The sequence below is a fragment of the Gordonia zhenghanii genome (assembly GCF_021738965.1).
GTDB classification, from domain to species: Bacteria; Actinomycetota; Actinomycetes; order Mycobacteriales; family Mycobacteriaceae; genus Gordonia; species Gordonia zhenghanii.
Genome location: NZ_JAKKOQ010000001.1, coordinates 171,518 through 229,188 on the forward strand (window position 1 = coordinate 171,518; position 57,671 = coordinate 229,188).

General features: G+C 67.2%; 50 protein-coding genes and 1 tRNA gene (2 of these 51 running past the window's edge). 18 read left to right on the forward strand and 33 right to left on the reverse strand.

Annotated features, from left to right (window positions below; translation table 11 throughout):
• Nucleotides 1-619 carry the 3' portion of a Zn-dependent alcohol dehydrogenase gene (locus L5G32_RS00685; RefSeq protein ID WP_237009089.1) on the forward strand. The gene continues 485 nt to the left of window position 1, outside the view, so the window shows 619 of its 1,104 coding nt (coding positions 486-1,104); its start codon lies beyond the left edge, outside the window; the stop codon is at nt 617-619.
• A 46-nt stretch (nt 620-665) separates the two neighbouring features.
• On the opposite strand, the gene L5G32_RS00690 is transcribed toward L5G32_RS00685, so the two are convergent.
• A complete protein-coding gene (locus L5G32_RS00690; RefSeq protein ID WP_237009090.1) occupies nt 666-1,682 on the reverse strand; it encodes a TetR/AcrR family transcriptional regulator in 1,017 nt (338 codons plus the stop codon).
• Nucleotides 1,683-1,965: 283 nt separating this feature from the next.
• Here L5G32_RS00690 and L5G32_RS00695 point away from each other — a divergent pair, with 283 nt between their 5' ends.
• From L5G32_RS00695 to L5G32_RS00710, 4 genes are all read left to right on the forward strand, one after another.
• Nucleotides 1,966-2,457 (forward strand): hotdog fold domain-containing protein, encoded by a 492-nt coding sequence (locus L5G32_RS00695; protein ID WP_237009091.1) that lies wholly within the window; start codon nt 1,966-1,968, stop codon nt 2,455-2,457.
• Nucleotides 2,458-2,467: 10 nt separating this feature from the next.
• Complete coding sequence (locus L5G32_RS00700; RefSeq protein WP_237009092.1) at nt 2,468-3,205, forward strand: DsbA family protein; 738 nt, start codon at nt 2,468-2,470, stop codon at nt 3,203-3,205.
• A gap of 158 nt (nt 3,206-3,363) precedes the next feature.
• A complete protein-coding gene (locus L5G32_RS00705; protein ID WP_237009093.1) occupies nt 3,364-4,110 on the forward strand; it encodes a DsbA family protein in 747 nt (248 codons plus the stop codon).
• A 7-nt stretch (nt 4,111-4,117) separates the two neighbouring features.
• Nucleotides 4,118-4,795 (forward strand): vitamin K epoxide reductase family protein, encoded by a 678-nt coding sequence (locus tag L5G32_RS00710; protein ID WP_237009094.1) that lies wholly within the window; start codon nt 4,118-4,120, stop codon nt 4,793-4,795.
• A gap of 313 nt (nt 4,796-5,108) precedes the next feature.
• On the opposite strand, the gene mftG is transcribed toward L5G32_RS00710, so the two are convergent.
• From mftG to mftE, 3 genes are read right to left on the reverse strand one after another with little or no spacing between them, the layout of a single operon-like run.
• Nucleotides 5,109-6,323, reverse strand: coding sequence for a mycofactocin system GMC family oxidoreductase MftG (mftG, locus tag L5G32_RS00715; RefSeq protein WP_237009095.1), 1,215 nt, complete (start codon nt 6,321-6,323; stop codon nt 5,109-5,111).
• A 4-nt stretch (nt 6,324-6,327) separates the two neighbouring features.
• Nucleotides 6,328-7,755 carry a mycofactocin biosynthesis glycosyltransferase MftF gene (gene mftF / locus L5G32_RS00720; RefSeq protein ID WP_237009096.1) on the reverse strand — a complete coding sequence of 476 codons (1,428 nt, stop codon included), beginning with the start codon at nt 7,753-7,755 and terminating at the stop codon, nt 6,328-6,330.
• Nucleotides 7,752-8,495, reverse strand: coding sequence for a mycofactocin biosynthesis peptidyl-dipeptidase MftE (gene mftE / locus L5G32_RS00725; RefSeq protein WP_237009097.1), 744 nt, complete (start codon nt 8,493-8,495; stop codon nt 7,752-7,754). The genes mftF and mftE overlap by 4 nt, the downstream gene beginning before the upstream one ends.
• Nucleotides 8,496-8,644: 149 nt before the next feature.
• On the opposite strand from mftE, the gene L5G32_RS00730 reads away from it, so the two are divergent.
• Complete coding sequence (locus L5G32_RS00730) at nt 8,645-9,760, forward strand: CaiB/BaiF CoA transferase family protein (protein WP_237009098.1); 1,116 nt, start codon at nt 8,645-8,647, stop codon at nt 9,758-9,760.
• 339 nt (nt 9,761-10,099) lie between these two features.
• Here the strand turns inward: L5G32_RS00730 and L5G32_RS00735 are convergent, their stop codons facing one another.
• The 6 genes from L5G32_RS00735 to sucC all read right to left on the reverse strand — a co-directional run bounded on the left by L5G32_RS00735 (nt 10,100) and on the right by sucC (nt 14,808).
• Entirely contained in the window at nt 10,100-10,900 is an 801-nt protein-coding gene (locus tag L5G32_RS00735) for a mycofactocin-coupled SDR family oxidoreductase (RefSeq protein ID WP_237009099.1), read from the reverse strand.
• 83 nt (nt 10,901-10,983) lie between these two features.
• The gene (locus L5G32_RS00740; RefSeq protein WP_237009100.1) at nt 10,984-11,610 is read right to left on the reverse strand and encodes a TetR/AcrR family transcriptional regulator; all 627 of its coding nucleotides are present in this window, start codon (nt 11,608-11,610) and stop codon (nt 10,984-10,986) included.
• 60 nt (nt 11,611-11,670) lie between these two features.
• Complete coding sequence (locus tag L5G32_RS00745) at nt 11,671-12,105, reverse strand: RDD family protein (protein ID WP_237009101.1); 435 nt, start codon at nt 12,103-12,105, stop codon at nt 11,671-11,673.
• Nucleotides 12,098-12,649 carry a hypothetical protein gene (locus tag L5G32_RS00750; RefSeq protein ID WP_237009102.1) on the reverse strand — a complete coding sequence of 184 codons (552 nt, stop codon included), beginning with the start codon at nt 12,647-12,649 and terminating at the stop codon, nt 12,098-12,100. Before L5G32_RS00750 ends, L5G32_RS00745 begins: the two co-directional genes overlap by 8 nt.
• Before the next feature lie 80 nt (nt 12,650-12,729).
• On the reverse strand, nt 12,730-13,632 hold the full coding sequence (sucD, locus tag L5G32_RS00755) for a succinate--CoA ligase subunit alpha (protein WP_237009103.1): 903 nt from the start codon (nt 13,630-13,632) through the stop codon (nt 12,730-12,732).
• Between the two features lie 12 nt (nt 13,633-13,644).
• On the reverse strand, nt 13,645-14,808 hold the full coding sequence (gene sucC / locus L5G32_RS00760) for an ADP-forming succinate--CoA ligase subunit beta (RefSeq protein ID WP_237009104.1): 1,164 nt from the start codon (nt 14,806-14,808) through the stop codon (nt 13,645-13,647).
• Nucleotides 14,809-15,029: 221 nt separating this feature from the next.
• Between sucC and L5G32_RS00765 the strand changes: the two genes are divergently transcribed.
• The gene (locus tag L5G32_RS00765) at nt 15,030-15,977 is read left to right on the forward strand and encodes a M23 family metallopeptidase (protein ID WP_237009105.1); all 948 of its coding nucleotides are present in this window, start codon (nt 15,030-15,032) and stop codon (nt 15,975-15,977) included.
• 188 nt (nt 15,978-16,165) lie between these two features.
• Here the strand turns inward: L5G32_RS00765 and L5G32_RS00770 are convergent, their stop codons facing one another.
• Both L5G32_RS00770 and L5G32_RS00775 read right to left on the reverse strand, forming a co-directional pair.
• Nucleotides 16,166-18,625 carry a UvrD-helicase domain-containing protein gene (locus tag L5G32_RS00770; RefSeq protein ID WP_237009106.1) on the reverse strand — a complete coding sequence of 820 codons (2,460 nt, stop codon included), beginning with the start codon at nt 18,623-18,625 and terminating at the stop codon, nt 16,166-16,168.
• Between the two features lie 51 nt (nt 18,626-18,676).
• Complete coding sequence (locus tag L5G32_RS00775; protein WP_308192000.1) at nt 18,677-20,545, reverse strand: hypothetical protein; 1,869 nt, start codon at nt 20,543-20,545, stop codon at nt 18,677-18,679.
• A gap of 162 nt (nt 20,546-20,707) precedes the next feature.
• Here L5G32_RS00775 and L5G32_RS00780 point away from each other — a divergent pair, with 162 nt between their 5' ends.
• On the forward strand, nt 20,708-20,983 hold the full coding sequence (locus tag L5G32_RS00780; protein WP_237009608.1) for a chorismate mutase: 276 nt from the start codon (nt 20,708-20,710) through the stop codon (nt 20,981-20,983).
• Between the two features lie 6 nt (nt 20,984-20,989).
• Here the strand turns inward: L5G32_RS00780 and pgi are convergent, their stop codons facing one another.
• Together pgi and L5G32_RS00790 are read right to left on the reverse strand one after the other, a co-directional pair.
• The gene (pgi, locus tag L5G32_RS00785; protein ID WP_237009107.1) at nt 20,990-22,672 is read right to left on the reverse strand and encodes a glucose-6-phosphate isomerase; all 1,683 of its coding nucleotides are present in this window, start codon (nt 22,670-22,672) and stop codon (nt 20,990-20,992) included.
• A 45-nt stretch (nt 22,673-22,717) separates the two neighbouring features.
• Entirely contained in the window at nt 22,718-23,458 is a 741-nt protein-coding gene (locus tag L5G32_RS00790; RefSeq protein WP_237009108.1) for an SDR family oxidoreductase, read from the reverse strand.
• A gap of 131 nt (nt 23,459-23,589) precedes the next feature.
• Between L5G32_RS00790 and L5G32_RS00795 the strand changes: the two genes are divergently transcribed.
• Nucleotides 23,590-24,801, forward strand: coding sequence for a glycoside hydrolase family 183 protein (locus L5G32_RS00795; protein ID WP_237009109.1), 1,212 nt, complete (start codon nt 23,590-23,592; stop codon nt 24,799-24,801).
• 128 nt (nt 24,802-24,929) lie between these two features.
• Here L5G32_RS00795 and L5G32_RS00800 read toward each other — a convergent pair whose 3' ends face one another.
• Complete coding sequence (locus tag L5G32_RS00800) at nt 24,930-25,817, reverse strand: Fpg/Nei family DNA glycosylase (RefSeq protein WP_237009110.1); 888 nt, start codon at nt 25,815-25,817, stop codon at nt 24,930-24,932.
• 60 nt (nt 25,818-25,877) lie between these two features.
• On the opposite strand from L5G32_RS00800, the gene L5G32_RS00805 reads away from it, so the two are divergent.
• Entirely contained in the window at nt 25,878-26,618 is a 741-nt protein-coding gene (locus tag L5G32_RS00805; protein ID WP_237009111.1) for a 3'(2'),5'-bisphosphate nucleotidase CysQ, read from the forward strand.
• Nucleotides 26,619-26,717: 99 nt separating this feature from the next.
• Here the strand turns inward: L5G32_RS00805 and cobF are convergent, their stop codons facing one another.
• From cobF to L5G32_RS00820, 3 genes are all read right to left on the reverse strand, one after another.
• A complete protein-coding gene (gene cobF, locus L5G32_RS00810; protein WP_237009112.1) occupies nt 26,718-27,470 on the reverse strand; it encodes a precorrin-6A synthase (deacetylating) in 753 nt (250 codons plus the stop codon).
• Nucleotides 27,467-28,291, reverse strand: coding sequence for an SDR family oxidoreductase (locus tag L5G32_RS00815; RefSeq protein WP_237009113.1), 825 nt, complete (start codon nt 28,289-28,291; stop codon nt 27,467-27,469). The genes cobF and L5G32_RS00815 overlap by 4 nt, the downstream gene beginning before the upstream one ends.
• 51 nt (nt 28,292-28,342) lie before the next feature.
• Nucleotides 28,343-28,418 (reverse strand) — tRNA-Arg (locus L5G32_RS00820).
• Between the two features lie 237 nt (nt 28,419-28,655).
• Between L5G32_RS00820 and L5G32_RS00825 the strand changes: the two genes are divergently transcribed.
• Nucleotides 28,656-29,114 carry an HNH endonuclease gene (locus tag L5G32_RS00825; protein ID WP_237009114.1) on the forward strand — a complete coding sequence of 153 codons (459 nt, stop codon included), beginning with the start codon at nt 28,656-28,658 and terminating at the stop codon, nt 29,112-29,114.
• Nucleotides 29,115-29,202: 88 nt separating this feature from the next.
• Here L5G32_RS00825 and L5G32_RS00830 read toward each other — a convergent pair whose 3' ends face one another.
• The 12 genes from L5G32_RS00830 to L5G32_RS00885 form a co-directional block, all read right to left on the reverse strand.
• Complete coding sequence (locus L5G32_RS00830; protein ID WP_237009115.1) at nt 29,203-30,273, reverse strand: FecCD family ABC transporter permease; 1,071 nt, start codon at nt 30,271-30,273, stop codon at nt 29,203-29,205.
• Nucleotides 30,273-31,271, reverse strand: coding sequence for a FecCD family ABC transporter permease (locus L5G32_RS00835; protein ID WP_237009116.1), 999 nt, complete (start codon nt 31,269-31,271; stop codon nt 30,273-30,275). The genes L5G32_RS00830 and L5G32_RS00835 overlap by 1 nt, the downstream gene beginning before the upstream one ends.
• A 4-nt stretch (nt 31,272-31,275) precedes the next feature.
• The gene (locus L5G32_RS00840; protein ID WP_237009117.1) at nt 31,276-32,247 is read right to left on the reverse strand and encodes an ABC transporter substrate-binding protein; all 972 of its coding nucleotides are present in this window, start codon (nt 32,245-32,247) and stop codon (nt 31,276-31,278) included.
• A gap of 46 nt (nt 32,248-32,293) precedes the next feature.
• Nucleotides 32,294-33,133, reverse strand: a complete 840-nt coding sequence (locus L5G32_RS00845; RefSeq protein ID WP_237009118.1) for an MTB12 C-terminal domain-containing protein — start codon at nt 33,131-33,133, stop codon at nt 32,294-32,296.
• Nucleotides 33,134-33,248: 115 nt separating this feature from the next.
• Complete coding sequence (locus L5G32_RS00850) at nt 33,249-34,421, reverse strand: acyl-CoA dehydrogenase family protein (protein ID WP_237009119.1); 1,173 nt, start codon at nt 34,419-34,421, stop codon at nt 33,249-33,251.
• Nucleotides 34,418-36,082, reverse strand: a complete 1,665-nt coding sequence (gene mbtM / locus L5G32_RS00855) for a long-chain-fatty acid--ACP ligase MbtM (RefSeq protein WP_237009120.1) — start codon at nt 36,080-36,082, stop codon at nt 34,418-34,420. Before mbtM ends, L5G32_RS00850 begins: the two co-directional genes overlap by 4 nt.
• Nucleotides 36,079-36,855 (reverse strand): alpha/beta fold hydrolase, encoded by a 777-nt coding sequence (locus L5G32_RS00860; protein WP_237009121.1) that lies wholly within the window; start codon nt 36,853-36,855, stop codon nt 36,079-36,081. The genes mbtM and L5G32_RS00860 overlap by 4 nt, the downstream gene beginning before the upstream one ends.
• A gap of 4 nt (nt 36,856-36,859) precedes the next feature.
• The gene (locus L5G32_RS00865; RefSeq protein WP_237009122.1) at nt 36,860-38,044 is read right to left on the reverse strand and encodes an acyl-CoA dehydrogenase family protein; all 1,185 of its coding nucleotides are present in this window, start codon (nt 38,042-38,044) and stop codon (nt 36,860-36,862) included.
• 1 nt (nt 38,045) lies between these two features.
• Nucleotides 38,046-39,194, reverse strand: a complete 1,149-nt coding sequence (locus tag L5G32_RS00870; RefSeq protein WP_237009123.1) for an acyl-CoA dehydrogenase family protein — start codon at nt 39,192-39,194, stop codon at nt 38,046-38,048.
• The gene (locus L5G32_RS00875; RefSeq protein WP_237009124.1) at nt 39,194-39,472 is read right to left on the reverse strand and encodes an acyl carrier protein; all 279 of its coding nucleotides are present in this window, start codon (nt 39,470-39,472) and stop codon (nt 39,194-39,196) included. The genes L5G32_RS00870 and L5G32_RS00875 overlap by 1 nt, the downstream gene beginning before the upstream one ends.
• Nucleotides 39,469-40,974: an AMP-binding protein gene (locus tag L5G32_RS00880; RefSeq protein WP_237009125.1), complete on the reverse strand. Its 1,506-nt coding sequence runs from the start codon at nt 40,972-40,974 to the stop codon at nt 39,469-39,471. Before L5G32_RS00880 ends, L5G32_RS00875 begins: the two co-directional genes overlap by 4 nt.
• 9 nt (nt 40,975-40,983) lie before the next feature.
• Nucleotides 40,984-42,642: a (2,3-dihydroxybenzoyl)adenylate synthase gene (locus tag L5G32_RS00885; protein WP_237009126.1), complete on the reverse strand. Its 1,659-nt coding sequence runs from the start codon at nt 42,640-42,642 to the stop codon at nt 40,984-40,986.
• 117 nt (nt 42,643-42,759) lie between these two features.
• Here L5G32_RS00885 and L5G32_RS00890 point away from each other — a divergent pair, with 117 nt between their 5' ends.
• Nucleotides 42,760-43,458, forward strand: coding sequence for a siderophore-interacting protein (locus L5G32_RS00890; RefSeq protein WP_237009127.1), 699 nt, complete (start codon nt 42,760-42,762; stop codon nt 43,456-43,458).
• A 432-nt stretch (nt 43,459-43,890) separates the two neighbouring features.
• Here L5G32_RS00890 and L5G32_RS00895 read toward each other — a convergent pair whose 3' ends face one another.
• From L5G32_RS00895 to L5G32_RS00905, 3 genes are all read right to left on the reverse strand, one after another.
• Nucleotides 43,891-44,196, reverse strand: coding sequence for a GIY-YIG nuclease family protein (locus L5G32_RS00895; protein ID WP_237009128.1), 306 nt, complete (start codon nt 44,194-44,196; stop codon nt 43,891-43,893).
• 332 nt (nt 44,197-44,528) lie between these two features.
• Nucleotides 44,529-46,355, reverse strand: coding sequence for an ABC transporter ATP-binding protein (locus tag L5G32_RS00900; protein WP_237009129.1), 1,827 nt, complete (start codon nt 46,353-46,355; stop codon nt 44,529-44,531).
• Nucleotides 46,352-48,208: an ABC transporter ATP-binding protein gene (locus L5G32_RS00905; RefSeq protein WP_237009130.1), complete on the reverse strand. Its 1,857-nt coding sequence runs from the start codon at nt 48,206-48,208 to the stop codon at nt 46,352-46,354. Before L5G32_RS00905 ends, L5G32_RS00900 begins: the two co-directional genes overlap by 4 nt.
• Before the next feature lie 250 nt (nt 48,209-48,458).
• Between L5G32_RS00905 and L5G32_RS00910 the strand changes: the two genes are divergently transcribed.
• The 6 genes in view from L5G32_RS00910 to L5G32_RS00935 are tightly spaced (at most 1 nt apart) and all read left to right on the forward strand, a layout consistent with a single transcriptional unit that may run on beyond the window.
• A complete protein-coding gene (locus L5G32_RS00910) occupies nt 48,459-49,061 on the forward strand; it encodes a GNAT family N-acetyltransferase (protein WP_237009131.1) in 603 nt (200 codons plus the stop codon).
• On the forward strand, nt 49,058-50,866 hold the full coding sequence (locus L5G32_RS00915; RefSeq protein ID WP_237009132.1) for an IucA/IucC family protein: 1,809 nt from the start codon (nt 49,058-49,060) through the stop codon (nt 50,864-50,866). The genes L5G32_RS00910 and L5G32_RS00915 overlap by 4 nt, the downstream gene beginning before the upstream one ends.
• Nucleotides 50,859-52,364 carry a pyridoxal phosphate-dependent decarboxylase family protein gene (locus L5G32_RS00920; protein WP_237009133.1) on the forward strand — a complete coding sequence of 502 codons (1,506 nt, stop codon included), beginning with the start codon at nt 50,859-50,861 and terminating at the stop codon, nt 52,362-52,364. Before L5G32_RS00915 ends, L5G32_RS00920 begins: the two co-directional genes overlap by 8 nt.
• Nucleotides 52,357-53,805, forward strand: coding sequence for a lysine N(6)-hydroxylase/L-ornithine N(5)-oxygenase family protein (locus L5G32_RS00925; RefSeq protein WP_237009134.1), 1,449 nt, complete (start codon nt 52,357-52,359; stop codon nt 53,803-53,805). The genes L5G32_RS00920 and L5G32_RS00925 overlap by 8 nt, the downstream gene beginning before the upstream one ends.
• A gap of 1 nt (nt 53,806) precedes the next feature.
• The gene (locus L5G32_RS00930) at nt 53,807-57,223 is read left to right on the forward strand and encodes a non-ribosomal peptide synthetase (RefSeq protein ID WP_237009135.1); all 3,417 of its coding nucleotides are present in this window, start codon (nt 53,807-53,809) and stop codon (nt 57,221-57,223) included.
• A protein-coding gene (locus tag L5G32_RS00935) for a condensation domain-containing protein (protein ID WP_237009136.1) crosses the window boundary here: on the forward strand, nt 57,223-57,671 show its 5' end (the start). It continues 976 nt past the right edge of the window; 449 of the gene's 1,425 nt are visible here — the first part of the coding sequence; it begins with the start codon at nt 57,223-57,225; the stop codon falls past the right edge of the window. Before L5G32_RS00930 ends, L5G32_RS00935 begins: the two co-directional genes overlap by 1 nt.

Below are 57,671 nucleotides of genomic sequence, written 5' to 3' on the forward strand. Positions count from 1 at the left end.
CGGCTGCGGCGTCCTGACCGGAGCCGGCGCCGTGATCAACCGCGCCCGCGTTCAGATCGGCGATTCGGTCGTCGTCATCGGCGCCGGCGGCATTGGCCTGAACGTGATCCAGGCGGCCCGTATCTCGGGGGCCACGAAGATCATCGCCATCGACACGAATCCCGACAAGGAGGCGACCGCGCGGACGTTCGGCGCCACCGAGTTCGTCAACCCGTCCAGCGTCGACGCCGTGGCCACCGTCCGGTCGCTCACCGACGGAGGCGTCCACCACGCGTTCGACTGCGTCGGCGGAGAAGCGATCACCAGCATGGCGATGGAGATGACCGACTGGGGCGGCCAGCTCATCATGCTTGGCGTCGCCGGTCCCGAAGCCAAGCTGTCGGTGCCTGCGAGCACCTTCTACATGGACCGCTCGGTGCTCGGATGCCGGTACGGATCGTCGAGCCCGGGCACCGACGTGCCCCGCTACGTGGACCTCTACCAGTCGGGCCAGCTCTACCTGGACCAGCTGGTCACCACGGTGTACGACTTCGAGGACTACGACTCGCTGTTCACCGACGCGCGAGCGGGTCGCCTGGACCGCGGAGTACTCCGCATGAAGACCGAGTCAGCCGCCTGATGGTGCTGTGCACCCGCTGCGCGACCGCGCCGCGGGTGCCGTCCATTTACCGGTTCGGTCGCGTCGCGTAAACGAGCACTTGCAGCATCTCCGTCACTTCCCGACGGATGTCGGATGCCGTTCGGTCCGGACTATCTGCGAGCTCGGTTAGATAGGGCTCGTACAGATTCCATACGGCACCGACCAACGCCAGGAGCGATGCGAGCACATCCGAATCGAATTCTGCACGGACATCCGGCTTCCGATCTTCGCCATTCCAAAGGGCCTCGATCTGATTTCGATAACCGCGAGACTTCACTCCGTTCAACAGCCGATCCGGCGGAGTCCCCTCGAATACCGACCATGTCAGCATTCGGCCGAACTGACCGGAATCGACGTCTGCGCCGAATGAGTTCTCAAGGGCCGCATACGCGTCGTCTTCCTCCGAGAGTCGGTCACCACCGTACGTCACAAGCATCTCCATGACGCTCATGAGAAGGTTCTCTTTCGTTCGATAAAACCGATGAATAAGGCCGTAAGAGACGTCGGCCGCGGCCGCGACCTCACGCAAGGAGACTTTCGCAGGGCCTTTTCGCGCGAACAGATCAGCGGCCGCCAGGAGGATCGCATGCTGCGCACCGGAGTCCTCCCCTTTCGGCGGCGGCACCCATGCGGGAACAGGCTTGCCCCCCTTACCTTTCGGCCCGTCACTTGCGGCGGCAGTCCCCGGCGTCAACGCCGAAGCCATCGCGAGCACAACGTCCTTCGTGGCCGGATCGAACAGCATGGTCGCCGGTGTACGCCCCCCCTCGGCCGCTGTCGTCATCCATTCCGCAAGAGCGCGGCTTCCGACCTCGGCGTCGACGACATCCAGAAGCTCGGCGACCTCCTCGCGCACTTCGTGGTGATCGAGATCGAACTGCCACGTCGGAAACAGGGTCACCTGAGGGCCCGAATAACCGAGCATCCTTCTATTCTTCAACCGCCTGTTGATTGCCTGCCGGCTAATTTTGAGAAATTCTACGACTTGAGGAGTCGGCCACAACTCCACAGCCGTCTCGACAACGTCATTAGTGCCACCCATGGTGCGAAGGTTACCAGCTGGTCGATCCGGCAATGGTGCATGAATTCAGGTGTCCCTGATCCGCGTCTCCCCGTCGACGGCCCACCATTGAATAGGAACTCATTCACTCCGAGACCCATGCAGCACCGTCGGCACTAATAGCTTGTACGACCGATCTTCGGGTCTCAATTTTCGCCCGGCGTTCTCCCAATCTGGGCTGTTCGGATTGATTGCGGCGTCGCTGACTATTGGCGTCGGCGCGACGACGCAGACCAGGCTGCGCCGACGGGGCTACGATCGACGCATGAGTGACACTTCCGGTAACAGCAAGAGCGCGACGTACGCGCTGCGCAGCAAGCTGCCCCAGAACAAGATCGGCGACGCGCTGTTCTCCCTTGGCATGGTGGCGCGAGTCCCATACTTCGGCACGATCCTCCCGCTCGTCGAAGAGATGGAGCCCGGCTACTGCCGCGTGACCGCGCCCAAATGGTTCGGCGTCCACAATCACATCGGTACATTCCACGCGATCGCCGCGTGCAACCTCGCGGAGACCGCGATGGGGATGCTGATGGAGGCGACGGTGCCCACGACGCACCGGTGGATCCCGAAGGCGATGAACGCGCAATACCTGACCAAGGCGACCACGCGGCTGACCGCGCATGCCGAGCTCGCCGAGCCGATCGACTTCGATGCGCTCACCGAGGGCGCCGACGTCATCGTGTCGATCCGGATCCTCGATCGGGAGAGCACAGAAGTGGTGCACTGCGACATCACGACCTGGGTGACGCCCGCTTAGGATGAGCCGCATGACAGTTCGATCACGGGCGGCGCGCGCCGTCGCTCTCGGCGGTCTCGCCGCCACGGGAGCCCTCCTCGTCGGAGCCTGCACCGTCGACGGCACACCGGTGTCCGACGGATCGACGTCCACCGAGACCGGGGCGAGCGGAAGCGACGGTTCGACGAGCACACCGTCCGGACCGTCCGTCACCTCGAACGGATCGTTCCGTGTCACTGCGGCCCCCGGACAGCCGAAGGTCATCGTCACCGTCATCGAAGACCTCGGATGCCCGGCCTGCCAGAAGTTCGAGGCCATCGTCGGGCCGACCCTCGACGGCTACGCCGACGACACCGAGGTCGCGATCGACTACAAGGTGATCTCGTTCCTCGACCGGGTCTACCCCGACCACTACTCGTCGCGCGCAGCCAATGCGTCGTACTGCGTGTGGCATTCGGGCGACGGCTCTCTGGGCTCCGCGCAGACCTGGCGCAAGTTCCAGAGCACGACGTTCGGGCGTCAGCCCACCGAAGGTGGACCCGGGCTCACCGACGATGAACTCGCCGCCATCGCGAAGCAGTCGGGCGCACCCGACGTGGCCGGCTGCATCACCGGCGGCCAGTACGCGAACGAAGTGTCGGCCACCACCGACGAGACGACGGACGACTCCGAGTTCAAGGGCACTCCGACCGTTCTGGTGAACGGCAAAGAGGTCACTGTGACGTCGGCTGCGGACGTTGAAGACGCGGTGGACGCCGCCAAACGCTGACCGACCGACGGAACCGAATGGATCGGACTGACACGATTGTCCGAGGCGTCTGTCATAAACCTCTCAGGGTGGAGCAAGTAGTCTTGCACCCGAGTACGCTTCGTCGCGCTCCCACGGACGTCGAACCCGAGCGCGGCACCACCTGCGAAGGATGAACTGTGACCCAGAATCGTCGGACCGTCGTCGACCCGCGAAAGGCTGATCGCCGTCGCTCTCTCATGTTCAAGATCGGCGCTGCTGTCGTCCTGATCGCCGTCGCCGCAGGCATCGGCATCTGGGCCGTCGTCAGTAACAGCGAAGATTCGAGCACCGGTGGCTCGGCCACCCCGACGATCGCCACCGAGGATGGCTCGATCCGAGTGTCGGCCGCGCCGAAGGGCACCCAGCCGAAGGCCGTCGTGTCGGTGGTCGAAGACTTCCAGTGCCCGGCCTGCGGTGCGTTCGAGACCCGGCAGGGTGCGACTCTCGCCGAACTGTCCAAGAACCCGAACGTCGCGATCGACTACAAGCCGATCATCTTCCTCGACCGCAGCGGCCAGACCGACTACTCGGCGAACACCGCCAACGCGTCGATGTGCGTCGCCGAAGCGAGCGGCAAGGACGGCAACATGGAGTCGTGGCTCAAGTTCCACAACCTGATGTTCACGAACCAGCAGCAGGAGGGCGGTCCCGGACCGAGCTCCGACCAGCTCCGCAAGTGGGCGGAACAAGCGGGCGTCACCGGTGTCTCCAAGTGCATCGAGGACAACCAGTTCGGCAAGTGGCTCACTGAGCAGAGCTCGACCGTCCTGAAGGACCCCGGCTTCCAGGGCACCCCGTGGGTTCGCTTGAACGGCAAGACCATCGACGCGATGGGCATGTCGCCCGAGCAGCTGACCACCGCCGTCACCGACGCCGCGAAGTAACCCGACCATGACCGACCAGGACGCCGTCGAGGCACCCGAACCGGAGACCGGAGCCACCGCCGCACCGGTCCAGGCCGCCGAGCCCGTCGACGTGCGGAGGCGCGGCAACGCGCTGACCGAGCTACGTTCGACGTCGCCGGTCGCCGCGTGGGTACTCCTCGTCGCGGGTGTGCTCGGGTTGATCGCGGCCGCGATGCTGACGATCGAACGCATCGAGCTGCTGATCAATCCCGACGCGGCGCTCTCGTGCAACTTCAACCCGATCATCTCGTGCGGGTCGGTCATGGTCACCGAACAGGGACGGTTCTTCGGATTCCCGAACCCGATCCTCGGCCTCCCTGCGTTCGCCGTCGTCATCGTGACCGCGGTCCTCGCCATCGGTCGCGTCCGACTGCCCCGCTGGTATTGGATCGGCCTGTCGATCGGCACCGCCCTCGGCTGGGTCTTCGTCCACTACCTGATCTTCCAGAGCATCTACCGCATCGGCGCCCTGTGCCCGTACTGCATGGTGGTGTGGGCGATCGTCCCGCTGATCCTGGTCCTCAGCGTCTCGCGCGCGCTGCCCGACAACAGGCTCGGCCGCTCCATCCGCGAATGGATGGGCGTCCTCCTCCCCGTCTGGTACATCGCCGTCATCGTCGCCGCCGGCGTGAAGTTCTGGGATTACTGGCAGACGCTCTTCTAGTTCGCTGTTCGAGCGTCTATTCGCTGGTCGAGCCCTTTTTATTCATTGGTCGAGCGGAGTCGAGACCCTCAACCGCACGTCAAGCGCCACACAACCACCCCGCCGGTCGAGCGGAGTCGAGACCCCGCCGCGGTTTCGACACGCCTCGTCGCTACGCTCCTCAGCGGCTCAACCAGCTACATAACCGCACGTCGAGCGGGACGCAACCACCCCGCTGGTCGAGCGGAGTCGAGACCTCAGCTGCGTACGGCGGGGGTCTCGACTCCGCTCGACCAACGAAGAAAAAGGCTCGACCAACGGAGAAGGCGGAACGTCACGCGCGCGAAGCGATCACGATCGCCAGGGCGACGATGGTCGCGTGCGGGCCGCTATGCAACGCACCAGGCAGGATCGAACCGTCGACCACTCGCAATTGACGCCAGCCGGGCACACGACCGTCGACGTCGGTCGCGGTACCGGCGGGCAACGACCCCCACGCATGTTGGGACATGCCGACCACCGGGTCGACGCGGATCGACCCCGGTTCCACCACCTCGGCGAACGCGCGATCGTTCAGCAGGTCGACGACCCGCTCGACACCGCGGGACAACCTCTCCGACGACGCGACGTCCGGCACCCCCAGATCGACAGACTCCCCGTCGAGGATCCCCGTGGTTCCAGCCATGTCGGCGATCCCGATCGGCACGCCGGTCGGCTCCAGTGACGTGAACGCGGCGAAGTCGTCGCCGTACGGCCTGATCTCCAGCCCGTCGACGTGCAGCACCGTCTGCAGTAATGCGGGTGCTCGTAACGTCGTACGCGGAGTGAAGCGGACGACCCGCTCCGCGTGCTCGTGTACGGGCAGCGGCCCGACCAAGGGCGCGACGAGACGCGCAGTTCCCAACGTTCCAGCACAGACGATGACCTCGCCCGCGTCGATCACCTCCCCTGCCGCCGTGCGGACGCCGATCACGGCGTCGCCCGACGTCACCAAGCCTGCGACCTCGACACCGGACCGGACCGTGAGCCCGGGACGGTCCACGGCATCCGACAGCACGTGCCCGGCCGTCCACCGCGCACCGTCGACCCGGTTGCTCCACACCCGATTCACGCCGTCCCTCGGCCACGGTCCGACGTTCGCGTCCGATCCGCATGCCTCCTCGAATGCGTGCGCGACGTCGCCGAGTTCGTCATCGGCGAACGCCCTCGCCCGCATCACCGCGTCGGCGTCGTCGAAGGCGGCTTCCAGTTCGGCTGCCGTCCACGGCCAGAACGTGTAGTCGTCGCGGTGACCGCGGAGGAAGTATGCGCCGTTGATCGACGACGACCCGCCGACTCCGGTGCCGCGCACGACCGGTCTGCCGCCTCGCTCCACGATCGGCACGGCGCGGTCGGGAGAGTCGATGGGGAGACGGTCGAGCGACGCGGCGAACGGCGTTCCCGGACCTCGTTCGAGGACCGTGACCCGCCGCGTCGAATCTCGGGACAGTCGTTCGGCCAGAACGCATCCCGCCGACCCCGCCCCGACGATCAGGACGTCGGGGATCATCGAGTCACCGTGAGATCACCGGCCGTAGTGCGCCGACGTCCCGGCGGCTCAGCGCACCTTGCCACAGACCAGCGCCGTAGGCGAGGTCGTCGAGTCGGCGGTAGACGGCGTAGTGCAGCGGACTCATCACCGGAGCTTCGGGGTCGAGCAGTTGGTTCCGGATCCACATCGCCGCGGCTTCGGCGATGGCGACGACCGGCAGCCAACGACGGAACCGTCGACTCACCGCGAACGCGAGCAGTGACGCCGGCCAGTAGTGGCGGAGCACCGCGGCACACGCCTGCAGCAGACCGAACCCGGCGGCCCGTGCGGTGTTCTGGGCGGCGATGGCTCGTCCGCGCGGGATGTCGCCGAGCAGGCGACGTGTGCGTCGATAGACGACGGCGAGGATCACTGCGGCGACGAGCGCACCCACCCGGCTGCGCATCATCAGTCCGATGACGGCGGCGGCCAGCGGCGCAGTCGTGACCACGGGGGCGGCGAGTTGGCCGTGCCGCATCGCGAGCTCCGCGGCGCCGGTGCCATAGAAGCGTCGCCGATCGAGCATTCCGCGCAACGACTCCCGATGATCGTGGCCGACAGCGGCGATCGGGTCGTACCGGATTCGCCAGCCGTCCTGATGCGTGCGCCAACACAGGTCGACGTCTTCGGCCACGCGCAACGTCTCGTCGAAGCCGAGGAACGCGCTGCGCCGGACGACCATTGCGGCACTCGGCACGTAGGCGATGGGGCTGCCGGGCGCGACGAGCGCTTCGCGCGGTCCCATGTCGAGGGAGGAGAAGCGGTTCGCGTACGCGGCGACTGCGGACGACTCCGGATCGGCGTCGCTGCACACCGCGCCGAGTCCGACGATGCGGGGCGCGACGAGCGCGACCGTGGGGTCGGCGAAATGTCCGAGGAGCATCGTCAGCCAACCGCTGTCGGGAACGGTGTCGGAGTCGAGGAACGCGACGAATCCGGTGGTCGCCGCGGCCACCCCGGCGTTCCGTGCTGCGGCCGGACCACGGTTGTCCTCGAAGCGGATCAGTCCGGCGCAGTCGGGCACCCGGATCGGCTCGTCCGACGCATCGTCGACGATGATCACTGATACGTCGGTGAGCGCGGCGAGCAGTCGGTCGACGCCTGACTGGTTTCCATGCACGGGGACCACGACGGTCACATCGGAGACGTCCGGGCCCGACATGGGGCGCGGATGCGCGATCCCCGCGTCGAGCAGCCTGCGTGCGAGTACCTGGGTTCCGTTGTCGTGGACCGCGATTCGGCCGTCTCCGGAGGTCATGCCCAACGCCGGGTCGGACAGTTTCATCACCCGCAGCGGCGACCCGCCGACCAGGTAGCGCAGGTTTCCGCCCCGCGCGCACCGCGGATCGATCTGCACCTGGAACCCTGCCGGCAACGTCGACGACGCAGGTCCGGTCGCGCCTGCGTTCACACGAGCCGCCCGTCGTCGCGCACCGTCCACGTATGCAGTGACGTCGCGAGCGATTGCGTTCGCGACGCGAGCATCGCTGCGCCGCGGTCGGCGTCGGCCGTCGTCGGATCACCCAGGACGCCGTTGGGGCTGACCGCGGCGACGCCGCCCGCCCGCAGATCGTCCATCAGTTCGGCGATCGGCGCGGTGGCCCCGGCCTCGACCGCATCGACTCGGACGTCGTCAGGGCTCGTCGACAGGAGCACTGAGGTCTCGGTGTCGCCCGCGTGCGCGTCGGCGCCGGGAAACACGCACGGCCACCAGGCGGCGTCGCGGCCCTCGTACCGAAGGAGGCGGACCGCGGATGCGAGCGCGACTGCATTGCCGCCGTGCCCGTTCACGAACACCACGCGCGAGGCCCACCGGCACACGCTGCGGCCGTATTCGACGATCACGAGCTCGAGTACCTCGGCGCCGATCGACACGGTGCCGGGAAATCCTTCGTGTTCGCCGGACGCGCCGTACGCGATGGTCGGCGCCAGCAGGACGTCGATCTCGTCGGCACCAGATTGGTCGGCCCCAGATCGGTCTGCCGCAGACTGGACGGCGCGCGCAGCGAGCTCGGCGGCGATCCGTCCGTCAGTATCGACGGGCAGATGCGGTCCGTGCTGTTCGACGGCCCCGACCGGCACAACGATCGTCAGGTCTCTGTCGATCAGATCGCGCCATACCCGGGCCCCTAAAGCGAGCGCAGGGGTCATTCCGGTAACCCTACCGAGGAGTTCGTCGCAGCCATAGGCCAGTCACCCTTTTCGATGCCGCCAACCCGAGGCGTTACACGAATGCGATGTGTGTAATGCTGGCTGGGAGTAGGTGATTCAGCACACGCCGATATTGCAGAAGGATTTTCATGTCTACGACGACTGATCGCACCCCGTCGGGCCGTTCCGGCCCTCTGTCCTCCGTACGCGTCATCGAGTTCGCGGGCATCGGTCCGGGACCGCACGCTGCGATGCTTTTGGCCGACCTCGGCGCCGACGTCGTCCGCGTCCAGCGCCCCGGCGAACTCCCTGATCCGAACCGCAACGCCGACGCTCTCCTGCGCGGCCGCCGCGTCGTCGAGGCGAACTTGAAGAACCCGTCCGACCGCGAGACGATCCTGAATCTCATCGCTAAGGCCGACGTCGTTCTCGAGGGCTTCCGACCCGGCGTCATGGAGCGTCTCGGTTTCGGTCCGGACGATCTCGCGAAGGTCAACGACAAGCTGATCTACGGCCGGATGACCGGATGGGGCCAGGAAGGTCCGCGCGCCGAGCTCGCGGGCCACGACATGAACTACATCTCGCTGACCGGGATGCTGCACGCGATCGGCCGCACCGAGGAGCGCCCGACTCCGCCGTTGAACCTCGTCGGCGACTTCGGCGGCGGCTCGATGTTCCTCGTCATGGGCGTGCTCGCCGCCCTCGTCGAGCGGAGCGTCTCCGGTAAGGGCGAAGTGATCGACGCCGCGATGGTCGACGGCGCATCGGTTCTCGGACAGATGATGTGGGCGTTCCGCGGCACCGGCCTGTGGCAGGACAAGCGCGGCGCCAACTTGCTCGACACCGGAGCCCCGTACTACGAGGTGTACGAGACGTCGGACGGCAAGTGGATGGCCGTCGGCGCCATCGAACCGCAGTTCTACGCGGAACTCCTCAACAGGCTGGGACTGGACGCAGAGTCGCTCCCGGGCCAGAACGACGTCTCGAAGTGGGACGAGTTGAAGCAGACGTTCACCGACACGTTCAAGACGAAGACCCGCGATGAGTGGGCCGCGATCTTCGACGGCACCGACGCGTGCACCTCGGCGATCCTCGACTGGAACGAAGCACCGAAGGATCCGCATCTCGCCGCCCGCGGCACCATCGTCGAGATCGACGGTGTCACCCAGGCTCAGGTCGCTCCCCGCTTCTCCCGCTCGACCACCGCCACTCCCGAAGGCCCCGCCCGCACCGCGACCGATCCCGCAACGCTCTGGCAGGACTGAGTCCTTTTCCCGTTGGTCGAGCGGAGTCGAGACCCCCGCTCTACGCACCAGGGTCTCGACTTCGCTCGACCAGCGTGGTGGGCGAGCACCGCCGTCCGGCACGTCTGCACATCGAGCGACACCGCAACCCCGCTGGTCGAGCGGAGTCGAGACCTCGCACAACACGGCTAAGGGTCTCGACTCCGCTCGACCAACGGGGGGGGCACGCGGTACGCGGGTCTCGACGTCGCTCGACCAGCGTGGTGGCGAGCACCGCCGTCCGGCACGTCTACGCGTCGAGCGACACCGCATCCCCCGTTGGTCGAGCGGAGTCGAGACCTCGCACGACGCAGCGAGGGGTCAGACCTTCGACGACCCCATATCGATCTGGAACTCGGCGCCGGTGACTGCCTTGGCGGTGGCCAAGTAGAGGACGGCATCGCTGAGGTCGTCGACACTGGCGATCGGATAGTGATCCATCATCGACGGGAAGTGGCGGCCCCACGTTTCGAACGCTTCGAACGCCGCCGTGTCTTCGGTTCCCATCGGGGTGTGCACCGCGTACGGGTGCACCGAGTTGACGCGGATGTGTTTGTCGCCCAATTCTTTCGCCACGGTCTGCGTGATTCCACGCAGGGCGAACTTAGACGCCGAGTAGCCAACCTGGGCGGGCATCGCCTTGAGGCCCGCACACGACGACACCACGGTGATGCTGCCCCCGTTGTCGGCTTCGAGCATCGCGGGGATCGCGGCCTTGAGCGTCTTCCACGTGCCGACGACGTTGACGTCGACGAGATCCGTGAACTGCTCTTCGGTCTGTTCCCACGACAGACCCCACGTCAGGATGCCTGCGTTCGCCACGACGTGGTCGAGGCGGCCGAACTGCTCCACGCCGTCGGCGACGAGCTGCTGCTGGAACTCCAGATCGCGAGTGTCTCCGCGGCGGGCCAAGATCTTGCCGCCTGCCTCCTCGACGAGTCGGACCGTCTCGGCGAAGTCGTCGGCCGTCGCAGGCGGATACGTCATGTGGTCGGCAACGCGTTCGGCGATGTCCATCCCGATGACGGAGGCGCCCTCCCGCGCGAAACGCAACGCGTGGTTACGGCCCTGACCGCGGGCGATACCTGTGATGTAGACGACCTGACCGTCGAACTGTCCCATTGACGAACGCCTTTCTGGAGCACTCGGTGAATTCCCGAACTGTAACATGTTCTAATTCGTCGAACCCAGCTCCCCCGCGACGATCACACGCCCGCGTACAACGCGCCCAACGCCATCGCGGTCAACAGTTCGCCAAGCGCGGCATCGGGATACCGGGGCAGCCGGGGCGACGAGTTGAGAAGGCCGAACCCTGCGTGGACTCGCACCCGAGCCTCGTCGCGCGTGAGGCCGCGGACGGCCTCGACCAGCACGTCCACCCACCGTTCGACATAGCGGCGCTGCAGCGATCGGACGGTGCGGTTGGCCTCCGGCGTCATCGACGTGAGATCACGGTCCTGCACGGTGATCAGATCGGGTTTGGTGACCAAGACGTCGATGTGGAACTCGATGAGGCGCATCAGGACGTCGGCCGGCGCACCACCCTCGGCGACGACGGCCTCGCCGCCCGAGTGCAGGCGTTCGCTGATGTCGAGAAGCATCTGGTCGAGGAGATCGATCTTCGACTTGAAGTGCCGATACATCGCCGGACCGCTGACACCTGCCTCGGCCCCGATGTCCTCCAGACGCACGGCAGCGAAACCCCTGCGCGCCATCTGCCGGGCCGCCGCTGCGATGAGTTCGGCCCGTCGAGCGGCCTTGGCCTGCGACCGACGCGTGCCCGGAAGGGCTGCGGACCCGGTGACCGCAGCGATTTCGGAACGCTCAGACACGGCCGCTCCTCGCGAAGATCGTAGGGTTCGTCGCCTCGAACTGTAACCCGGCGGCCGCGGTCATCCGGCGTAGACCACCCTCGTCCATAGGACGAGATCCTGCAACGACCGCCTGCGGGGCGAGAGGCCCACCCACGCCAACCCGACGGGGAACAAGACGCAGAACACCGCACGTAGGAACAGTCGCGGCACCCGCACTCGTCCACCCTTCGAGTTCGAGACCCGCAGCCCGAGTACCGCATACCCCACCGACCGCTCGGTGATCGACCAGCACGCGAAGAGGTACACGACGCAGGCGACGAAGAACCCCGTCGTCGTGAAGATCCACGGCACCTCCGGGAAGGTGAAGGTCCTGGCGTCGAAGGCGAACTTCACGAAGGCGACGGTGAGATAACCGCCGCCCATCAACACGAGCACCACGACGAGGTCGACGACCGCCGCCATCGACCGGCTGACGATCCCGGCATCGCGCAGGGGCCGGGCCGAATCACTCATCACGCGGCCGTCGCCTCAGCATCCGTCCGACGATGTTGTCGACGGCGTCGTCGGCACGTTCGCTGCCGCTGCGGACGTCGGAGATCATCTCGGTCGTGACTGTGGTGCTCGCGCCGCGCACCATCGACGAGACGTCGACGCCGTCGAGCAGGTCGTTCAGGTCGACGCGGTCGAGGAGCGCATCCAGATCGAGGTCGTTCAGGAGCGCGTTCAGATCGATGCGGGCCATGAGTCGCGGCAGATCGATGGCGTCGAGCAGGCGGTTCACGTCGACTCTCGCGATCACGGCGTCCACGTCGATCGCATCCACGATCCGGGCCACATCAATGGCGCCGATTACTCTGTTCACGTCCAGACCGTCGACGACCCGGTTCACGTCGAGCGCGTCGACGACCCGGTCGAGATCTACGCCGCGCAACAGGACGTCGGTCAGATCGATCTCCTCGGTGAGGTACATGATGGCCTCTGAGAGCACGAAACGGACCGTCGTACCGGGCAACGCGACTGCCCGACGGACGGCGCCTTCGACCAGAGTCCGGATCATTGATCGATCATGCCAGAAATGCGCGACGCCCCGGTACCGCGTGCGGACCGGGGCGTCGCGAGGAAGTACTGACTCTCGACTTACAGTGCTTCGTAAAGCTCCCGTGCGAGTCGAGCGGTCTCGCTCGGCGTCTTGCCGACCTTGACGCCCGCAGCCTCGAGGGCCTCCTTCTTGGCCTGCGCGGTGCCCGCGCTGCCGGAGACGATCGCGCCTGCGTGACCCATCGTCTTGCCTTCGGGGGCGGTGAAGCCCGCGACGTACCCGACGACCGGCTTGGTGACGTTGGCCTTGACGTACTCAGCCGCACGCTCCTCGGCGTCGCCGCCGATCTCACCGATCATGACGATCAGCTTGGTCTCGGGGTCGTTCTCGAACGCCTCGATCGCATCGATGTGCGTGGTACCGATGACCGGGTCGCCGCCGATGCCGATGGCGGTCGAGAATCCGAGGTCACGGAGCTCGTACATCATCTGGTAGGTCAGGGTGCCCGACTTGGAGACCAAGCCGATCGGACCCTTGCCCGTGATGTTGTTCGGGGTGATGCCGACGAGGGCCTCACCCGGCGTGATGACGCCCGGGCAGTTCGGACCGATGATGCGGGTCTTCTCGCCCTTCTCCACGTTGTAGGCCCAGGCGTACGCCGAGTCCTGCACGGGGATGCCCTCGGTGATGACCACGAGCAGCGGGATCTCCGCGTCGATGGCCTCGACGATCGCGTCCTTGGAGAACACGGGCGGGACGAAGGCGATCGACGTGTCGGCGCCGGTCTTCTCCATCGCCTCGGCGACGGAGCCGAAGACGGGGAGCTCGACGTTATTGCCGTCAGCGTCCACGTGCGAGACGGTGGTCCCAGCCTTGCGCGCGTTGACGCCGCCGACGACATTGGTGCCCGCCTTGAGCATCAGTGCGGTGTGCTTGGTGCCCTCGCCGCCGGTGATGCCCTGGACGATGACCTTGTTGTTCTTGTTCAGGTAGATCGACATATGTTCCGGCTCCTACTTGCTCGCCAGCTCGGCGGCCTTGTCGGCGCCGGCATCCATGGTCTCCGCCAGGGTCACCAGCGGGTGGTTGGCGTCGGCCAGGATCTTGCGACCCTCTTCGACCTTGTTGCCGTCCAGGCGGACGACGAGCGGCTTGCTCGCGGCGTCGCCCAGCTTGGCGAGTGCGCCGACGATGCCGTTGGCGACCGCGTCGCATGCGGTGATGCCACCGAAGACGTTCACGAAGACGCTCTTGACCTGCTCGTCACCGAGGATGACGTCGAGGCCGGCAGCCATGACGTCGGCCGATGCGCCGCCGCCGATGTCCAGGAAGTTGGCGGGCTTGACGCCACCGTGGTTCTCGCCCGCGTATGCGACGACGTCCAGGGTCGACATGACCAGACCTGCACCGTTGCCGATGATTCCGACCTGTCCGTCGAGCTTGACGTAGTTGAGGTCGTTCTCCTTGGCCTTGAGCTCAAGGGGATCGGTCGCGTCCTTGTCGGCGAACTCGGCGTGGCCGGGCTGGCGGAAGTCGGCGTTCTCGTCGAGCGTGACCTTGCCGTCGAGGGCGAGGATCTCGTCGTCCGGGGTGCGGACCAGCGGGTTGACCTCCACGAGGCTGGCGTCTTCGTTGATGAAGACCTCCCACAGCTTCTGGATGGTCACGGCTGCGGCGTCGAGGACCTCGGCGGGCAGGTGCCCGGCCTCGGCGATCTCACGCGCGAACGCGACATCGACGCCCTTGACGGCGTCCACGGCGATGCGGGCCAGCCTGTCGGGCTTGGTCGCAGCGACCTCTTCGATCTCCATGCCGCCTTCCACCGAGCACATGGCCAGGTAGGTGCGGTTGGACCGATCGAGCAGGAACGAGATGTAGTACTCCTCGGCAATGTCGCTGGCTTCTGCGACGAGAAGCCTCTTGACGACGTGGCCCTTGATATCGAGCCCGAGGATGTTTTCGGCGTGTGTCTGTGCGTCATCGGGGGTTGCGGCGTACTTGACGCCACCCGCCTTGCCGCGTCCGCCGACCTTGACCTGCGCCTTGATCATGACGGGCTTGCCGATTTCCTCGGCGATAGCTCGTGCATCAGCAGCAGTATCGGTCACCCGACCCGGTGTGGTGGGTACCCCATGCTTGGCGAACAGTTCCTTCGCCTGGTATTCGAAGAGATCCATTCAGCTCACCATCTGAAGTAAGTTTCGTCCGCTTCGGTGTAACGCGGACCATAACGGACTGTAATCCTGTTGCCGTCGTCGCCTCACACTCGGTGCCGACCTTGTGCCCCATCTCACTCGGTCGTCGCGCAAGGTGGACTTAAGACGGACTCTTGGTTACCGTCAACTGGGTTGGTAACAGGATGGTCACAGGACCAGGCACGATATGAGGTGAGCAGACGGTGGCAGTTGGTAGCGCGATGCGCTCGGAGACCCTCACTCCTCCACCGGTCGATCAGCCCGCAACCCGTGACATCCCGCTTCCGTCTCGCCGACTCCGCATCGGCCTCGGCTCCGAGCCGCTGGACTCCGCTGTCTCGACCTCCGAGATCCCCGTCGCCGCCGACGAGGTCCCCGCGACGCAGGGCGCTGTAGTTCCGTCCGGCCCGAAGCCCGTATCCGGTGGACGCCACCGTCTTGCCGCGCCGTCGTCCGCGCTGAAAGCGCGCACCGCGCTCGTCGCGATGGCCGCAGGCGCCGGCGCGTTCGCCCTCGCCGGACCCAGCATCGACCAGGCCAAGCCCGCTCCGGAACCGGCCCCCGAGCCGCAGGTCGCCTCCGACGTCGCGCTCGCCGCATCCGGCACCGGCGACGACCTCGGACCGGGCGTCGCGGCATCGCTCCCCGAATCGGACATGAGCGTGTTCGACGATCAGCTCCCACAGGGCACCAAGATCGCCAAGAAGAAAGAAGCGGCCCGCCAGGCAGCACTCAAGCCTGAGGTGACGAGCCCGCTCCCCATGGGGACCTACGACTTGACCTCCGCGTTCGCTCCGCGCTGGGGCGCCTTCCACGGCGGCATCGACCTGGCCGCTCCGCTCGGCACCCCGATCCACGCCGCGACCGACGGCGTCGTCGTCGAAGCCGGACCGGCTTCCGGTTACGGCAACTGGGTGCAGCTCAAGGCCCCCGACGGCACGGTCACGATGTACGGCCACATGTCGTCGTCGGGCGTGCAAGTCCAGAAGGGCGACAAGGTGACCGCGGGCGACATCATCGCACTCGTCGGCAGCGAAGGCTTCTCCACCGGACCGCACTGCCACTTCGAGGTGTGGAAAGACGGGAAGATGAAGGTCGACCCCGCCGTCTGGCTCGCCTCCAAGGGCGTGCGCCTCTCCGCTCTGCACTAGTTTTTCGCTCGCTGATCGGGCCCTCCCCGCCGATCGAGCCCTTCGACTCCGCTCAGGAGAACCGGGGTCGAGATCCTCACCAGGTTTCGACACGCCTCGTCGCTAGCGCTCCTCGACGGCTCAACCAACTACACGGGCAGCGCTTACAAAGGCCGCGACCCGCGGCACCTCAACCAGGCAAAAGGCCCTTACAGCTTCTCGCCCGGCAGTCCGCCTGCGGTCATCAGCGTGACTCGGCCGACGCTGCCGCCGAAGTCGAAGGTGATCCGCTCGGTGATTCCGGTGCCCTCTTTCGCAACGGCCTTGCCCATCCCGAATTTGGGGTGATTCATGCGGTCGCCGATGTCGTAGTGCACGGCCGTGTTGCGCGGGCGAGCGCGACCGGAGTCGCCGAACGACGAACCGCCGAACGAACTGCTTCCGCCGCTCGAATACCCGAACGCACCGCCCCGTGATTCACGGGGTGCGCGACGCGGCTCGGTGCGTCGCCAATCGATGAGATGTTGCGGGATCTCTTGCAGGAAGCGCGATTCCGGGTTCGACACCGGCTGCCCCCACGACGCGCGCGACATCGCGCGTGTCAGGTAGAGGCGCTGCCGAGCCCGGGTGATGCCGACGTAGGCGAGGCGTCGTTCCTCGCTGAGCTCGTTCGGATCCCCGAGCGCGCGCATGTGCGGGAAGTGCCCGTCCTCCCACCCGGTGACGAACACGACCGGGAACTCGAGACCCTTCGCGGTGTGCAACGTCATCATCGTGACGACGCCGTCGCCTTCGTCGGGAACCTGGTCGGCGTCGGCGACGAGCGAGACCTTCTCCAGGAACGCCGCCAGCGACCCGGGCTCGGGCTCCCCGTCCTCCGCGGGCGTCGGAGCCTCGGGATCGGGCTCGACGTCCTCCTCGTCGCGCTGAGCGGCCTCCACACTGAAGTCGCGGGCGACGGCGACGAGTTCGTTGATGTTGTCCAGGCGCGCCCCGTCCTGCGGGTCGTTGGACGATTCGAGCTCGTCCCGATATCCGGAGCGGTCGATGATCGCGTCGACGAGGTCGCCGATGTCCGCGCCCTCGGTCGTGGCGTCGGCGACGGCTTCGTCACCTGCGCCGAATGCCATCAGGAAATCGCTGCGGAGCCCTTCGATGAGTTGGACGAACCCGGTGATCTGCTTGACGGCTCGCGTGTTGAGGAGTGCGACCCGGTTCTCGGTGGCGTCCAGGAGCCCTTGATAGAAGCTGACGCCGAGGTTCTCGGCGTGGACAGCGACGCAGGCTTCGGCGCGGTCGCCGATGCCGCGGCGCGGCGTGTTGAGGATGCGGCGCAGGCTCACCTGGTCGTCGGGGTTGGAGACCACGCGCAGGTAGGCGACGATGTCGCGGACCTCTTTGCGCTCATAGAACTTGGTCCCGCCGACCACCTTGTACGGCATGCCGTGCCGGACGAACACTTCTTCCAACGCTCGCGATCCGGTGTTGGTCCGGTAGAACACCGCGATGTCGGAGTACGTGTGGCTGGCCGAGCCGCCGATCGAATAGTCGACGAGCTGCTCGATCTCCTTGGCGATGAAAGCGGCCTCGTCGCGGTCGGAGTCGGCGACGTATCCGGTGATGAGCTCGCCGTCGCCGGAGTCGGTCCACAGCCGCTTCTCCCGACGCCCGGTGTTGCGCGAGATGACGGAGTTCGCCGCCGACAGGATGGTCTGCGTCGACCGGTAATTCTGTTCGAGCAGGATGGTCTCGGCGTCCGGATAGTCGCGCTCGAACTCTTCGATGTTGCGGATCGTCGCACCGCGGAACGCGTAGATCGACTGGTCGGCGTCACCGACGACGCACAGGCCGGACGGCTCGACGCCCGCCTCGCTTGTCTCGTACCCCACGAGTTCGCGCACGAACATGTACTGGGCGTGGTTGGTGTCCTGGTACTCGTCGACGAGCACGTGACGGAAGCGTCGACGGTAGTACTCGGCGATCTCGGGGTGACGCTGCAGCAGCGACACCGTCTCGCCGATCAGGTCGTCGAAGTCGAAGGCGTTGGCCGCGGCGAGACGACGCTGGTATTCGGCATAGATCTCGGTGATCGTCAGCGCCGTCGGATCGGGCTGCTCTTCCGCGGAGACCTGCGCGGCGGCCTCGTCCGGCTCGACGAGTTCGTTCTTGTAGTTGGAGATCACGGTGCCGACGCCGCGCGGACTGAACTTCTTCGGGTCGAGTCCGAGGTCGCGGACCACCATCCCGAGAAGTCGTCGGGAGTCGTCGGCGTCGTAGATCGAGAAGTTGGAGTTGCGGTTGCCGAGCAGCGCCGACTGCGCGCGGAGAATCCGCACGCACGTCGAGTGGAACGTCGACACCCACATGTAGGCGGCGCGCGGTCCGACGAGGTCGATGACACGCTCGCGCATCTCGGCGGCAGCCTTGTTGGTGAACGTGATCGCCAGGATCTGGCCCGGTGTCACGTCCCGTTCGGCCAGCAGGAACGCGATGCGGCGAGTCAGCACCGCGGTCTTCCCCGATCCCGCGCCGGCGACGATCAGCAGCGGCGCACCGAGGTGGACGACCGCTGCCCGCTGCTGCGGGTTGAGCCCGTCGAGCAACTCCCGACCACGGTCGGTGAGATCGGTGTCGGCGGTGGCGAGGGCAGAAGTATTCGAGGAGTTCATCGCCTAGTCAGGCTACCCGCGGGGTCCGACACGGCAGGCGTCCCGGGGTCGTCACGGGGCCAGTCCGGCCATGACCGGAAGGCCGACCCGACCTTCGCCCGTGTGCAGCCGAAGCCCCGGGGTGACGGGGCGGATCTGAACAGCGTCGCCGTGGCCGGTCAGCTGCGCGTAGACGACGTGCAGCCCCGACTGGACGGGGATGCGCAACGCCTCGCCGCCGTCCAGCCGTAGTTCGATCTCGCCGTCGCGGTCGGCGCAGTAGCTGATCTGCAGCGTCCACTGGACGTCGATGAGTGGTCCGTCGAGCGGAACCCGTACCGGCCCGGTGATTCCGGGCTTGCGACAGGAGCCCTCGCTGGGCTCCATGGTCCTCGAGCGGGTCACGCTGCCCTGGACCGCTTTGCCGGTCGGGTCGAGGACGACGAGGTCGTCGGTGTACGAGCCGAACTCGGGTCGATCGGGCAGTCGCCCGAAGATACGGCTGATCTGATTGTCCGGGTAGGTCACGGGGAGCAGGATCTCCAAGGGGACCGACTGGTCGAACATGGTGCGGCCCGCGTTGTCCTTCATCGCCTGCCGCGCGTTGGCCAGATAGTCGGACGTCGGATCGTCGCGCCACGTGGTGGAGAATGCGCTCGTCGCGATCATCGACGAGATCACCAGCAGAACAGCGCCGACGGCGACGACGATCGCCGGGCGACGGTCCGGTTCGGCAGGCACCGCGTGCGTGCCGGTGCTCGCCGGGGCCGCAGCGATGAACGCGAACGCGATCGTGATGACGAGGGCCGTGTCGGGCAGGTAGCGCATCGTCTGCGCGAGTTCGAGGGCGGTGTTCTCGCCCGAGCGGTTCCACATGACGGGGATCTGCGCGACGACCGCGTAGATCGCTGCGCACACCCACACGGCGACGACGCCGCGTCGAGCGCGGACCGTCGCGACCACGAGCACCGCGATCACCACCCAGCCGAGGACGATCATCCACACGGGAGCGAACCCCATCGGCGGCGACGGCACCCACCGCTCCCAATGCCACGGTCCGCCGACCATCGCCGGGACGATCGCGTCGTTCACACTCCGCCACACCAGGTGCGCGGCCTGCGAGATCGAATGACTTCCCGTGGTCGCGGTGGTCGTCGCGAGGAACAGGACCGCCCAGGCGACGAACACCACGGCGAGCACCGCCCACAGCCGGCGAGCCCGCATGAACGCGACGGTCAGCGGCGAAGTCCGGAAGTCGGCGGCCTGCTCCTCGTACTTGTTCGTCGGACGGCGAGCGGCCAGCACCGCGGCGACGAACGCGACCGGCAGGATCAGCAACGACTTCTCGAAGAACGCGAGAGCCACCACGAAGGCGATCGCAGCGCACACGACGAGCCGAGTGCGACGCGCACCCGTCACATCGTCGCGCACGAGCAGTACGACGGTGCCGACGATGTACGCGAGCGCGGCCTGCATCGGCAATGTGTTGAGGCCCGCGGCCCACCACACGTATGCGCTGATCGTCATCGGCACGAACAGGTAGAAGGCGAATGCTGCGAGAGCGCCGACTCCGGCACGCGGCGCGATGATCCGGATCATCCGCCACACCGCGAGCGACGCGATCGCCTGCAGGACGACGAGAGTCGCGGCGGGCAGCCACCACTGGATCGGGGCGATCACCGTCGACACCCCGGCCACCAGGAACGCGCCGGGCATCAGGTGCCCGTCGTGGCTGGTTCCGAGATAGTCCCAACTGAGGATCGGGTCGCTGGACGCCTGCGCGATGAGGACGAGGTCGTCCCAATAGAAGTCGCCGCGTGCGACGAGCCAGGCTCGCACGACGAGTTGCGCGACGAGGAGCGCGACGGCGATGGGAACGAGCTTGCGAGCCTGAAGCATCCCCGCATTGTCCCACCCGGCCGCCGCCGACTGTCGCCCCACGCCGGTCACACGACATACGACCGCGTGCGCGTGGCAAAATCAATCGATGTGACTGAGCCAACCGACCCGGCGGACCGGGACAGGGACACTGACGGCGGGGACACTGACGGCGGGGGAAACCCAGACAGCAGAAACACAGACAGCGGAAACACCGACACGGGAATCGAGGGCCTGAGCTCCGACGTCGCCGACCTCCCCGACGACATCGACACCCTGCGCCTGGAGATCGACCGGATGGACGCGGTCATCCTGGCTGCGATCCAGCGCCGCAGCGCCGTCTCGAAGAAGATCGGCGCCTACCGGATGGCCACCGGCGGCACGCGTCTGGTCCACAGTCGTGAGGTGAAAGTACTCGACCGCTTCTCGGCCCTCGGCTCGGAGGGGCACACCCTGGCGATGCTGCTCCTGCGGCTGGGCCGCGGACCGCTCGGACGATAGAACTCGCTAGCGCCCTCGCTGGGCGCGGTACCAGCTGACCAACGCCTCGGTCGACGAGTCGTGCGACGGCGCAGGCTCCACCTCGTCGGTGAGCACGCCGACGAGCGCGTTGGCCCGTTCCTTACCGAGCTGAACTCCCCACTGGTCGAACGGATCGATGCCCCAAACGACGGCCTTCACGAAGGTGATGTGCTCGTAGAGCGCGATGAGCTGACCGAGGACCGACGGCGTGAGACGCGGCGCGAGGATTGACGTCGACGGCCGGTTGCCCGGCATCACCATGTGCGGAATGCGCGAGGCGGGGACGTCTTCGGCGGCGATGTCGTCGGCCGTCTTCCCGAACGCGAGCACCTCGGTCTGCGCGAAGAAGTTCGCCATCAGAATGTCGTGCATGGAGCCGCCCGTCGCCCCGTCGAGGTCGTCGGTCGGCCGCGCGAAGCCGATGAAGTCCGCGGGCACCAGCCACGTCCCCTGGTGCAGCAGTTGATAGAACGCGTGCTGCCCGTTGGTTCCGGGCTCACCCCAGTAGACGGTGCCGGTCGCCGCCGTGACCGGACGCCCGCCCGCCGTGACCGACTTCCCGTTCGACTCCATCGTCAACTGCTGCAGATACGCCGGGAACCGGTCGAGATCCTGCGCGTACGGGAGCACCGCCTGCGACTGCGCCTGGAAGAAGTTCGAGTACCAGAGGCCGATCATGCCGAGCAGGACCGGCGCGTTGCGTTCCAGCGGCTGCGTGCGAAAGTGCTCGTCGACGGCGTGGAAGCCTTCGAGGAACTCGGCGAACCGTTCCCGCCCGACGGCGATCATCAGGCTCAGGCCGATCGCCGAGTCGACGGAGTAGCGGCCGCCGACCCACCCCCAGAACCCGAACATGTTGGCCGTGTCGATGCCGAACTTCGCGACTTCGTCGCCGTTGGTGCTGACCGCGACGAAGTGCTTGGCGACGACGTCGGAGTCGTCCTCGGCCACCCCGAGCCCGGCGAGCAACCAGCGTCGTGCCGCCACCGCGTTGGTGATGGTCTCCAATGTGGTGAACGTCTTCGATGCGACGACGACGAGCGTCGTCTCCGGGTCGAGGGGCTCGAGCGTGGACACGATGTCGACTGGGTCGATGTTGGAGACGAAGTGGCAGCGCAGCCCGTCCTGGCGGTAGTGGCGAAGCGCGTCGTAGGCCATCGCGGGACCGAGGTCGCTGCCGCCGATCCCGACGTTGACGACGTCGGTGATCGCGCGGCCGGTGTGCCCGACCCACGCGCCGCTCCGCACGCGCTCGGCGAACTCGCCCATCGCGTCGAGCACCGAGTGGACGTCGGCGACGACGTCCTGACCGTCGACCACCAGTGTCGCGTCCCTCGGCAGACGCAGCGCGATGTGCAGCGCGGCGCGGTCCTCCGACGTGTTGACGTGCTCGCCTGCGAACATCGCGTCGCGCTGCTCTTCCAGGCCGGCTTCACGGGCCAGACTCATCAGCAGTTCGAGCGTCTCCTCGGTGACGAGATGCTTGGAGTAGTCGATGTGCAGATCGCCAGCGTCGACGACGAGCGACGAGCCGCGCTCGGGATCCATCGCGAACAGTTCGCGGAGGTGGAGAGCGTAGACGTGCGGGTAGTGGGCGGCGAGCGCATGCCATGAGACCGTCGTCGTAATGTCGTATTCGCCGGTGACTTCGGTGTGAGAGCCCAACATGACTCAACCCTATGTGGTCGCGGCCACCTCTGCCCTTCGGAGAGGTCAGACGAGGCGGGCGCTGACCGCGTCCGGGAGGTAGCGAAGGGCCCACGAGATCGGGGTCCACGGCCACCCCGGGACGGCTGCCCGCGCGGGTTCGGCTTCGATGGCTTTCACCATCGCGGCGACACCGGTCGCGGTGTCGGTCATCATCGACGTCTTCACGCCGCGGTTGATGTCGGTCTCGATGTAGCCGGGCAGCAGCACGGTCACGACGATCCCGGTCCCTTTCAACTCCGCCTGCAGTCCCTGGCCGAGAGTGGCCAATCCAGCCTTGGACGCCGAGTAGGCGGCCTGCGCCTTGGGCAACCCGCGGACGGCGCTCATCGAGCTGACGAGGACCAGGTGACCGCTGTTCTGGGCGCGGAAGATCTCGAGCGCGGCCTCGATCTGGGTGAGGGCTCCGACCAGATTGGTCTGAACGGTCTCGATGTTGGCTGCCGCCTTGCCCGTCCCGATCGGAGCGCCTTTGCCGAGGCCTGCGTTGACGATGACGCGGTCCACACCGCCGAGCTCGTCGGCCAGCTGCCCGAACGTCGCGGGCACCGCGTCGACGTCGGTCACGTCGAGCTGCGCGACGGCGACTTCACGTGCCGACGGCGCCAGTTCGGCGGCCAACGACTCGAGGCGATCGAGGCGTCGTGCCGCCAGTCCGAGACTGCGTCCGCGGGCGGCGAACTCACGCGCCATCCCCTCTCCGAGTCCGGAGCTGGCGCCGGTGATGATGATCTTCTCGCGGGTCATAACGGCGAATATACCGATGGCGGTTGCCATATCGTGATGCGGTGATATGGGCGGTACCTCTTCTTTAGTGTGACGTACACCTGTACAAATGATTCAGACCGAACTATCCCCCGTCAGAGGACCCGACCGCGATGCGACGACTCACCCGAGCCTTCACGACCCTCACGATCAGTGCCGCGATGGCCGCAGCCGCCCTCACCGCCGGAGTCACGGCACCCCCCGCAAACGCGTCCGGCGCGTGCAGCAACTCCGGGACGGGTATCCCCCTCCCGTTCGACTTCGGCTCGCTCGGCTTCCCGCGCGGCGGCGCCGCGCAAGGTCCGCAGAAGCCGCTGCCGCACTTCGACAACGGCCGAACCAAGACCATCTCGTGGGTCACTGGCCCGCTGAGCCACAATAAGACGTTCTCGCGGTTCGGCATCTCCGGGACTGATGTGGGCGTCGCCTGGGACAACGGCCGCGGCCAGACCCTGATGGCGTTCGGCGACACCTTCGGCAACTGTCTGCGACAGGACCGCGGCTGGCGCAACAACACTCTGCTGCGCTCGACCGACTCGAGTCTGGCGAACGGTCTGACGCTGCAGCGCAGCGGATACGCCGGTCCGATGTTCGGAGCCTTCGGCTTCAGCGGCATCGAGAAGACGAAGATCCCGACGGCGGGCATCTCGATCGGCGGCAAGCAGTACGTCAACTACATGTCGGTCCGTGCCTGGGGCCCGCCGAGCCGCTGGTTCACGAACTACTCGGCGACAGCGGTGTCGTCGAACAACGGACGTAGCTGGTACACGCCGCAGAGCACCATTCGGGCGAACGTCGGACTCGACGTGCCGCTGCCCGCCGGGTGGCCGTCGGTGAACCACGTGAACCCGTTGTTCCAGCAGAGCGCGTACCTCAAGGGTGAAGGTGCCGACGCAGGCTGGGTGTACCAGTACGGCACCCCGAACGGTCGGTTCGGTGCGGCGCACATCGCCCGGTTCCGTCCCGGCGACATCCTCAATCCGGGCAAGTACCAGTACTGGACCGGCTCCCGCTGGGCAGGCGGCGCAGCGAGGCCCGCTGCGATCGTTCGCGGCCCGGTCACCGAACTCTCGGTCTCGTGGAGCCCGTACCTGAAGAAGTACGTGATGCTCGACAGCCCGAACGGCGTCAAGCTCCGCACCGCGAACCACCCGCAGGGCCCGTGGAGCCCGGGACGCCGGATCGCTCCGAGCAGCCTCGAGCTGTACGCGCCGATGATGCTCCCGTCGTCGCCCGCCCTCCGCGGCACCGGCCCCGAGCTGTACTTCAACGCCTCCCGCTGGGACGACTACAACGTCGCGTTGATCCGTACCAAGGTGCGCTAGCCCCGCCCCGCCGGTCGAGCGTCTTCTCGCCGGTCGAGCGAAGTCGAGACCCCTCCCGCTGGTCGAGCGGAGCGCCGTCCTGAGCGAGCGGAGCGAGTCGAAGGGTCGAGACCCGTCGGTCGCGACCCCTACTTCAACAACCGGGACATGCGACGGTCGGCGAGGACTTTTCCGCCGGTCTGGCAGGTCGGACAGTATTGGAACGAGCGGTCGGTGTACGACACTTCGTGCACCGTGTCGCCGCACACCGGGCAGGGCAGCCCGGTGCGGGCGTGGACGCGCAACCCGGTCCGCTTCTCGGACTTCATCTTCGCGACCTCGCGGGTCTCGAGGCGTTCGGTGGCATCGGCGAGCACCGACCGGACCGTCTCGTACAAGGTGTCGATCTGATCGTCGTCGAGCGTCTTCGCGGACGCGAACGGCGAGAGTCGGGCGGTGTGCAGGATCTCGTCGGAGTAGGCGTTGCCGACGCCGCTGATCGTCCGCTGGTCGGTGAGGACGGTCTTGAGTCGGGACGTGGTCCCGCGCAGGATGGCCGCGAACTCGTCTCGACTGACGGCCAGCACATCCGGGCCGAGAGTCGCGATGCGTTCGACGTCGGACGTGTCGCGGACGATCCACGCAGCGAGCCGCTTCTGAGTGCCTGCCTCGGTGACGTCGAAGCCCTCGCCTGGCAGCCCGCAGTGCACACGCAACGAGATGGGACTCTTGCCGCCGGGACGGGGCGGGGTCTGCGACAGCGCGTCGCTCCACCGGACCCACCCGGCACGGGACAGATGGATCACCAGGTCGATCTCAGGATCGTCTGCGGTCTCGGGGCCGGGAACGGTGCGGATCACCAGGTATTTGCCGATGCGGTCGACGGCGCTCACCGTCCGCCCGGGCAGCGCCGTGTACGGCGGGTCGGCGGTCTTCAGGACCGACAGCGATGCGACGTCGACGCGTCGGATCGGCAGGCCTGCCATGCGCGAGTCCAGGTACGCGGCGATCGCGGACACCTCGGGAAGTTCCGGCATCCCTCCAGTGTGTACTGCCATCGACGGCATGTCTGCCACCCGATGTGATTGGCTGTATGGATGCCCTCCCGCCTGTCCGACGCCGACCTCGCCGCCCATATCGCCGAGGGGGCCGGCGAGATCTTGAACGGCATCCGCCACGGAGATCTGCTCGACGGCCGACTGGTCGGCGATGCAGGCGACATGCTCGCGCAAGCGTGGATCGCGACTGTTCTGCGCTTACACCGGCCATACGACGCGGTGCTGTCGGAGGAGGCCGAGGACGTCGGCGACCGTGCGACGACGAGCCGTGTCTGGATCATCGACCCGTTGGACGGCACGAGCGAGTACTCGATGGGCACCGACAACTGGGCTGTGCACGTCGCACTGACCGTCGACGGCGTTCCCGAGGCGTCCGCGGTGTCACTGCCCGCGCAAGGCGAGGTGTTTCGCAGCGACACGGTCGACGAGGTGACCGGTCCGCTCACCCACTGTCTCGCGGTGTCACGGTACGGGCACTCGTATCACTCGGCCGCCGTCGCCGACCGGCTGAATCTGAGCGCGGTGCGGATCGGTTCGGCGGGCGCGAAGGCGATGGCCGTCGTCCGCGGCGACGCCGACGCGTACGTGCATTCGGGCGGTCAGTACGAGTGGGACAACTGTGCGCCGGTCGGCGTCGCTCTCGCCGCAGGCCTGCACTGCAGCCGGATCGACGGCCGCGACATCGTCTACAACAACCCGCAGCCGTACATGCCCGACTTCGTCATCTGCCGCAGCGAGATCGCCGACGACGTCCTCGACGCGCTGGCCAGTCCGTGGTGAGCGGGTCTCGACTCCGCTCGACCGGCGGAAAAGGGTCTCGACTCCGCTCGACCAGCGGAAAGCGTCGAGACCGTTGCTGGTCGCGCGGAGTCGAGACCCCTACCCCTTACGCAGCAGATAGATGTCCATGATCCAGCCGAGGCGTTCTCGGGCTTCGGCGCGTTTGGCGACAATCTCATCGGTCACGTCGCCGACGCGGCCGCGGACGATGATCTGGTGCTCGGTGCCGAGGTACGCGCCCCAGTAGACGATGTCGTCGGGCTGCGCCGTCTCGCGGAAGGCGAGTGACGAGTCGAGCATGACGATCTGGTTGAGGTCCGCTCCTGCGGGTGTGGCGGAGAGGCGTCGACCGGTCGTGGTGAAGATCGGCTCGCCGACGGCGTGGGCGACGATCCCGTGCGCGGCGGTCAGCGCCGACGCACTCGTCACGCCGGGGACGACTTCGACGGTCAGGTCGCGTCGTCGTGCGAGCGCGTCGGTGATGCGCAGGGTCGAGTCGTAGAGCGCGGGGTCACCCCAGACGAGGATCGCCGCAGACCCGCCGTCGGGCAGATGTTCGGTGAGGGCAGCGTCGATGACGTCGACGCGGGCGGCGTGCCAGCGTCGTACTTCGGCCTCGTAGTCGGCGGGATTCCGGTCGCGCGGCGGGTCCGGCACCGGGACGACGCGGTGTCCGTCTCGGGCGTGCGCGTCGAGCATCTGCTCTCGTACGGCGGTCAGTTCGGCGGTCCGCTGCCCTTTGTCGAGGATCAGGAACACGTCGGTGGCGGCGATCGCGTCGACGGCTTCGAGGGTGATCTGGCGGGGACCTCCCGGACCGATCCCGATGACGCGGAGGACGACGTCGCTCACGGTCGGATCTTCGCGAGCCCGTGGACGCGCGCCGTGATGTCGAGGACCATCTGACGCGGCACCAGACGCCGCAGTGCGAACACGATCGGCGCACGATTGCCCTTGGCGTAGAACGGCTTCGGATTCTGTGCGAGGGCGGCGTGGACGACGGTCTTGGCCATCGCATCACCGGAGATGCCTTTGGCCTCGTTGTCCCGGGTCGCGGCGGCGACGGTCTCGTATTCGGCGCGGTACGGGGAGTCGTCGCCGATGTGGATGGTGCGCCGGTCGCCGATGCCGGTGGCGATGGTGCCCGGCTCGACGGTGACGACGCGGATGCCGTACGGCGCGACCTCCCGGCGCAGCGCCATCGCATACCCCTTGAGCGCAGCCTTTGTCGCCGCATAGTTGGTGCGGAAGGCGACGGGGAAACTCGCGAGCATCGATCCGACCATGACGACGGTGCCGGTACCGCGTTCGCGCATGCCGGGGAGGACGGCTTTGGTCAGCGCGACGGGGCCGAAGACGTTCACCGCGAACAGGTGCTCGACGGCGTCCATCGGGGTGTCCTCGAATGCTCCCGCTGCACTCTCGCCTGCGTTGTTGATGAGGACGTCGACGTCGCCGACCTCGGCGACGCAGGTCGCGGCCGAGTCGTAGTCGGCGTTGTCCAGCCGCACATACGTCACGCCCGGGATCGGGTCCTTCACGGTGGCCGGGTTGCGGCTGGTGCCGTACACGCGGTGGCCTGCAGCCACCATCTGGCGTGCGACGTCCGCGCCGATTCCACTGCTTGCGCCGGTCACGAGGACGGTGAGCGGGCCCGAGGTCTGTGCTGTCATGGCGTCCACCGTAGTCGGCTGCCGTAGTGGACTGGACTCGTGGAGTGGAGATGGTGCTCCCGGCAGGATTCGAACCTGCGACACCCGCTTTAGGAGAGCGGTGCTCTATCCCCTGAGCTACGAGAGCAAGCGGCCGAGGTGGGGATTGGCCGTCGCGAGAAGTCTACGTCAGCGCATTGCCCGTCCCGCACGGACGTCCCGCACGCCGGTCCGGCCGGGAACCCGTCGACGAATCGTCGCCGAAAAATCGGTTGACCGCATAGATCGCACTGCATAACTTTCTTCTTCGCGGGCGCGCCGTCGCCGTCTTAGCCAGCGAGAAGGTCTCGCCTGGGCTATTTTCTTGAGGGGAGGTACAGGTGCCATGGCGATTCAAGCGATCGACGCGATTACCGTGATAGTCCGCAACGCCGACAATGCTGTGCTGCACCGCCGCCCCTTCCGCGACGTGGTCTCCAACCTCCTCGAGAACAAAGTGTGGATGATCGAGGGCTTCGACCCGCCGATCATCGCCCACTCCGTCTCGATGCAAGTAGAGGTTCCCCGTGAGGTGATCCTCCGCGAATACGTCTACCGCCCGTACGTCGAACGCGAACACACCACGCGTGAGAAGGTTCTGCACCGAGACAAGCATCTGTGCGCGTACTGCGGCGAACATGCTCAGACGTGGGACCACGTGATGCCGCAGTCGCGCGGCGGCGGCAACACCTGGTGGAACTGTGTGGCCGCATGCGGGCCGTGCAACTGGGACAAGGGTGACCGGACTCCCGAAGAGGCAGGCATCCGCCTGCTGTGGGAGCCGTACCGTCCCGCGTGGGCCTGACCCTACTGCTGAAATCAGGCGTCTCATCGCCCGGTAAGGACTAATAGTCCTCGGCGGCCGCTGAGCGTACTGATTTCAGCAGTACCGCCTAGACCGACGCCTTCCGGTTGATCTGAATCATCAAGTAGATCAATGCGAAGCCGCCGATGCCCGCGGTGACGACGCCGACGGGCAGGCCTCCGGGCAGCACCGCCCGGCACAGGACTTCGCCGCCGATCACGAGGACGGCGCCCATCAGCCCGGAGGTGATCGGGCCGGGGATCTGCGCGCGCGCCAGACGCATCGCGACCTGGGGTGCGAGCAGCGCGACGAATGCGATCGGTCCCGCCGCAGAGACGGCGACGGCCGCGAGGACGACGGCCGTCAACAGGACCACCCCCGACGTCGCATTGGTGCGGACACCGAGACCGCGACTGACTTCGTCGCCCAGACTGATGGCCGCGAGATTGCGCGAATTGACGGCAACGACGACGAGGGCGACGACGAGGACCCCGACCAACGGCCACACATTGCTCCACGTGGCTCCCGACACGGAGCCGACGATCCAATGCTGAGCAGTGTTCACCTGAGTGATCTCGGCCCTGGTCAACAAGAATGCGATGAGCGCCTGCAGCCCGGCGGTCATCGCGACGCCGACGAGCACCAACCGGATCGGGTCGATGCCGCGACGCCAGGTCAAGACGTACATGGCGACGGCGGTCAGCAGCCCGCCGAGCAGTGCGGCCGTCGTCAATCCGAGGTCAGCGAGCCAGGACGCCCACGTCGTTCCGAAGGTGATGACGACGACGGCGCCCGCGCTGGCGCCCGACGTGATGCCGAGCATGTCGGCAGTCGCCAGCGGGTTGCGCGCGATCACCTGCGTCAGCGCCCCCGACATGCCTAGAGCGAATCCGACGAGAAGACTGAGCAGGCCGATCGGGAGCTGCGAGTCGAAGACGACGACGTTCTCGAACTTGGTGCCGCCGCCCAACAAGATCCGCACGACGTCGATCGGAGTCATCGACAGCGAGCTCGTGCCGATGCTCACCGCGAACAGTACGAACGCGATCGCGGCGAGCGCCGCGCCGACGCCGATCGCCCACCGGTTCACGACGATCTGCGCTGGCCCCACTCGAAGGATTCGGCGACGTGTCCGGGGCACAGTCTTGGTGAGGTCCATCAGACAGCCACCAACTTCTTGGCCTGGACGAGTCCGATGAAGAACGGGGCGCCGATCGCCGCGAGGATGATGCCCGCCTGGACTTCACCCGGCCGGGCGATCACTCGACCGATCACGTCGCTGCCGACCAACAGCAGCCCGCCGATCAACGCCGAATACGGAACCACCCACCGGTAGTCGGGGCCGGTGACGAATCGGGCGATGTGCGGGGCCACCAGACCGAGGAAGACGATCGGACCGCACGCTGCCGTCGCCGCCCCGACGAGCAGGGTGATCCCGACGATGCCGATGATGCGCGCCTGCCGGACCCTGGTCCCGAGGGCGTGCGCGACGTCGTCGCCCAACGACAAGACGTTCAGGTAGAAGCCGCTCATCACGGCCAGGACCATGCCGGGGACGATGAACGGCAGCGTCGCGACGATGACGTCCCAGCCTCGGCCCTGCGTCGACCCGACCTGCCAGAAGCGCCACGCATCCAACGACGCGGTGTCGACCAGGACGATCGCCGACGTGATCGCCATCAACAGCACCGACAGTCCCGTGCCCGCGAGGATCAACGTCAACGGGTTCGCCCCCTTGCCCGCCGACGCGATGAGGAACATCAGACTCGACGCGATCAACGCGCCGACAAGACCGAATCCCATGTACTCGATGGGAGTGGTGATGCCGATGACGTAGACGCCGAGGACCACAGTGCACGCCGCACCCGCGTTGACTCCGAGGATTCCGGGATCGGCCATCGGGTTGCGCGTGTGCCCCTGGGTGAGCGCGCCGGCGGCACCGATCGCGGCACCGGCGACGAGCCCGAGCACGGTCCGCGGGATCCGCAGACCGTGCACGATGCCGGAGACGTCGGTGCCGTCCTTGTTCCAGAGGACGTGCCAGACATCGCCGACCGGGATCGTCCGCGACCCGAAGGCGATAGACGCCACGCACACGGCGGCCAACGCTGCGATGAGCAGCAGCAGGCCGCCGAGGCGCCGCGGGGTCTTGCCCAACGCGCTACTTCGCGTCGGCTGCGGCCTTGAGGGCCGGCTTCATGTGGTCGAACGCGTACGGGATGGAGTTGGGCGACGGCTCGTTGAGGCCGGTGATCTCCACCGGCGTCAGCATGGCGACCGCGCCGTTCCGGACAGACTTGAGCCCCTTGTATCCGGGCAAGCCTTCGACTCGCTTCTGCAGCTTCTCCGTCTGGCTCGCAGCGACGAGCAGATCGGAGTCGAGAAGGTTGACGTTCTCGGTACTGATCTGGAAGCGCGGTTGGCCGGTCTCGGTCGCCTGCGCGGTCACCTTCGGAGACATCGTGAGGCCGAGTTCGGAGAACAGCTTCGCTGCGCCGTCGGACTCATCGCCGAGCACCGAGATCTGGTCCGAGCCGTACAGGTACGCGAACGTGTAGCTCTTGCCCTTCAGACCCGGGAACTCGTCGGCGATCGCCTTGATCTTGGTGTCGACGCCGTCGATGATCTCCTTGGCCTTCTCGGGCTGGTGCAGGATGGTCCCCATCAGGTTGACCATGTCCTGCCACGGATCGACCTGCTCACCGCTGATCTTGTCGATCGTCGGCGCGAGTTCGCTGAGCTTGTCGAAGCCTTCGGACATCGCCGCGAATCCGGGAGCCAGAATCAGATCCGGCTCGAGTTCTGCCACCGCGCCGACGACGTCCTTGTTCGGGTCGACGAGGACCGAGTCGTTGAGCTCGTCGCCGAACCACGGAGCCTTCTGTCCGGTCTGAAGTTCTTGTGCGTCGTAGTAGCCGACCGGGGTGACGCCGAACGACAACGCGACGTCGGTCCACTGTCCGCCGAGAGTGACGATGCGCTGCGGGGCCTCCGGGATGTCTACGGTGCGTCCGTCCGGCAGGTTGATCTGGACCGGCGCGGATTCGGCCTCGTCGGGCGACGAGCACGCACCGACGACGAGGGCGGCCACCGCGAGGATGATGAGAACAAGACTCGACTTCAGTCTGGTCATCGGGTTTCTCCTATTCTGTGCTCCGCTGCGCGGAGGATTCGACGAATCAGACTGTGCACTTGGTCATCGCGTACTCCGCGATGGCGCAGACGCTCTTGTTCGAGAGCTTCCATTTGCCGTCGGCCCACACCCAGCTCAGGTCGAGGTATCGCGAACCGTTGCCGATCAGCGACATCTGCAGGCGCGCGTTGAGCGTAGTGCCGTTCTGGGTGATCGGTCCGACGACTTTGTAACTGAATCCCGCACCGCTGACCTTCAACATCTGGGCGACGGCGTTGATCGATCCGAGCGCCTGCTGGCCGCCCTGGATCTCGTCGCCGCGAGTCGCGTCCGATGCGTTGATGTTCATGATCTTCTTGACTTTGGTGTTGAGCTGGCCTGCGGTCAGCGGGGCCGGCGTCGCCGACTGCGCTTGTGTCGCGCCCTGCTGCGCTGTGCCCTGGCTCCCCGTGGCGCCCTGCTGCGCCGTGGTGCCGCCGGTCCCCTCGGTGCCCGATCCGGTTCCGGCATCGCCGTCGCTCTCGGGGACGTTCTCGGTCGGCGCGGCGCCGGTCGCGTCGCCGGCAGCCGGCGTGCCGGTGGCCGGGTCTCCGGTGTTCTGGGCGCCGGTGACTCCGTTCGGGGCCTGTGTGCCCTGCGCACTGCCGAGATTGACGACGGTCGGCTGGGCGGCTGCCGCGTTGTTACCGAGCTTGTCGGACGTGGCGAGTCCGACGACGCCGATGGTGACGATGAGTGCCGAGATCACGGCGGCGACTCCGGCGGACGCAAGGATCGTCGGAACGTTGACCTTCGACCCCGACTTCTCCGCAGGCTGCTGCGGCGGTGCGTACTGCTGCTCGTCAGCGTAGGGCATCTCGTCGCCGTACGGGTCTGCCTGCGTCATCGGGTCTCCTTCATCGCGGGCCATCGAACAGGCTCGCCGAATAATATAGGTCAGGCTAACCTGACACTAAGTAACTTTCAAAACCCGGCCTATCGGACGAGGCATGCGATTCACATCACGTGATGGATCCGGCGAACCGCTGATACCCGGCCACGTCGGGCTTCATCGATGCCGCGACCAGTTCCCACAACACCTCGTCGGTCCCACCGCCGACCCTGGCCAACTTCATGTCGCGCCACCATCGCGCCAGCGGCGTCTCGTCGGTGAGGAAACCCGATCCGCCGAACAGGTGCATGCATTCGGACACGACCTCCTCCCCCAGCCGGGCGGCGGTCACCTTCATCGCGGCTGCCGCCCGCAGGTCCAGCTTTCCGCGTGCCGCGATCCCGTCGAGCGCGTACCGGAGCATGTCGACGCGAGCCTGCAGGTCAGCGACGCGCAGTCGTAGCGCTTGATGTTCGAACAGGGTCTTGCCGAACTGGCTGCGCTCCTGCATTCGTGCGAGAGTCACGCCGATCACGGTCTCGCACGACGACGCGACCTGCGCCGCGATCGACAGCCGTTCGTGCGCGAGTCCCCAACTGACAGCAGCGAGTCCGGTACCGGCGCGTGCGATCAGATGGTCGGCGGGAACGACGGTGTCGATGGTGACCGCAGCGGTGTCCAACGGACCCGCGCTGGCCTTGCGGTACGGCGGTTCGACGACGACCTGGGTCGTCGGCACCAGCACGAGCGCCACGTTTCCGTGAGTGCTCTCAGACTCGTGCGTGCTCTCGGGATCCTGGTCGACGCTGCGGGCGACGACGAGGATGTAGTCGGCGATCGGCGAGAGCGACACGAACTTCTTGCGTCCCACGACGTGCAGGCCGCCGTCGACGGTCCGAACCGTGGTCTCGACGATCTGAAGGTCTGATCCGCCGGACGACTCGGAGGCGGCCAGGCACAGCACCGCGTCACCACTGATCGCGTCGTCGGCGACCCGGCTGAGCGTCTGCGACCGGCTGCCGAACCGGCGCAGCACGGAGATGGCCGAATCGTGGAGGCTGACGCCGACGCTGATTCCGGCCGAGCCTTGCCTGCCGAGGGCGTATCCGAGGGCGAACAGCTTCGCGACGTCCGGCTTCTTCTCCTCGCCCCATTTCTGTGCAAAGACGCCCGCCGTGCCCAGCCGCTCGAGGAGCTTGCGCGGAAAGTGTTCGGACACTTCGGCTTCGTCCACCCAGGAGCGGACTTCGTCGTCGAAGACGTCGTCGAGGAGGGCGCGGTACTCGTCGAGCGACTCGGTCATGACAGTGCTCCGGACTCCACGAGCTGCTTGGTCTCGAGCCTGCGCAGTTTGCCCGAGGTGGTGCGCGGCACGGTGCCGGGTTCGACCAGGATCACGTCGGCCGGGACGATCCCGCATTCGGAGGCGACCGCGGAGATCACTGCCGAGCGAGTGGCCGCGGCGTCGTCGCTCCGATGTTCGGCGACCACGACCAGCCCTGGTCGAGCGGCCCCGTCTCCTCGTGCCATCGCGACGACGCCGCCGCGTTTGACGCCGTCGACGGACGCCGCAGCCCGTTCCACTTCGACGGGGAACAGGTTGCGGCCCGCGACGATCACGATCTCTTTGGCTCGTCCGCAGATCACCAGACGTCCGTCGACGAGGTAGCCGAGGTCGCCGGTGTCGAACCAGTCGCCGTCGGCGATCGGCTCGTGGCCGAGGTAGCCGGCCATCATCGACGTGCCCCTGATCTCGACCCGGCCGACGTCCCTGTTATCGATCAGGGGAACGTCGACGTTCGGTTCGACGATGCGGATCTCCATGCCGTCCAACGGCTTTCCGAGAATCGCGTAGCGGCGACGCATGGGTTCGACTCCCTCGCCCGGCACGGTCACCATCACCTCGTCGTACGCTGCGCCCTCGCCCGTCGACGGCATCGTGACGGCACACGTCGACTCGGCCATTCCGTAGGCGGGCGCGGCGGCAGCCGGGTCGAATCCAAAGCGCGCCGTCTCGGCGAGGAACTTGTCGAACGCGTCCGGGTCGATGGGCTCACCGCCGCTGATCGCGACGCGCACGCCGCTCAGGTCCGCCGACTTCAGAAGCCTCCCGTAGCGACCGAGGATGTCGTAGGCGAAGTTCGGTGCGGCCGTGACGGTCGCCTTGGTCTCGGTGAGCCACTCCAGCCATTTGAACGGTGCGGCGGCGAAGGCCGAGTTCGGGACGATGTACGACTCCATACCCGACCCCATCGTCGCAAGCAGGAAGGTCAGCCCCATGTCGTGGTACAGCGGCAGCCAGCTGAATCCCACGTCGCGACTGTGGTGCATGCCGAGACGAACGACGAGTTCCCGCGTGTTGGTGTGCACTGCGGCGCCGGGCAGGACCGCGGTCTTCGGCTCCCCGGTGGATCCGGCCGTGCCCTGTAGGACGGCGGGTGCGTCGGGGCCTGCATCGACCGGAACGAAGTTCGCGACGTCTGCGTCGACGCCGAACTCCCGGGCCGCGACCAGACACATACCGCCACCTGCCCGGTCACCGAGGTCGGCCTCTGCGAGCATGTCGAGTTGGCTCCCGTCGCCGAGCACCGTGCCGACGCCGATGCGTGCGAACCGCTCGAGAGTCCCTTCGGCCCAGCGCTTCTCGTCGGCCCCGCGGATCGGACCGGGCAGGATCGAGACCGCGACGCCTGCGAGCCAGGCGCCTTGGACGCCCGCGATGAGGTCGACGGTCGGGTCGCCGATGAGACCGACGTGCGGTGCGTCGTCCCGCCGCCGGGCGACGAGCGTCGCAGCGATCTCGACAGCACGCTCATGCACCCGCGGCCAGGTGCAGGTGTCCCACTCCCCCGTGTCGGAGTCCAAGACCGACAGCGACTTCTCGCTGGTGAGCATGGCTCGGCTGAACGGTTCGGTGAACACGCTCGGCGCTTCGGTCACGTCGAGCACGGTCGGCTGTGTCATGGCGTCTCGTCTTCTTTCGTCGAGCTTGTCGAGAGGGATGCGAAATCGGCGATCAGCGCGGCGATCGCCTCAGGGTCGTGCAGGTGCGGGTGATGCCCGTGACCGTCGAGGAGTCGCGTCCGGACGGGACCTGACGCGTGCTCGGCGACGATGTCGGCGTGCACCTGCGTGCCGTACTCGTCGTTGACCCCTTGCACGACGAGCAGCGGGGCCTCGATGTCCGGAAGGAGCCCGGTGAGGTCGAAGGCGGCGAACTCGTCGGACAGCCACACGCCGGACCATCGGTCGAACAGCGCGTCGGGTTGGTCGTGGAACACCGCGAGCTTCGGCCGGACACGATCGGCGAAATGCGCTGCGGTGTCGCGGATCCCGCTCAGTGTCGCGCCTTCGACGACGACGTGCGGCGCGATGAGGACCGCTGCCCGCACCCGGTGCGCACTGGCGTGGATCGCCGCGATGGACGCACCGTCGCTGTGCCCGACCAGTATCGGGGCGTCGATGTCGAGGCAGGCGAGGACCTCCGGCAGGACGTCGAGTGCCTCGCGGTGCAGGTAGTCGGCTCCGGTCGGACCGTCGCCCGCCGAGCCTCCGTAGCCGTGTCGCGAGTACACGAGGACACGCATCCCGGTGGCCCGGCCGACCAGGGACGGCAGTCGTCCCCACTGGCCGGCCGAGCCGAGTCCTTCGTGCAGGAACACGATGGTCGGCAGGCTCGGGTCGCCGTGGTGCAGCACGTATTCGAGGTCGCCGCGCGAGTGCGCGAGCGTAGGCATCGCGTCACCACCCGTGGTTGGAGACGTCGAACATGTTGGCCCCCAACTGTGCTCGGCCGACGTAGTCGAGGCAGTCGGCGGGTTTGGCCGGCATGATCGAGCAGAACTGGCCTTCGCGGAGCAACCGTTGCATCGGACCGTCCGCAGCCATGGCGGCCGAGCCGACGAGGGCGACAGCCTGCGCGGCGAGCGATTGCGCCGTCTCGCCCACGTGGTGCTTCGCCGCGTACACGGTCGCGTTGGTCTCTTGATCGGAACGACGGTCGACGACGCCGCGCGCCGCGGCCATCGTCAGTGCACGGGTGGCGTGCAGGGCCACCGTCATCGCGCCGAGCCGCTGGACGTCCGCAGGCTGAGTGCGGCGTCGTTCGTCGGCGCTGAGCCGCTGGGCGGCGAAGCCCACGATCGCCTCCGCGAGCCCCAGGTAGGCGCCGAGGTACCCTGCCGCCATCCAGTGCGGGTCACGGACGGCTTTGAACAGCGACATCCCTTCGATGCCCAGGAACAGCCGGTCGGCTCCGATCCTGGTGTCCGAGAGGAACATCTGCGCCGTCGATGTGCCGCGCAGGGCGGTGCCTGCCCATTCGGTGGAGAAGGAGACGCCCGGGTCGTCGGCGCTCACGACGAAGTGCGACACCTCGATCTCGGAGTCGTCGTCGTGCGCCCGTGCGGTGACGACGTAGTGGTCGGCGACGCCCGAGAGCGACACGAACGACTTGTGGCCGTCGAGGACATACGCGGCGCCGTCACGGCGATACACGGTCGAGATGCCGCGCAGTCGTGCACCGGTCGCGGGTTCGGATGCGGCTGACGCGAACATCTTCCGACCGTCGACGACCTCGCCGATCACCCACTCGCGGAAGGCGACGCCCGTCGCGCCGAGGGCCTCGACGTCGGCTTCGAACAGGGACCCGATCGCCACATTGTGCATGTTGAAGCCGAGCGCGATCGCGCCGTTCGCGGCAGCGATCTCGGCGAGGACCCGCGTGTAGTCGGCGAAGTCGAGCCCGAGGCCGCCGCTGTCGTGCGGGATCATCACGGCGAGAAGCCCCGACTCGCGGATCAGCTGGTAGGCGACGTGCGGCGACGTCTCGCCGCGGTCGATCGGGTCGGCGAGTTCGGCCAGGCGCGGGGTGATCGCGGCGGCGAGCTCCAGTGCGGTGTCGACGGGATGCGTTGCGATAGTCATGTCAGTTCGCCACCGGAAGGCCGAGGTCGCGGGCGATGGACATCCGCAGGAGGTCGTTGGTGCCCGCGTAGATCGAGGCGGCGATCGCGCTGGTCGTATCCATCGCGTACCCGGAGTCGGCGATCACCGATCGGGCACCGAACAGCGGGGCCGCCGTCGTCTCGAACGTCAGCAAGTCGTGTGCGCACGAGATCTTGACCTGGGCGGCGTCGGTCGACAACGCACTGAGCGGGGTGTCGCCGGCGTCGATGCGTCGCGCCATGTCGTAGACGAGGGTTCGGACGCGGTAGCGGATGGTCGCGAGGTCGGCGACGTGGGAGGCGACGAGCGGATTGGCTCCGAGGCTGCGGCCGAACTGTTCTCGGTCGCGAAGCCACGCGACGACGCGTTCGATGGTGGCGTGCATGCCACCGAGCGCATAGCTCATCAGCAGTGCGCGCTCCCACGTCGTCGTGCTCGACAGGAAGGCGAGTCCGGATCCTTCCGCGGCGACCAGGTCGGCGTCGGTCACTGCGACGCCGTCGAAGTCGATGGCGCCCATCGGAACTGCGGTGAGCGCGGTCTTCGCGAACGGATCGGACCGGGTGACACCCGCTCGGTCGGCCGGGATCAGGAACGAGCTCAGCGCGAACGGGTGGCGCGCCTCGTCCGTGCGTGCGAACGTCAGGATCACATCGGCTTCGGGCGCCGCCGTCACGTACGCCTTGCGTCCGTCGATCCGGTATCCGCCGTCGGTCGCCGTGGCTGCGGTCCGCATCGACAGCGGATCGGATCCGCCGGTCTCCTCGGTGAGCGCGTGACACAGAATCAGCGAGCCATCGACGAGGCCGTCGACGTAGGGTTCCAGCGGTTTGCGAGTCGACGCCGACAGCGGCCACTGGATGCCGAACACCTGCGAGGTCAGCGCGTAGCAGAGTCCGGCGGAAACGCCTGCGCGCCCGAGGCCTTCGATCACCGCGACAGCGTTCTCGACGACGCCGTCGCCGGTCTCGCCGCGCAGCGAGTCGGCCATGACGGACCGAACCGACGGGAGCGACAGCAGTTCACGCCACGCGTCGCGGAAGCTCGCTCCCGCGATGGCCGGAACAACCGTCGAGGCGTCGTCGGCGACGGCCGCAGGCACATCGACGGCGCGGATCACCGCCGTCATCAGACCCGCTCCGCGAGCACAGTGTCGAGCGCCGCGTGCAGTGTCGTCGGAGTACGGAAGTTCCGCGCGACGACCATGTCTTCGGGAAGCTTGCGGCCGAGACGCTTCTCCAGATCGCCGACGATGTTCACCAGTGTCAGCGAGTCGAGCATGCCGGTGAGCAGCATCTGGGTGTCGGCGTCGATCGGCTCGGCCTTGCCGTGCCGGCGGACGATCGCCTCCGACACCACCTCGCACACGTCGTCGATGGTGAGCTGTCCGGAATCGTCCTGCTTCATGACTGATTCTCCTGTCGGTCGGTAAGGGTGTGTGCGGCGAGTTCTTCCAGCCGGGGCCGGTCGACCTTGCCGCGAGGATTGGTGGGCAACGGCGAGCACGGGACCACCCGGTCGGGTTGCGAGTACGCGGGAAGCCGTTCTCGCAGAATGTGTTCGACGGACTCGAGTGCAGTGGTGGACGCCGGGTCGACGTCGACGAACAGCACGAGATGTTGATCGAGGCCGACGACGACGGCTGCCGCGGCACGCACTGAGGCCGATTCCGCGGCGACGGCCTCGACACCGTCCAGATCGATGCGATAGCCGCGACGTTTGATCTGGCGGTCGACCCGACCGACGAGGACCAGACGGCCGCCGTCGTCGCGATACACATGGTCCCCGGTGCGGTAGGCACGTCGGGTCTCGCCGTCCGGGAAGACGACGTCGACGGCGGGATCGGACACGACGCCGTCGACGACGTAGCCGGTCAACAGTGTGGGCCCGGCGACGACGAGCTCGTCGTCGACGATCGCGACGGTTACCGCGTCGATCGCGTCGCCGATCGGCACCGGAGTGCCCGGCTGCCACTGGCGAACGTCGTAGGCGGTGCACACGTTTGTCTCGGTCGGTCCGTACCAGTTACGGATCGTCGCCTCGGGGAACGCGGTCTGCAGGTCGGCGAGGGCCGCAACCGGATAGGGCTCTCCCGCGAAGAGCACCGTAGTCAGGTCGGGCAGCGTCGAAGCCCGGCCTCCTGCCGCAACGATCCCCTTGATCAGGGTCGGAACCCCGTACAGCGCGGTGATCTGCTGCTGAGCCAACCAGTCGACGGTGTCCGCGGGGAACGGTTTGAGCCAGTCCGGGAAGACTACCGTCGTCGCTCCGGCGACGGCGGTGGAGAACAGGTCGAATGTACTGAGGTCGAAGGTCAGGGACGCCTGCGCGGCGACCCGGTCCGCCGACGTCAACCCGATGGACTCGGCGGCCCACCGCGCGAAGTGCGCGACCGCCCGGCCGGGCAACAGCACTCCCTTGGGGACGCCGGTGCTACCCGAGGTGAACAGCAGATAGCCGGGTTCCAGTGCGGTCGGCGCGACGTCGCGTCGCACCAGCGCGAGGGTCTCGCCGATGCTTTCCGCTGACTGCTCCCACTCTTCTCCCGTTGACGGATCACCGTGGTGGACCACGAGGTGGGAGGCGCCTGCCTGATCAAGGAGGGTGCGGACGCGCTCGGGCGGATCGTTGGCATCGAGGGGTGCGACGACGGCGCCGGTGGCGATGACCGCGTGGATCGCGATGATCGCAACTGGCGAACGCGGGACGTGGACGGCGACGGTGCAGTCGGGTCCCACACCGGCTTCGCGGAGTCGATCGGCGAGCGCCGCGACTCGGTCGCCCAGATCCCGATAGGTGATCCGGTCGGTCTCCGTGGCGATCGCGCACGCGTCGGGATAGCTGGCGACAGCGTCGTCGAGGATCGTCGCGAGTTCACTGACCCGAGTGGGGGTCGAGAGGGTTTCCATGTCCGCGCCTCAACCGAGAAGAGCGCGAAGTGCGTTCTTGTCCATCTTCCCGAGCGGCGTCAACGGCATCTCATCGAGAGTCCGCACCACGTCGGGCGCCTTGTACGCCGACAGGCCGACCGATTCGGTGAACGACTGCAGATCTCGCCGAGTCAGTTGCGCCGCACCGTCTTCGAGGACGACGAACGCAACCGACCGCTCACCGAGCGTCTCGTCGGGTTCACCGAGGATCGCCACCGACCGGATGTCGGGGTGCTCGAGGAACGCGCCTTCGACCTCGGTGGCCGCGATCTTCTCACCTCCCCGGTTGATCTGGTCCTTGATGCGGCCGGCGACGATGAGGTGACCGCTGCCGAGCCGTCGCACCAGGTCGCCGGTGCAGTAGAAGCCGTCGTCGGTGATGGCCTTCGCGGTCTGTTCGGGAGCATCGAAGTAGCCGCGGAGCGTGTACGGTCCGCGGACGGTCAGCTCGCCGACCTCGCCGTCGGGCACGATCGTGCCGTCGGCGTCGATCACCCTGATCTCGTCGTACTCGGAGACCGGGACGCCCTGGGTCGTCGCAAGCAGGTCCGGATCGTCGTCGAGGTGAGTGGCGCAGAAGAGCCCTTCGGACATACCGAGGATCTGCTGGAGCGTGGCGTCGAACTCGTCGATGATGCGGCGCGCTTCGTAGTCGGACAGCCGCGCGGAACCGATCTCGATGATCTTCAGCGAGCTGAGGTCGTTCTCCGTCCACTCTCGTTCGTCGAGCCACATCGGTGCGAGCTGCGGGTTGATGGCGGTCATCGTGACCTTCTCGCGTTCGATCAGCTCGAAGCAGCTCGCCGGATCCTGGTTCGGAGCGAGGACCACGGTGCCGCCGACGCGGAACGTCGACAGGATTCCGGGGCAGTTCCAGGTGTAATTGAACGCGATCGGCAGGATCGCGAGGTAGACGCTGTCGGCGTCGAGTCGGCTGCGGTCGCCGGCGACTCGCGAGTTGTAGGCGTAGTCGTCGTGGGTGCGGCCGATCAGCTTCGGCATGCCGGTGGTTCCGCCGGACAGCAGGAGCAGCGCGATGTCGGACGGCGCCGCCGGGTCGCCCAGAGGACTGTCGTCGTCGACGTACAGCGAGCCGAAGGTGTGGAACCGGGCGTCGGCTGAGTGGTCGCCGAGGTCGCCCGCGATGATCACCGACGTCATCGGCTCGACCTCGTCGGCCACCTGGCTCGCGAGGGTCCGATGGTCGAAACGAGCGAACTCGTCCGTGGTGATGTAGGCGACGGCGGACGTCGCTCCCGCGAGGTAGCTGACCTCGAGGTGACGATGCCCGGGCTGGGTGTGGACCGGAACGGCGCCGAGTCGCTGGAGAGCGAACCACGCGACAATGAACTCTGCGGAGTTCGGAAGCTGCAAGAGCACGGCGTCGCCCTGCCCCACACCGATACCGCGCAGGCCGTGCGCGAAGCTCGTCGCGCGTGCCGCGAGGTCACGGTAGGTCAAGCGACCCTCGCCGTCGACCACCGCGGTCGACGTCCCGTATTGCTGTGCCCACTCGTCGAGTCGGGCGCTGAACGTCTTGCCTTCCCACAGCTCGAGTTCGCGGTAACGCCCGGCGAAGTCGGCGGGCCAGTCGGGAATCAGACTCCGGATGGTGGCGGTCTCCACCTGATCGTCAACGGTAGTCACGAGTCACCTTTCTGCGCGGGGAGGGAGAGCCGGGCGACAGATCGTCGAACACCACGCTCCGTGAATGAGGCTAGCCTAAACTTAACACCTCCAAAACACTTAGGTTAGGGTGGCCTCATGGGTAAAGGTTTCGGCGGCTTCGTTCTGAAGGCCATGGGCGGCAGCGACTACATGCTGACCGTGACGTCCACGCAGACGATCACCGACAAGTACATCCGCATCGGATTCACCGGCGGCGGACTGCTGTCCGACCATCCGATCCATCCGACGCAGTGGGTGCGCCTGTGGATTCCGCAGGGCGACGACGTCGTCCAGCGCGGGTACACCCTGTGCGATCCGGATGCGTCGTCGGACACGTTTCACATCGAGTTCGCGATCCACAACGGACCTGCTGCGGATTGGGCGTTGTCGGCGGAGCCGGGCGACGAGATCGCCGCGACCGTGATGGGCTCCAAGTTCGAGATGCCCGAGGCGACGCCGAGCGAGTGGGTGCTATTCGGCGACACCGCGTCACTCGCTGCGATCAACTCGTTGTTGGACACGATCGGCGACGTCCCCACCCGCCTCTGGATCGAGTGGCAGTACCCGTCCGACAAGGACCTTCCGCTCCACGCGACCGCCGCCACGACGGTCACCTGGGTCGAACGCGTCAACGACGGTCAGGGTCTGCGCGAGGCCGCCGAGCACCTCACCCTCTCCCCCGACGCCGTCGCCTGGGTCGCCTGCGACGCCATGACCACGCGCACCATCACCAAGTCCCTCCGCGCCCACGGCCTCCCGAAAGCCTCCATCAAGGGCCGCGCCTACTGGAAGTAGGTCAAGCGAAGTCGCGACCCCCTCACTCCGCACAGGATCTCGACTCCGCTCGATCAACGGAAGGACACATCGAGCGCCACTTCCCCACGCTGGGGTCGAGCGAAGTCGAGACCCACAAACACGGCCACCCGCCGCGCGAGCGCGACGCCCCACCCCGCCGGTCAAGCGAAGTCGCGACCCGCTCACTCCGCACAGGATCTCGACTCCGCTCGATCAACGGAAGGTGACCTCTAGCGCTACTTCCTCACGCTGGTCGAGCGAAGTCTAGACCCACGAACGCGGCCACCCGCCGTGCGAGCGGCACGCCCCACCACGCTGGTCGAGCGAAGTCGAGACCCACTCACACCGCACAGGATCTCGACTCCGCTCGATCAACGGAAGGACACATCAAGCGCTACTTCCTCACGCTGGTCGAGCGGAGTCGAGACCCGCTCACTCCCGACGTTCAGACGACGTCTCGTTCCGACAGCGTGCGGCGTCGTGAAGAGCGCCGAAGTCGCCTCGGATCAGCGCCTCCCGTTTGGCTCGCGACCAGTTCTGGATGCGCTTCTCCATCGCGTAGGCCTCGCCGATATTGCTGAACTCCTCACTGAACACGAGCTCGACCGGTTGGCGTTTCGCGGTATAGACACCGCCTGCCCCGGTCATGTGTTGCCACACTCGATGGTCGAGGTTGCGGGTGCTGCCGACGTAGTAGCTGCCGTCACCGCACCGAAGGATGTACACGTAAGCCGCCATAACGGCAGCATCGCGCAGATTCTCGCGGTTGACGAGTGCGTTATCCACAGGCGGGGACTTACGTTGTGCGGCAGAGGGTCTCGACTCCGCTCGACCAGCGGGGTGGGGAGTATCGCTCGAGCGGCGAGTGGCCGTGTTCGCTCGACCAGCGGGGTGGGGAGTATCGCTCGAGCGGCGAGTGGCCGCGTGGCGGGTCTCGACTTCGCTCGACCAACGTGGTGGGAAGCATCGCTCGAACGGCGGGTGGCCGCGTGGCGGGTCTCGACTCCGCTCGACCAGCGTGGTGGAGGCCTGCGCTGTCACGGAACTTCCGCCGCGGTTGAGCTGGCGGGCTAGGCGATACGCCAACCGCGGGAACGGGAGCGCTGGGCGACGAAGTCGGCGTAGCGACCATCGCGGGACGAGAGCTCGGCGTGCGTACCGCGGTCGGCGACGACACCGTCGTCGAGCACCACGATCTGGTCGGCGTGGGCGACGGTCGACAGTTTGTGCGCCACCACGACCACAGTCTTGCCCTGTGTCAGTTCGCGAAGACCCTGCACGACCACCGCCTCGTTGTGCGGATCCAACGCACTGGTCGCCTCGTCGAGCAGGACGATCGGCGCATCCTTGAGGAGCGCCCGCGCGATCGAGACACGTTGACGCTCACCGCCGGACAGATTGGCGCCCCGCTCACCGACCACCGTGTTCCATCCGTCGGGAAGTCGGTCGGCGATCTCGTCGACGGCCGCGACACGCGCTGCCCGGCGCACCTCGTCGTCGGTCGCGTCGGGCCTGCCGATGCGAATGTTCTCCTCGATCGTCTGGTTGAACAGGTAGACGTCCTGGAACACCGGTGACACCTGTGCCATCAGATACTCCAACGACATGTCGGCGACGTCGACGCCGCCGATCCGCACGGCTCCCCCGTCCACCGGGTAGAAGCGGGAAGCGAGACGCAGCAACGTCGTCTTACCCGACCCGCTCGGTCCGACCACAGCCGTCGTCGTCCCGGCGGGAACAGTGAACGACACGTTGCGCGTCACCTGGATGCCGTCGCGGTAACCGAACGAGACGTTGTCGAAGGCGATGGAGGTCTCGACTCCGCTCGACCAACGGGCAGGCTCGACGGTGCGTGAGGAGGTCTCGGCTCCGCTCGACCGACGTGCAGACTCGACGGTGTGTGAGAGGGTCTCGACTCCGCTCGACCGACGTGCAGGCTCGGGGTCGCGGATCTGCGGAGCGTCGAGCAGATCGTGGACGCGATCGATCGCGGCGCCCGCCCGGCGGGTCGACGTGGAGACTTGCGCGAGTTGGGACACGGGATCGATGAACCTGGACACGACCACGATGAGGCCGACGGCCGTCGCCGCGGCGAAGTCGCCGTCGGTGGCCCACACGCTGACCGCGAAAACGAGTGCCACGAACACGAATTGGACGATGATCGAGAACGCTGCGAGCCCCGGCACGCTGGCTGCGATGAGACCGCCGGAGGCGCGACGGTGCCGCTCCATCGCCGAGTCGAGAGCCCGGTTCCGGTCGCCGACCGCACCGAACGCGCGAAGCACCGGCTGGGCCGTGGTGAACTCGAGGACACGTGCGTCGACTTCGGTGGCACTCGCGTGCAACCGGTCGTCGGCGCTCCGGTACGCGCGGCCCGCCAGCTTGTCGACGGCCGACATGACCGGCAACGCCACCAGCATCACGACGCCGAGCCGCCAGTCGATGAAGAGCACGCCGATCCCGATGCCAAGCGGCACCACGACGCCGCTCACCATGACCGCGAGCAGATGAGAGAAGAACTCGACGATCTCGTGGACGTCGGCCACCACGGTCCGAGTGATCGACGCGGTGGAACGCTGCGAGAACCAGCCGATCCGCACGGCGGCGAGGTGGTCGCCGAGTCGGTGTGTGACGCCACGCAACATGCCGACGGCCAGCCGTATGCCCAGCATCGACTGCACGTAGCCAGCGGTCGCGGCGACCGCGACGACGACCGCCGTCACGGCCAACCACACGCCCGCGCGACCGATCTCGCCGTCGATCAGAGCCTCGAGCAACGGCACCAACAACACGAACGCCGCGGCCTGCGCGACACCGTAGACCAGCGTCATCGCGAGGTGCAGCGGAATCAGCCGCTGCTTGTCCCCCGGCACCAACGCGAATGCTCTGCGGATCATCGGGTGACCTCCTGGTCGTCGGCAAGCATCGCCAGGGCATTCTCGTTGGACTGCCACAGCTTTCGGTAAAGACCGTCGGACGCCACCAACTCGTTGTGGGTGCCGCGCTCGGCTATCCGTCCTGCGTCGAGCACCAGAATCTGGTCCACGTCGGTGATCGTGTGCAGTCGGTGCGCGATCACCAAGACGGTGCGATCGGCGACAGCCGAGGCCAACGCGTCCTGTACCGCGGCTTCGGACTCCGGGTCCGCGAATGCCGTCGCCTCGTCGAGCACCAGGATCCGGCTGTCGGCGAGCAGCGTCCGAGCGATCGAGATCCGTTGCGCCTCACCGCCGGAGAAGTTCACGTCGACGCCGATCTCCGAGTCGTAGCCGTGCGGCAGTTGGACGATCCGGTCGTGGATCTGCGCCATTCGCGCAGCGCCCTCGAGGTCGGCGATGCTCGCATCCGGTCGAGCCAGCCGCAGGTTGTCGGCCACGGTGCCTGCGATCAGGTGGACGTCCTGGAAGACGAACCCGACGATCGAGTACAGGTCGGCAAGCGACATGGTCGCGATGTCCTGACCGTCGATCGCGATCGATCCCGTGTCGACGTCATGGAATCGGGCGAGCAGACGGGCGAGCGTCGTCTTGCCCGATCCACTCGGCCCGACGAGTGCGGTCACGGTGCCGGGTTCGAGCGTCAGGTCGACGCCGTGGATCACCGGTGCGTCGGCGCGGTAGCCGAACGAGACGTCGTCGAAGCGCACGGCGCCTGCGACCGGGTCGGGCACGCTGCTTCCGTCGACCTGTGCGAGTTCGGCCAATGCTTCGAGTTCCACGATCCGACGAGCCGCCGCGGACCCCTCGCGGAGTGCCTGCCCGGCGTATGCGAGTCCGAGGAAGCTCGCGCCGAGACCGACGCCGACGAACAGGAACGGGACGAGGTCGATCGGGTCGATCCAGTCGAGGGCGGCCAGGCCGACGGCCGCCGCGGTCACGAGGAGCATCGAGAAGACCGGCGCGAGAAGCATGTCGGCGATCGCCTGCAGACGGACCATCGGCGTCTTCCACGCATCGAGAGCGTCGGCGTAACGATCGACTGCCGCGGAGAAGGCTGCGGAGGCCTTGCGCGTCTGGCCGAAAGCTCGGATGACGGCGATACCGTCGACGAACTCGACCGCGGTGCTGTCCACGTCCCGCCGACTTCGGGTGTATGTGCCGAGCAACCGCGTGAAATCGGGGCTCATCATGGCTTTGAGCGCAAACGAGTACCCGATCAGCGGGATCAGCGCGACCAGCGCCAGACGCCAGTCCGCGATGAATAGGTACACACCGATCACCAACGGCGTCACCAGGGCGTTGACGTACTCCAGTCGGACGTGCGCGATGAGGTAGTGCAGGGCTTCGACGTCGTCGGACAGAAGTCGTTTCACGTCGGCGGAGGTGCGTTCGGTGAACCAGCCCAACGGAAGCCGCGCGGCCTTCGCGGCGAGACGACGGCGCAGCGAGAGTTGGAATCCGGCGTCGATCCGGTGTGTCCAGACGAGGCCGGCCACCTGCAGCAGACCACGCAGCACGGCGACGAGGAACGCCGCGACGATCAGCGCTCGCACGGTGCCGGCGTCGGTGTCGTCGCGGAGCAGTTCGCGGCACACCTCGACGATGAGGACGAACGGCACCACCGAGGCGATGGCCGACAGTCCCACCAGGCTCGACGCTCCGGAGATCGCCGATCCGACGGGCGCCAGTAGTTCCTTGGCGGCGACCTTGTCTCGGTTCGCCTGCGCACGTAACGCGACGCGGTCTGGAATCGGCGCGTCCGACGCGCTCGTCAGATTCCAGCCGTCGCTACGTTCGACGGTCTCGGCCATCTCTGATCTCCTGTCGGCCCCGCCAGTCACCACGCGCGAAATCCCGCTGCGACTCGTCCCCGGGCTGTGTTCTCGGGCTCATTCCACGCGAACCAGTCATGGTCCGGCACCCCGCGACCGTACAACGGATCACATCCGTTAGCCTAACCTAAGTGATGTAGCCTAACCTAAGTTCTCGTCAGGGCGTCGTACCGCTGCGCATCCCCGCGCACCGTGCCGGACGCAACTCATCCTCTACCGAAATGGGCCGATGACCAGTCAAACTCCCGTGACGACACCACTGCTGTCGTCCATCCGAGTCGACGCCGACCGCGACGCCGTCACCGTGCACCGCTGGTTGAGCCACCCGAAATCGAGGTACTGGGAGATGGAGTCGGCGTCGGCCGAGGAGGTCCATGCCTTCCTCGACGACACGATGCGGGCGGCAGCGGGCACGGATTACGGCCTGCGGATCGGGCGGGCAGACGACCGCGACCAGTTCATGTTCGAGTTGTACGATCCGACCGTCGGCGAACTCGCCGAGCCGGACACCGGCTACATCCACGCCGACGGCGACATCGGCATGCACCTGCTCGTCGCGCCCGCCGACCGGGCGATCTCCGGATTCACCGGCGACGTCATGCTCCACATCATGCGCACCGCGTTCTTCGAGGTCGGCGCGTCACGCGTGGTCGTCGAACCGGATGTGCGCAACACGAGCGTCCAAAGCCTCAACGCCGCCGTCGGATTCGTCGTGGCTGGCGACTACCCGGTCGGCACCAAGACCGCACGTCTGAGCTACTGCACTCGCGACGACTTCGTCCGCGTCACCGACAACGGCACGGTGATCCGGGACAGGGAGGTCCGCCGATGAGCGCGTCCATCGACGCTCGCGCCGCCGGTCAATCACTGCGGGCGGCGTACGACCGCCGGATCGCGGCCAAGATCATCGCGGAGTTCTGCCACGAGCAGGCGCTCGCTCCGCTGGAGACCGCACCGGACCAGTTCACGCTGTTCTCCGACGATCGGCAGACCGAGTACACGTTCGTCGCCGAGATCCTGTCCCTCGACAGCTGGGCCGTCGGCGAGTCGTCGGTCCGCCGAATCCGGTCCGGCGCAGAGGTTCCCGTCAGCGCAGTTGACATGATCGTCGATCTGCACGAGCAGCTGGGCATCGCCCGCGAGAAGCTGCCCGAATACCTCGAAGAACTCGTGCACACCGTCGCCATCGGAGCCGACCGATCCGACGAACGTCGCGTCACTGCCGCCGAGCTCGCCGCCGCCGATTTCCAGACCATCGAGAAGTCGATGACCGAAGGCCACCCGTGCTTCGTCGCCAACGGCGGCCGGCTCGGCTTCAGCGCGCACGACGTCGCCGCCTACGCCCCCGAATCGGGCGGCAGCTACCACCTGATCTGGGTGGCCGCCCGCACCGAGGACTGCGACTTCGCAGCGATGAGCGACGTCTCGTACGACGATCTGCTCCGCCACGAACTCGGCGGCGACGCCCTGGAGAAATTCTTCGACGTGCTGCTGTTCCAGGGGTTGGATCCCGACGACTACACGTATCTGCCGGTGCACCCGTGGCAGTGGACCGAGAAGGCAGCGCGCCTGTACGCCGGAGCCATTGCGGCACAACGCCTGGTGATCCTCGGTCCGTCGCCGGACCGGTACCAGCCGCAGCAGTCCATCCGGACCCAGTTCAACGTGTCGACGCCGACCCGCCACTACGTCAAGACGGCGCTGTCGATCGTCAACATGGGCTTCACGCGCGGCATGTCCGCCGACTACATGCGCACCACCCCGGTCATCAACGACTGGGTCCGTCGCCGCGTGGGCGACGACGCCTACCTGCAGTCGCTCGGTTTCGAGATGCTGTACGAGGTGGCAGCGGTCGGATACCGCGATCCGACGTTCGCAGCGATCACCGAACCGGGTTCGGAGTACCGGAAAGTGCTGTCGGCGTTGTGGCGTCAGAGCCCGGTCCCCCGCGTCACCGACGACGAGCAGCTGTCGACGATGGCCGCTCTCCTGCACGTCGATCACCTCGGCGATCCACTGGTCGGCGCGCTGATCGAACGGTCCGGCCTGATGGCCGACGAGTGGATCACCCGTTTCCTCCGCACGTATCTGCACCCGATCGCCTATCTGCTGTACCGGTACGAGCTGAAGTTCTCCCCGCACGGCGAGAACCTGATCCTGGTCCTGCGCGACGGCGTGCCGGTCCGCGCAATCCTCAAGGACATCGGCGAAGAGGTCTGCGTCTTCGACGAGCCAAGCGACCTCCCCGAGTCATGCCGACGCGCGCTGACCAACGAAACGGACGCTATCCGAAACCTCGGGATCCTCTCGGACGTGTTCGACGACTTCCTGCGTCCGCTCGCCGCCGTCCTGCACCGCAACGGACTGCTCGACGACGCCCGATTCTGGGCAGTGGTCGCCGACAGCGTCCACGTGTTCGTCGCCGACCACCCCGATCTCGCCGACCGTTTCCAGAAGTGGGATCTGTTCGCGCCGTCGTTCGCCGCGGTCCACATGAACGGCCTCCAACTCGGCAACAACCGCCGGATGGTCGACGTCGGCCACTCGTACGACTCGATCCTCGACACCGAGCATCGCCTGACCAATCCGATCGCAGATCCTCGAATCACCGATCCGCAAGGGGTTCACCGTGCCTGACGACTTCAATCGATTCGCTACCCCTGGCCTCGGCTGGTCAGACGTCGGCGACGCGCTGTCACGCATGGCCGCGACCGTCGCCGACCACCACCACGGTTCGCCGCTGCCGTGCGGGACTCCGGGCGACATGCTTGGAGCCGTCGCCGCCGAGCTCGGTCCACAGTGCTTGCCCGACAACGGAATCGGCGAAGATCGCGCGTTGGCGCAGGTCGCTGAACTCGTCGCCGCCTACGGCCTCGATCTGACGCACCGACTCACCGCCGCCCATCTGCAGCCGCCTCCGTTGACGGTGTCGGTGGCCGCCGACGCCCTCGCGAGCGCCACCAACGCGTCACTCGACACCTACGACTCCGGGCCTGCGACTCTCGCGATCGAGAAGTGGACGATCGCCGCCCTCGCACGACTCGCGGGATTCGGTCCGTCGGCAGGCGGAGTCTTCGGGCCGGGTGGCTCGTTCTCGAACCTGCTCGCGATGCTGATCGCCCGCGACCACGCCGCAGCCAAACTCCGCCTCGACACCCGCCACCACGGCGTCGCCGCCCTGCCTCGGCCCCTCGTGTTCTGTTCGAGGGTCGCGCACTTCTCGATCAACCGCGCCTGCGCCACTCTCGGACTCGGTGAGGCCGCCGTCGTCGCCGTCGACGTCGACGAACAGCACCGGATGATCCCGGCCGCGCTCCAAGCCGCACTCGCCAGCACCGACGGGACACCCGTCGCGATCGTCGCGACCGCAGGCACCACCGATTTCGGAACCGTCGACCCCCTCCCCGAGATCGCCGACATCGCGGCCCGCCACGATGTCTGGCTGCACGTCGACGGAGCCTATGGTTTCGGATCGCTGTTCTCCGACCGGCTGCGTCACCTGGTGCACGGCATCGACCGCGCCGACTCGGTGACCCTCGACCTGCACAAGATCGGCTGGCAGCCTGCTGCGGCCAGCCTGCTGTTGCTGCGCGACGAGGAACTGTTCTCCGCGCTCGAACGGAACGTCGCCTACCTCAACCCGGAGGACGACGAGGAAGCCGGCTTCGGCGGACTCCTCGGCCACACCTTGCAGACGACGCGACGCCCGGACGTCCTCAAAGTCCTCGCAACGTTCCTCGCGTACGGCCGCACCGGCATCGGCGAGATGCTCGACGCGTGCCACAGCGCCGCCCGGTACGCCCAGGCACGGATCGTCGCCGAACCGCAACTCGAACTGGTCGCTCCCGTCACCTTGACGACTGTCGTGTTCCGGTACCGCTGCCAGGACCTCGACACCGTGAACGCCGAACTCCGCCGTCGCCTGATCAGTTCGGGCACCGCGCTGATCGGCCGGACTCGAGTGCACATCGCGGGCGACGAAGCGCCGTCGACGTGTCTGAAGCTGACCTTGCTGAACCCGACGTCCACCGGGTTGGACATCGACGAACTGTTCGACGAACTGCTACGGCACGCCCTCGAAGTGGAGTCGGAGAACACCGAGTACGCGATCGCGGAGGTGCAGGTCCATGAGTGAGACCGTCGACGTCCTGGCCGTCGGCTGCGGCCCGTTCAACCTCGGCCTGGCGGCGTTGGCGTCGACAGTCGACGACGTCGACGTGCTCGTCGTCGACTCGGTGGACGAGTTCCGCTGGCATCCCGGCCTCCTGTTCGAAGAAGCGACGCTGCAGGTCAGCTTCCTCTCCGACCTGGTGACTCTGATCGATCCGACACATCCGACGTCGTTCTTGGCGTACCTCGCCGACGTCGATCGGCTGTACCCGTTCCTCGTGCGCGAACAGTTCTTCCCGACGCGTCGCGAGTACGAGGCATACCTGCTGTGGGTCGTCGGGAAGCTCGACTCGCTGCGGTTCGGCACGACGGTCGACGAGATCGCGTGGGACGACGACGCACAGCGCTTCGACGTGCTCGTCACCACCTGCGGAACGCAATCGGTGATTCACGCCGCGCATGTCGTCGTCGGAGTCGGTACCGAACCGGCTGTGCCCGACGCGTTGGCGTCCGAGTCGGTCGACGTAGTGCACAGCAGCGACTATCTATTCCGCCGCGACGACGCGCACGCCGCCGACGCGGTGACAGTGATCGGCTCCGGGCAGTCGGGCGCCGAGATCGTGGTGGATCTGCTGGAGGCCAATCTCGAGGGCGGACCCGCGGTCACGTGGTGGACGCGGACGCCCTGGTTCGCTCCACTCGACTTCACCAAACTGTCGTTGGAGATGACGACGCCCGCCTACATGGACTACTTCCATTCGCTGCCCGAACAGACGCGGGACCGCGTCCGCGACGGGCACTGGCAGTTCCACAAGGGGATCTCCACCGACACCCTCGAACGGATCCACGACCTCCTGTACCGACGGCAACTGCACGACGACGTGGCTCCCGTCGAGTTACGCAACGGTGTCCGAGTGGACGGTCTCGACGTCGACAGCGGGCGTATCACCGTCCGCGGGCGCCACCTCGACACCGACTCCGGACTGCACCACGTGACCGATCTCGTCGTCGCCGCGACCGGCTATCGCGAACGCGCACAACCGTTTCTGGCGCCGATCGAATCGCGACTGCGCCGCGACTCGCAGGGCCGCCGCCTGATCGCGGCGAACCACTCGGTCGTCGCCGACGGCCCGCTCGCCGACCGCCTGTTCGTGGTGAACGCCGAGATCCACGCCCACGGCGTCTCCGCCCCCAACCTCGACATCGGCGCGGTCCGCAACGCTCGGATCCTCAACACCGTCGCGGGCTGCGAGGTGTACCGCCTGCCGAGGACCACGGCGTTCACGAGCTTCGGACCAGCTCCGCTCGACCGGCGCGGGGAGGTCTCGACTCCGCTCGACCAGCGTGGGAAAGCTCCACTCGACCAGCGGGAGGAGGTCTCGACTCCGCTCGACCAGCGTGGGAAAGCTCCACTCGACCAGCACAGAACCCAGCAGACCACTCAAGCCCACTTCACTAGGAGTTGACGTGATTTCCCTCGAACAGATCCGCACTGACGTCGCATCGTTGCTGGACGTCGATCCCGAAACGATCGGCGACACCGACGACTTGGTGCGCCACGGAATGCATTCGCTCCTGGTCATCAAACTGACCAGCGTGTGGCGTCGCGCCGGGCACCGGGTGCGCAGCTCGCAGCTCGCGCAGGAGCCGACGATCGAGGCGTGGGCCGTGCTGCTGGGCGTCGAGCCCGCGACACCCGAACCCGAGCCGGCACCGGCAGCGCCGGACGACGATCCGGAGTTCGATCTCGCGACCATGCAGCACGCGTACTGGGTTGGCCGTCAAGACGGGCAGTCGTTGGGCGGGGTCGCCGCGCACCTGTTCGCCGAGTTCGACGGCGCGGGCGTCGACGCCGCCCGGTTGGAGCGTGCGGTCGGTCGGGTCGTCGAACGTCACGAGATGCTGCGCGCCGCGTTCGGCGACACCGGCAAGCAGCGGATCTTGGACACTCCGCCGACGCCGGTGTTCAGCGTCGTCGACCTGCGCGACGGCTCGGACGTCGACGCGCAGACCGAGCGCACCCGCGACCGGATGAGCCACCAACTCTTGGACACCGCGGCGGGCAGCGTCGTCGAGTTCGTGTTGACGCTGCTCCCTGACGGCCGTCACCGTCTGCACCTGGACGTCGACATGCTGGCCGCGGACGCGATGAGCTACCGCCGCGTCCTCGACGATCTCGCGACCGCATACGAGACCGACGCCGCTCTCCCGTCGACCGGCTACACGTTCCGTGAGTACCTCGCGCAGCGCGGCGATCACATCTCCGCCGACGAGTATGAGGGCGCCCGCACGTGGTGGCAGGCCAAGGAACCGACCCTGCCGGACACGCCGACGCTCCCGACCATCCCGGAGGATCGTCGCGCGGAACCCGACCGCAGCGTCCGCTACCACCATCGGCTGAACGCCCAGGAGAAGGACCGGCTGTACGCGGTCGCGTACGACAACGGGATCACGCCGGCCGTCACGTTCGCCGCGGTGTTCTCCGAGGTCATCGCTCGTTGGTCTACCCATCAGCGCTTCCTGCTCAACGTCCCGTTGTTCAACCGGGAGCCCACCCATCCCGCCATCGATCAGGTGGTCGGCGACTTCACGAACTCGGTGCTGATCGACGCCGACGCCACCCACACCGAGTCGATGATCGAGCGCGGCCGCCGGCTGCAGCGCGAATTGCACGACTGCGCGGGCCACGCCGCCTACGAGGGACTCGACGTGTTGCGCGATCTCGGTCGGCTTCGCGGCGCTCCGGTGACCCCGTCGCTGGTGTTCACCTCCGGACTCGGCTTCGGTGAACTGTTCTCCGACCGCGTCCGCACCCTGTTCGGCGAGCCCGTGTGGATCCTCTCGCAGGGACCGCAGGTCGACCTGGACGCGCAGGTGGTCGAGCTCGACGGCGGCCTACTCGTCAACTGGGACGTGCGCCGTGACGCGCTGCCCGAGGGCGTGATGGACGCGATGTTCGCCGAGTTCCAGACGATCCTGACCGGGCTCGTCGCCGACGGCGCCGACTGGAACGACACGTTGGCCATCGAACTCCCCGCTGCGCAGCGCGAGGTGCGGGCCGCCGTCACGTCGACGGCGCCGGTCAGCGAGCCACGCACCCTGCACGCCGCGTTCTTCGACGTGGCTGCCCGCGAACCCGATCGGGTCGCATTGGTGACCGCCGACGGCGCCGAGTTGTCGTACGGCGACGTCGCGACGCAGGCCCGCACGGTGGCCAGCGCGCTGATCGCCGACGGCGTCGCACCGGGCGACACCGTCGCCGTGATCCTCCCGAAGGGCCACCGCCAGCCGATCGCGGTGCTCGGCGTCCTGGCCGCCGGAGCGGTCTACCTGCCGATCGGCGCCGACCAGCCCGCCGTCCGCCGGGAGGCGATTCTCGAGCGCGGCGGTGTGACTGCGGTGATCGACGACGCGTGGTCGAGCGATCGAGACGGGTCGACGCCGCTCGCCGACCTCGTCCCCCGCACTCCGTCCGACCTCGCGTACGTCCTGTACACGTCCGGTTCGACGGGTGAACCGAAGGGCGTCGAGGTGAGCCATCGCGCGGCGGCGAACACGCTCGACGCGATCGCCGACGAGTTCGGCCTGGGCGCCGACGACCGCACCATCGGTCTGTCGGCGCTGGAGTTCGACCTCTCGGTCTTCGACATGTTCAGCCCGCTGTCGCTCGGCGGAGCCCTCGTCTGCATCGACGCCGAGCAGACTCGGGATGCCCAGGCGTGGGCCGCGCAGATCGCCACCCACCGGGTCACCGTGCTCAACGCGGCGCCGGGGTTGATCGGCATGCTCCTGGACACCGCGTCGGATGAGCAGCTGGCGAGCCTGCGCACCGTGATCACCGGCGGCGACCGCGTCGACGCCGAGTTGGGACGCCGTGCGCGAGCCGCCGTCTCGGGTCTGCGGTTCGCTGGACTCGGCGGTACCACGGAGACAGCGATCCACTCGACGGTCTACGAGGTGACCGACGCCTTCCCCGCCGACTGGGACACCGTCCCGTACGGCCGCCCGATGGCCGGTTCGGCCTGCCGCGTCGTCAACGAGCGCGGCGAGGACGCCCCGGACTGGGTGACCGGCGAACTGTGGATCGGCGGTGCGGGCGTGGCCGACGGCTACCGCGGCGACCCGGAGCGCACCGCCGACCGGTTCGTCACGGTCGACGACGTCCGCTGGTATCGGACGGGCGATCTCGCGCGCTACCTCCCGGACGGCACCATCGAGTTCCTCGGTCGCGCCGACCACCAGGTCAAGATCCGTGGTTACCGCGTGGAACTCGGCGAAGTCGAGGCAGCGGCACGCAGCGTCGACGGCGTCACCGAGGCGGTTGCGGCCCTGTTCGACGGTCGGCTCGCCCTCGCGGCGACGGGTGTCGACGGCACAGCTCTGGACACCGACCAGCTGGTCGGTGCACTCGGCGGGCTGCTGCCCGACTACATGGTTCCCGAGACTGTCGTCGCCGTCGACGAGGTACCGCTGACCGCGAACGGCAAGGTGGACCGGGCGTCGATCCGCGCCGCCCTGGAGCGGGCAGTCGCGGGCGCGACGCCGCAGGAGTACGTCGCGCCGGCGAACGCCGTCGAGGCCGCCGTCGCATACATCGCCGAACAGGTCTTGGGCACCGAACGTCTCGGCGTGACGACCGACTTCTTCGACGCCGGAGCCAACTCGATCCTGGCGACCACGTTCGTCGCGAACATCCGCAGCCTGCTGGCCGTGGAGGGCGTCGGGATCACCGCCGTGTTCAAGGCCCGCACCGTGCGCGGATTCGCCGCGCTGCTCGCCGACCGCGAGCAGGTTCCCGGTCAGACCACTCAGGTCGCCGAGATCTTCCTCGAGGTCGCGGGCGTGGAATGCCCGAGCGGTGAACTGGTCGGAGCGTCCAGCTGATGCCGACCTTGGACGAGTTGCGTGCGGCGATGGCCGCGCGGCTGTCGGACGCCGGGATCGCCGTCGACACGGGCGTCCCGACGCGGCGCGACCCCGAACGGGCTCGACTGTCGTTCAGCCAACGTCTGGTGTGGACGCACCAGCAGCGGGTGCCCGACAGCACGGCGAACAACATCTGTCTGACGTTCACCTATACCGGTGACGTCGACGTCGACGCATTGCAGCAGGCGCTGCTCGCAGTCGTGCAACGGCACGAGATCCTGCGGACGACGTACCACCCGGGAGCGGACGGTGAGGAGCCGCATCAGCGGATCCACGCCGACTTTCCGCCGCCGATCCTGAGTGTCGACCTCTCGGACGCTGCCGAACCCCACGAACGGCTTCGCCTGCTCGTCGCGGACGCCGCGACCGAGGTGTTCGATCTCGCCACCGAATCGTCGATCCGGCT

What these genes read in the sequence shown, in the direction of transcription:
- L5G32_RS00910 (WP_237009131.1), top strand. Translation starts at nt 48,459, where the DNA reads ATGACCAGTCAAACTCCCGTGACGACACCACTGCTGTCGTCCATCCGA.
- sucD (WP_237009103.1), bottom strand. Translation starts at nt 13,632, where the DNA reads ATGTCGATCTACCTGAACAAGAACAACAAGGTCATCGTCCAGGGCATC.
- mftG (WP_237009095.1), bottom strand. Translation starts at nt 6,323, where the DNA reads ATGATCCCCGACGTCCTGATCGTCGGGGCGGGGTCGGCGGGATGCGTT.
- L5G32_RS00895 (WP_237009128.1), bottom strand. Translation starts at nt 44,196, where the DNA reads ATGGCGGCTTACGTGTACATCCTTCGGTGCGGTGACGGCAGCTACTAC.
- mbtM (WP_237009120.1), bottom strand. Translation starts at nt 36,082, where the DNA reads ATGACACAGCCGACCGTGCTCGACGTGACCGAAGCGCCGAGCGTGTTC.
- L5G32_RS00770 (WP_237009106.1), bottom strand. Translation starts at nt 18,625, where the DNA reads ATGAACTCCTCGAATACTTCTGCCCTCGCCACCGCCGACACCGATCTC.
- L5G32_RS00825 (WP_237009114.1), top strand. Translation starts at nt 28,656, where the DNA reads ATGGCGATTCAAGCGATCGACGCGATTACCGTGATAGTCCGCAACGCC.
- L5G32_RS00750 (WP_237009102.1), bottom strand. Translation starts at nt 12,649, where the DNA reads ATGATCCGGACTCTGGTCGAAGGCGCCGTCCGTCGGGCAGTCGCGTTG.
- sucC (WP_237009104.1), bottom strand. Translation starts at nt 14,808, where the DNA reads ATGGATCTCTTCGAATACCAGGCGAAGGAACTGTTCGCCAAGCATGGG.
- L5G32_RS00875 (WP_237009124.1), bottom strand. Translation starts at nt 39,472, where the DNA reads ATGAAGCAGGACGATTCCGGACAGCTCACCATCGACGACGTGTGCGAG.
- L5G32_RS00890 (WP_237009127.1), top strand. Translation starts at nt 42,760, where the DNA reads ATGGGTAAAGGTTTCGGCGGCTTCGTTCTGAAGGCCATGGGCGGCAGC.
- L5G32_RS00695 (WP_237009091.1), top strand. Translation starts at nt 1,966, where the DNA reads ATGAGTGACACTTCCGGTAACAGCAAGAGCGCGACGTACGCGCTGCGC.
- L5G32_RS00830 (WP_237009115.1), bottom strand. Translation starts at nt 30,273, where the DNA reads ATGGACCTCACCAAGACTGTGCCCCGGACACGTCGCCGAATCCTTCGA.
- L5G32_RS00925 (WP_237009134.1), top strand. Translation starts at nt 52,357, where the DNA reads ATGAGTGAGACCGTCGACGTCCTGGCCGTCGGCTGCGGCCCGTTCAAC.
- L5G32_RS00690 (WP_237009090.1), bottom strand. Translation starts at nt 1,682, where the DNA reads ATGGGTGGCACTAATGACGTTGTCGAGACGGCTGTGGAGTTGTGGCCG.
- L5G32_RS00905 (WP_237009130.1), bottom strand. Translation starts at nt 48,208, where the DNA reads ATGGCCGAGACCGTCGAACGTAGCGACGGCTGGAATCTGACGAGCGCG.
- L5G32_RS00745 (WP_237009101.1), bottom strand. Translation starts at nt 12,105, where the DNA reads ATGAGTGATTCGGCCCGGCCCCTGCGCGATGCCGGGATCGTCAGCCGG.
- L5G32_RS00815 (WP_237009113.1), bottom strand. Translation starts at nt 28,291, where the DNA reads ATGACAGCACAGACCTCGGGCCCGCTCACCGTCCTCGTGACCGGCGCA.
- L5G32_RS00790 (WP_237009108.1), bottom strand. Translation starts at nt 23,458, where the DNA reads ATGACCCGCGAGAAGATCATCATCACCGGCGCCAGCTCCGGACTCGGA.
- L5G32_RS00870 (WP_237009123.1), bottom strand. Translation starts at nt 39,194, where the DNA reads ATGACGGCGGTGATCCGCGCCGTCGATGTGCCTGCGGCCGTCGCCGAC.
- L5G32_RS00700 (WP_237009092.1), top strand. Translation starts at nt 2,468, where the DNA reads ATGACAGTTCGATCACGGGCGGCGCGCGCCGTCGCTCTCGGCGGTCTC.
- L5G32_RS00860 (WP_237009121.1), bottom strand. Translation starts at nt 36,855, where the DNA reads ATGCCTACGCTCGCGCACTCGCGCGGCGACCTCGAATACGTGCTGCAC.
- L5G32_RS00900 (WP_237009129.1), bottom strand. Translation starts at nt 46,355, where the DNA reads ATGATCCGCAGAGCATTCGCGTTGGTGCCGGGGGACAAGCAGCGGCTG.
- mftE (WP_237009097.1), bottom strand. Translation starts at nt 8,495, where the DNA reads ATGACCCCTGCGCTCGCTTTAGGGGCCCGGGTATGGCGCGATCTGATC.
- L5G32_RS00850 (WP_237009119.1), bottom strand. Translation starts at nt 34,421, where the DNA reads ATGACCGAGTCGCTCGACGAGTACCGCGCCCTCCTCGACGACGTCTTC.
- pgi (WP_237009107.1), bottom strand. Translation starts at nt 22,672, where the DNA reads ATGTTGGGCTCTCACACCGAAGTCACCGGCGAATACGACATTACGACG.
- L5G32_RS00865 (WP_237009122.1), bottom strand. Translation starts at nt 38,044, where the DNA reads ATGACTATCGCAACGCATCCCGTCGACACCGCACTGGAGCTCGCCGCC.
- L5G32_RS00730 (WP_237009098.1), top strand. Translation starts at nt 8,645, where the DNA reads ATGTCTACGACGACTGATCGCACCCCGTCGGGCCGTTCCGGCCCTCTG.
- L5G32_RS00735 (WP_237009099.1), bottom strand. Translation starts at nt 10,900, where the DNA reads ATGGGACAGTTCGACGGTCAGGTCGTCTACATCACAGGTATCGCCCGC.
- L5G32_RS00710 (WP_237009094.1), top strand. Translation starts at nt 4,118, where the DNA reads ATGACCGACCAGGACGCCGTCGAGGCACCCGAACCGGAGACCGGAGCC.
- L5G32_RS00880 (WP_237009125.1), bottom strand. Translation starts at nt 40,974, where the DNA reads ATGGAAACCCTCTCGACCCCCACTCGGGTCAGTGAACTCGCGACGATC.
- L5G32_RS00915 (WP_237009132.1), top strand. Translation starts at nt 49,058, where the DNA reads ATGAGCGCGTCCATCGACGCTCGCGCCGCCGGTCAATCACTGCGGGCG.
- L5G32_RS00805 (WP_237009111.1), top strand. Translation starts at nt 25,878, where the DNA reads ATGCCCTCCCGCCTGTCCGACGCCGACCTCGCCGCCCATATCGCCGAG.
- L5G32_RS00845 (WP_237009118.1), bottom strand. Translation starts at nt 33,133, where the DNA reads ATGACGCAGGCAGACCCGTACGGCGACGAGATGCCCTACGCTGACGAG.
- L5G32_RS00840 (WP_237009117.1), bottom strand. Translation starts at nt 32,247, where the DNA reads ATGACCAGACTGAAGTCGAGTCTTGTTCTCATCATCCTCGCGGTGGCC.
- L5G32_RS00795 (WP_237009109.1), top strand. Translation starts at nt 23,590, where the DNA reads ATGCGACGACTCACCCGAGCCTTCACGACCCTCACGATCAGTGCCGCG.
- L5G32_RS00800 (WP_237009110.1), bottom strand. Translation starts at nt 25,817, where the DNA reads ATGCCGGAACTTCCCGAGGTGTCCGCGATCGCCGCGTACCTGGACTCG.